The sequence below is a fragment of the Amycolatopsis sp. NPDC004625 genome (assembly GCF_040609695.1).
Taxonomy (GTDB): Bacteria; Actinomycetota; Actinomycetes; order Mycobacteriales; family Pseudonocardiaceae; genus Amycolatopsis.
Genome location: NZ_JBEXKX010000024.1, coordinates 57,034 through 111,944, shown reverse-complemented (window position 1 = coordinate 111,944; position 54,911 = coordinate 57,034). Strand labels below are relative to the sequence as shown.

At 73.3% G+C, this 54,911-nt stretch carries 59 protein-coding genes (1 of these 59 running past the window's edge); 34 read left to right on the top strand and 25 right to left on the bottom strand.

All coding sequences use genetic code 11. From position 1 onward, the window contains the following. Positions 1-2,063, top strand: the 3' portion of a protein-coding gene (locus ABZW17_RS26335; protein WP_354819472.1) for an AAA family ATPase. 973 nt of this gene lie to the left of the window's left edge; 2,063 of the gene's 3,036 nt are visible here — the last part of the coding sequence; its start codon lies beyond the left edge, outside the window; it ends in the stop codon at positions 2,061-2,063. Beyond that, positions 2,060-3,448, top strand: a complete 1,389-nt coding sequence (locus ABZW17_RS26330) for an FAD-binding oxidoreductase (protein ID WP_354819469.1) — start codon at positions 2,060-2,062, stop codon at positions 3,446-3,448. Before ABZW17_RS26335 ends, ABZW17_RS26330 begins: the two co-directional genes overlap by 4 nt. Positions 3,449-3,632: 184 nt before the next feature. Here the strand turns inward: ABZW17_RS26330 and ABZW17_RS26325 are convergent, their stop codons facing one another. The 4 genes from ABZW17_RS26325 to ABZW17_RS26310 are packed head-to-tail and all read right to left on the bottom strand — an operon-like array spanning position 3,633 to position 9,464. Beyond that, positions 3,633-4,937 (bottom strand): glutamine synthetase, encoded by a 1,305-nt coding sequence (locus ABZW17_RS26325; RefSeq protein ID WP_354819582.1) that lies wholly within the window; start codon positions 4,935-4,937, stop codon positions 3,633-3,635. Continuing rightward, entirely contained in the window at positions 4,934-6,667 is a 1,734-nt protein-coding gene (locus ABZW17_RS26320; protein ID WP_354819466.1) for an IucA/IucC family protein, read from the bottom strand. Before ABZW17_RS26320 ends, ABZW17_RS26325 begins: the two co-directional genes overlap by 4 nt. After that, a complete protein-coding gene (locus ABZW17_RS26315; RefSeq protein ID WP_354819463.1) occupies positions 6,664-7,947 on the bottom strand; it encodes a SidA/IucD/PvdA family monooxygenase in 1,284 nt (427 codons plus the stop codon). The genes ABZW17_RS26320 and ABZW17_RS26315 overlap by 4 nt, the downstream gene beginning before the upstream one ends. Beyond that, on the bottom strand, positions 7,944-9,464 hold the full coding sequence (locus tag ABZW17_RS26310; RefSeq protein WP_354819460.1) for an aminotransferase class V-fold PLP-dependent enzyme: 1,521 nt from the start codon (positions 9,462-9,464) through the stop codon (positions 7,944-7,946). Before ABZW17_RS26310 ends, ABZW17_RS26315 begins: the two co-directional genes overlap by 4 nt. A gap of 144 nt (positions 9,465-9,608) precedes the next feature. Here ABZW17_RS26310 and crcB (ABZW17_RS26305) point away from each other — a divergent pair, with 144 nt between their 5' ends. The 4 genes from crcB (ABZW17_RS26305) (at position 9,609) to ABZW17_RS26290 (ending at position 13,278) form a co-directional block, all read left to right on the top strand. Then, positions 9,609-10,016, top strand: a complete 408-nt coding sequence (gene crcB / locus ABZW17_RS26305; protein WP_354819457.1) for a fluoride efflux transporter CrcB — start codon at positions 9,609-9,611, stop codon at positions 10,014-10,016. Then, positions 10,016-10,348 (top strand): DUF190 domain-containing protein, encoded by a 333-nt coding sequence (locus tag ABZW17_RS26300; RefSeq protein ID WP_354819454.1) that lies wholly within the window; start codon positions 10,016-10,018, stop codon positions 10,346-10,348. The genes crcB (ABZW17_RS26305) and ABZW17_RS26300 overlap by 1 nt, the downstream gene beginning before the upstream one ends. Next, a complete protein-coding gene (crcB, locus tag ABZW17_RS26295; RefSeq protein ID WP_354819451.1) occupies positions 10,345-10,719 on the top strand; it encodes a fluoride efflux transporter CrcB in 375 nt (124 codons plus the stop codon). The genes ABZW17_RS26300 and crcB (ABZW17_RS26295) overlap by 4 nt, the downstream gene beginning before the upstream one ends. A gap of 75 nt (positions 10,720-10,794) precedes the next feature. After that, complete coding sequence (locus ABZW17_RS26290) at positions 10,795-13,278, top strand: DUF6185 family protein (protein ID WP_354819448.1); 2,484 nt, start codon at positions 10,795-10,797, stop codon at positions 13,276-13,278. A 56-nt stretch (positions 13,279-13,334) separates the two neighbouring features. Here ABZW17_RS26290 and ABZW17_RS26285 read toward each other — a convergent pair whose 3' ends face one another. The 5 genes from ABZW17_RS26285 to ABZW17_RS26265 are packed head-to-tail and all read right to left on the bottom strand — an operon-like array spanning position 13,335 to position 18,058. Beyond that, entirely contained in the window at positions 13,335-14,285 is a 951-nt protein-coding gene (locus ABZW17_RS26285; RefSeq protein ID WP_354819445.1) for an LLM class F420-dependent oxidoreductase, read from the bottom strand. Further along, positions 14,282-16,381 carry a prolyl oligopeptidase family serine peptidase gene (locus ABZW17_RS26280; protein WP_354819442.1) on the bottom strand — a complete coding sequence of 700 codons (2,100 nt, stop codon included), beginning with the start codon at positions 16,379-16,381 and terminating at the stop codon, positions 14,282-14,284. The genes ABZW17_RS26285 and ABZW17_RS26280 overlap by 4 nt, the downstream gene beginning before the upstream one ends. Positions 16,382-16,401: 20 nt before the next feature. Continuing rightward, complete coding sequence (locus tag ABZW17_RS26275; RefSeq protein WP_354819439.1) at positions 16,402-17,253, bottom strand: PPK2 family polyphosphate kinase; 852 nt, start codon at positions 17,251-17,253, stop codon at positions 16,402-16,404. A 17-nt stretch (positions 17,254-17,270) separates the two neighbouring features. Next, positions 17,271-17,741 (bottom strand): SRPBCC family protein, encoded by a 471-nt coding sequence (locus ABZW17_RS26270; protein WP_354819436.1) that lies wholly within the window; start codon positions 17,739-17,741, stop codon positions 17,271-17,273. Next, positions 17,738-18,058: a metalloregulator ArsR/SmtB family transcription factor gene (locus ABZW17_RS26265; RefSeq protein ID WP_354819433.1), complete on the bottom strand. Its 321-nt coding sequence runs from the start codon at positions 18,056-18,058 to the stop codon at positions 17,738-17,740. The genes ABZW17_RS26270 and ABZW17_RS26265 overlap by 4 nt, the downstream gene beginning before the upstream one ends. Positions 18,059-18,202: 144 nt before the next feature. Here ABZW17_RS26265 and rocD point away from each other — a divergent pair, with 144 nt between their 5' ends. The 3 genes from rocD to ABZW17_RS26250 all read left to right on the top strand — a co-directional run bounded on the left by rocD (position 18,203) and on the right by ABZW17_RS26250 (position 22,250). Further along, positions 18,203-19,435 carry an ornithine--oxo-acid transaminase gene (rocD, locus tag ABZW17_RS26260; protein WP_354819430.1) on the top strand — a complete coding sequence of 411 codons (1,233 nt, stop codon included), beginning with the start codon at positions 18,203-18,205 and terminating at the stop codon, positions 19,433-19,435. A gap of 82 nt (positions 19,436-19,517) precedes the next feature. Then, positions 19,518-20,867: a DUF2252 domain-containing protein gene (locus ABZW17_RS26255; protein ID WP_354819427.1), complete on the top strand. Its 1,350-nt coding sequence runs from the start codon at positions 19,518-19,520 to the stop codon at positions 20,865-20,867. Positions 20,868-20,951: 84 nt separating this feature from the next. After that, positions 20,952-22,250: a hypothetical protein gene (locus tag ABZW17_RS26250; protein ID WP_354819424.1), complete on the top strand. Its 1,299-nt coding sequence runs from the start codon at positions 20,952-20,954 to the stop codon at positions 22,248-22,250. Here the strand turns inward: ABZW17_RS26250 and ABZW17_RS26245 are convergent. Further along, entirely contained in the window at positions 22,237-23,118 is an 882-nt protein-coding gene (locus ABZW17_RS26245) for an FAD-dependent oxidoreductase (protein WP_354819421.1), read from the bottom strand. The genes ABZW17_RS26250 and ABZW17_RS26245 overlap by 14 nt on opposite strands. Positions 23,119-23,146: 28 nt before the next feature. Here ABZW17_RS26245 and ABZW17_RS26240 point away from each other — a divergent pair, with 28 nt between their 5' ends. Beyond that, on the top strand, positions 23,147-23,761 hold the full coding sequence (locus ABZW17_RS26240) for a phosphatase PAP2 family protein (protein ID WP_354819418.1): 615 nt from the start codon (positions 23,147-23,149) through the stop codon (positions 23,759-23,761). On the opposite strand, the gene zapE is transcribed toward ABZW17_RS26240, so the two are convergent. Continuing rightward, on the bottom strand, positions 23,715-24,734 hold the full coding sequence (gene zapE / locus ABZW17_RS26235; protein WP_354819415.1) for a cell division protein ZapE: 1,020 nt from the start codon (positions 24,732-24,734) through the stop codon (positions 23,715-23,717). The genes ABZW17_RS26240 and zapE overlap by 47 nt on opposite strands. 139 nt (positions 24,735-24,873) lie before the next feature. On the opposite strand from zapE, the gene ABZW17_RS26230 reads away from it, so the two are divergent. The 11 genes from ABZW17_RS26230 (at position 24,874) to ABZW17_RS26180 (ending at position 31,727) form a co-directional block, all read left to right on the top strand. Continuing rightward, complete coding sequence (locus ABZW17_RS26230) at positions 24,874-25,614, top strand: pyrimidine reductase family protein (RefSeq protein ID WP_354819412.1); 741 nt, start codon at positions 24,874-24,876, stop codon at positions 25,612-25,614. Further along, positions 25,611-26,165 carry a sigma-70 family RNA polymerase sigma factor gene (locus tag ABZW17_RS26225; protein WP_354819409.1) on the top strand — a complete coding sequence of 185 codons (555 nt, stop codon included), beginning with the start codon at positions 25,611-25,613 and terminating at the stop codon, positions 26,163-26,165. Before ABZW17_RS26230 ends, ABZW17_RS26225 begins: the two co-directional genes overlap by 4 nt. Further along, complete coding sequence (locus ABZW17_RS26220) at positions 26,165-26,584, top strand: Asp23/Gls24 family envelope stress response protein (RefSeq protein ID WP_354819406.1); 420 nt, start codon at positions 26,165-26,167, stop codon at positions 26,582-26,584. The genes ABZW17_RS26225 and ABZW17_RS26220 overlap by 1 nt, the downstream gene beginning before the upstream one ends. A gap of 84 nt (positions 26,585-26,668) precedes the next feature. Then, positions 26,669-27,106: an Asp23/Gls24 family envelope stress response protein gene (locus ABZW17_RS26215; RefSeq protein ID WP_354819403.1), complete on the top strand. Its 438-nt coding sequence runs from the start codon at positions 26,669-26,671 to the stop codon at positions 27,104-27,106. After that, a complete protein-coding gene (locus tag ABZW17_RS26210) occupies positions 27,103-27,312 on the top strand; it encodes a hypothetical protein (RefSeq protein ID WP_354819400.1) in 210 nt (69 codons plus the stop codon). The genes ABZW17_RS26215 and ABZW17_RS26210 overlap by 4 nt, the downstream gene beginning before the upstream one ends. Positions 27,313-27,342: 30 nt before the next feature. After that, positions 27,343-27,519 (top strand): hypothetical protein, encoded by a 177-nt coding sequence (locus tag ABZW17_RS26205; RefSeq protein ID WP_013224542.1) that lies wholly within the window; start codon positions 27,343-27,345, stop codon positions 27,517-27,519. Beyond that, positions 27,516-27,866, top strand: a complete 351-nt coding sequence (locus ABZW17_RS26200; RefSeq protein WP_354819397.1) for an Asp23/Gls24 family envelope stress response protein — start codon at positions 27,516-27,518, stop codon at positions 27,864-27,866. Before ABZW17_RS26205 ends, ABZW17_RS26200 begins: the two co-directional genes overlap by 4 nt. Positions 27,867-27,868: 2 nt before the next feature. Next, complete coding sequence (locus ABZW17_RS26195) at positions 27,869-28,405, top strand: DUF6286 domain-containing protein (protein WP_354819394.1); 537 nt, start codon at positions 27,869-27,871, stop codon at positions 28,403-28,405. Continuing rightward, positions 28,402-29,001: an alkaline shock response membrane anchor protein AmaP gene (locus ABZW17_RS26190; protein ID WP_354819391.1), complete on the top strand. Its 600-nt coding sequence runs from the start codon at positions 28,402-28,404 to the stop codon at positions 28,999-29,001. The genes ABZW17_RS26195 and ABZW17_RS26190 overlap by 4 nt, the downstream gene beginning before the upstream one ends. Before the next feature lie 27 nt (positions 29,002-29,028). Next, positions 29,029-30,108, top strand: coding sequence for an ATP-dependent DNA ligase (locus ABZW17_RS26185; protein WP_354819388.1), 1,080 nt, complete (start codon positions 29,029-29,031; stop codon positions 30,106-30,108). Positions 30,109-30,179: 71 nt separating this feature from the next. Then, the gene (locus ABZW17_RS26180) at positions 30,180-31,727 is read left to right on the top strand and encodes an alpha/beta fold hydrolase (protein ID WP_354819385.1); all 1,548 of its coding nucleotides are present in this window, start codon (positions 30,180-30,182) and stop codon (positions 31,725-31,727) included. Positions 31,728-31,871: 144 nt separating this feature from the next. Here ABZW17_RS26180 and ABZW17_RS26175 read toward each other — a convergent pair whose 3' ends face one another. The 4 genes from ABZW17_RS26175 to ABZW17_RS26160 all read right to left on the bottom strand — a co-directional run bounded on the left by ABZW17_RS26175 (position 31,872) and on the right by ABZW17_RS26160 (position 33,910). Further along, positions 31,872-33,014 carry a DUF6596 domain-containing protein gene (locus ABZW17_RS26175; protein ID WP_354819382.1) on the bottom strand — a complete coding sequence of 381 codons (1,143 nt, stop codon included), beginning with the start codon at positions 33,012-33,014 and terminating at the stop codon, positions 31,872-31,874. A gap of 3 nt (positions 33,015-33,017) precedes the next feature. Next, on the bottom strand, positions 33,018-33,158 hold the full coding sequence (locus ABZW17_RS26170; protein WP_354819379.1) for a hypothetical protein: 141 nt from the start codon (positions 33,156-33,158) through the stop codon (positions 33,018-33,020). Beyond that, positions 33,155-33,565, bottom strand: a complete 411-nt coding sequence (locus ABZW17_RS26165) for a YciI family protein (protein WP_354819376.1) — start codon at positions 33,563-33,565, stop codon at positions 33,155-33,157. Before ABZW17_RS26165 ends, ABZW17_RS26170 begins: the two co-directional genes overlap by 4 nt. A gap of 102 nt (positions 33,566-33,667) precedes the next feature. Continuing rightward, positions 33,668-33,910, bottom strand: a complete 243-nt coding sequence (locus tag ABZW17_RS26160) for a DUF2630 family protein (protein WP_354819373.1) — start codon at positions 33,908-33,910, stop codon at positions 33,668-33,670. 87 nt (positions 33,911-33,997) lie between these two features. On the opposite strand from ABZW17_RS26160, the gene trxA reads away from it, so the two are divergent. Next, entirely contained in the window at positions 33,998-34,369 is a 372-nt protein-coding gene (gene trxA, locus ABZW17_RS26155) for a thioredoxin (RefSeq protein WP_354819370.1), read from the top strand. Between the two features lie 48 nt (positions 34,370-34,417). On the opposite strand, the gene ABZW17_RS26150 is transcribed toward trxA, so the two are convergent. Together ABZW17_RS26150 and pruA are read right to left on the bottom strand one after the other, a co-directional pair. After that, a complete protein-coding gene (locus tag ABZW17_RS26150) occupies positions 34,418-35,347 on the bottom strand; it encodes a proline dehydrogenase family protein (protein WP_354819367.1) in 930 nt (309 codons plus the stop codon). A gap of 11 nt (positions 35,348-35,358) precedes the next feature. Beyond that, positions 35,359-36,987, bottom strand: a complete 1,629-nt coding sequence (gene pruA / locus ABZW17_RS26145) for an L-glutamate gamma-semialdehyde dehydrogenase (RefSeq protein ID WP_354819364.1) — start codon at positions 36,985-36,987, stop codon at positions 35,359-35,361. Positions 36,988-37,104: 117 nt separating this feature from the next. Between pruA and ABZW17_RS26140 the strand changes: the two genes are divergently transcribed. Together ABZW17_RS26140 and ABZW17_RS26135 are read left to right on the top strand one after the other, a co-directional pair. Further along, positions 37,105-38,658 (top strand): helix-turn-helix domain-containing protein, encoded by a 1,554-nt coding sequence (locus ABZW17_RS26140; protein ID WP_354819361.1) that lies wholly within the window; start codon positions 37,105-37,107, stop codon positions 38,656-38,658. Positions 38,659-38,677: 19 nt separating this feature from the next. Then, on the top strand, positions 38,678-39,334 hold the full coding sequence (locus ABZW17_RS26135; protein WP_354819358.1) for a maleylpyruvate isomerase N-terminal domain-containing protein: 657 nt from the start codon (positions 38,678-38,680) through the stop codon (positions 39,332-39,334). 30 nt (positions 39,335-39,364) lie between these two features. Here ABZW17_RS26135 and ABZW17_RS26130 read toward each other — a convergent pair whose 3' ends face one another. From ABZW17_RS26130 to ABZW17_RS26120, 3 genes are all read right to left on the bottom strand, one after another. Next, positions 39,365-39,583, bottom strand: a complete 219-nt coding sequence (locus tag ABZW17_RS26130; RefSeq protein WP_354819355.1) for a hypothetical protein — start codon at positions 39,581-39,583, stop codon at positions 39,365-39,367. 214 nt (positions 39,584-39,797) lie between these two features. Next, entirely contained in the window at positions 39,798-40,772 is a 975-nt protein-coding gene (locus ABZW17_RS26125; RefSeq protein WP_354819352.1) for an MsnO8 family LLM class oxidoreductase, read from the bottom strand. Positions 40,773-40,820: 48 nt separating this feature from the next. Further along, complete coding sequence (locus tag ABZW17_RS26120) at positions 40,821-41,213, bottom strand: DUF6221 family protein (RefSeq protein WP_354819349.1); 393 nt, start codon at positions 41,211-41,213, stop codon at positions 40,821-40,823. A gap of 340 nt (positions 41,214-41,553) precedes the next feature. On the opposite strand from ABZW17_RS26120, the gene ABZW17_RS26115 reads away from it, so the two are divergent. Next, entirely contained in the window at positions 41,554-42,180 is a 627-nt protein-coding gene (locus tag ABZW17_RS26115) for a hypothetical protein (protein ID WP_354819346.1), read from the top strand. A 2-nt stretch (positions 42,181-42,182) separates the two neighbouring features. On the opposite strand, the gene ABZW17_RS26110 is transcribed toward ABZW17_RS26115, so the two are convergent. Further along, entirely contained in the window at positions 42,183-43,199 is a 1,017-nt protein-coding gene (locus ABZW17_RS26110; RefSeq protein WP_354819343.1) for a DNA polymerase domain-containing protein, read from the bottom strand. A 68-nt stretch (positions 43,200-43,267) separates the two neighbouring features. On the opposite strand from ABZW17_RS26110, the gene ABZW17_RS26105 reads away from it, so the two are divergent. The 8 genes from ABZW17_RS26105 to ABZW17_RS26070 all read left to right on the top strand — a co-directional run bounded on the left by ABZW17_RS26105 (position 43,268) and on the right by ABZW17_RS26070 (position 49,608). After that, entirely contained in the window at positions 43,268-43,990 is a 723-nt protein-coding gene (locus ABZW17_RS26105) for a TVP38/TMEM64 family protein (RefSeq protein ID WP_354819340.1), read from the top strand. Between the two features lie 57 nt (positions 43,991-44,047). Beyond that, entirely contained in the window at positions 44,048-45,706 is a 1,659-nt protein-coding gene (locus tag ABZW17_RS26100; protein WP_354819579.1) for a protein kinase, read from the top strand. A gap of 53 nt (positions 45,707-45,759) precedes the next feature. Next, the gene (locus ABZW17_RS26095; protein WP_354819337.1) at positions 45,760-46,065 is read left to right on the top strand and encodes a hypothetical protein; all 306 of its coding nucleotides are present in this window, start codon (positions 45,760-45,762) and stop codon (positions 46,063-46,065) included. A 19-nt stretch (positions 46,066-46,084) separates the two neighbouring features. Further along, a complete protein-coding gene (gene msrB / locus ABZW17_RS26090; RefSeq protein ID WP_354819334.1) occupies positions 46,085-46,507 on the top strand; it encodes a peptide-methionine (R)-S-oxide reductase MsrB in 423 nt (140 codons plus the stop codon). An 89-nt stretch (positions 46,508-46,596) separates the two neighbouring features. Next, positions 46,597-47,499: a TIGR04222 domain-containing membrane protein gene (locus tag ABZW17_RS26085; RefSeq protein ID WP_354819331.1), complete on the top strand. Its 903-nt coding sequence runs from the start codon at positions 46,597-46,599 to the stop codon at positions 47,497-47,499. 66 nt (positions 47,500-47,565) lie between these two features. After that, positions 47,566-48,480 carry a TIGR04222 domain-containing membrane protein gene (locus tag ABZW17_RS26080; RefSeq protein WP_354819328.1) on the top strand — a complete coding sequence of 305 codons (915 nt, stop codon included), beginning with the start codon at positions 47,566-47,568 and terminating at the stop codon, positions 48,478-48,480. Then, positions 48,473-49,273 carry a DUF692 domain-containing protein gene (locus ABZW17_RS26075; RefSeq protein ID WP_354819325.1) on the top strand — a complete coding sequence of 267 codons (801 nt, stop codon included), beginning with the start codon at positions 48,473-48,475 and terminating at the stop codon, positions 49,271-49,273. The genes ABZW17_RS26080 and ABZW17_RS26075 overlap by 8 nt, the downstream gene beginning before the upstream one ends. Continuing rightward, positions 49,270-49,608: a hypothetical protein gene (locus tag ABZW17_RS26070; RefSeq protein WP_354819323.1), complete on the top strand. Its 339-nt coding sequence runs from the start codon at positions 49,270-49,272 to the stop codon at positions 49,606-49,608. Before ABZW17_RS26075 ends, ABZW17_RS26070 begins: the two co-directional genes overlap by 4 nt. Here ABZW17_RS26070 and ABZW17_RS26065 read toward each other — a convergent pair. From ABZW17_RS26065 to hemE, 4 genes are read right to left on the bottom strand one after another with little or no spacing between them, the layout of a single operon-like run. After that, the gene (locus tag ABZW17_RS26065) at positions 49,605-50,945 is read right to left on the bottom strand and encodes a CoA transferase (RefSeq protein WP_354819320.1); all 1,341 of its coding nucleotides are present in this window, start codon (positions 50,943-50,945) and stop codon (positions 49,605-49,607) included. The two genes, ABZW17_RS26070 and ABZW17_RS26065, sit on opposite strands and share 4 nt — an antisense overlap. Continuing rightward, the gene (hemQ, locus tag ABZW17_RS26060; protein WP_354819316.1) at positions 50,945-51,637 is read right to left on the bottom strand and encodes a hydrogen peroxide-dependent heme synthase; all 693 of its coding nucleotides are present in this window, start codon (positions 51,635-51,637) and stop codon (positions 50,945-50,947) included. Before hemQ ends, ABZW17_RS26065 begins: the two co-directional genes overlap by 1 nt. A gap of 56 nt (positions 51,638-51,693) precedes the next feature. Then, positions 51,694-53,094 (bottom strand): protoporphyrinogen oxidase, encoded by a 1,401-nt coding sequence (gene hemG / locus ABZW17_RS26055; RefSeq protein WP_354819313.1) that lies wholly within the window; start codon positions 53,092-53,094, stop codon positions 51,694-51,696. Continuing rightward, complete coding sequence (hemE, locus tag ABZW17_RS26050) at positions 53,091-54,161, bottom strand: uroporphyrinogen decarboxylase (RefSeq protein WP_354819310.1); 1,071 nt, start codon at positions 54,159-54,161, stop codon at positions 53,091-53,093. The genes hemG and hemE overlap by 4 nt, the downstream gene beginning before the upstream one ends. 88 nt (positions 54,162-54,249) lie before the next feature. On the opposite strand from hemE, the gene ABZW17_RS26045 reads away from it, so the two are divergent. After that, positions 54,250-54,813 carry a DUF3000 domain-containing protein gene (locus tag ABZW17_RS26045; RefSeq protein ID WP_354819307.1) on the top strand — a complete coding sequence of 188 codons (564 nt, stop codon included), beginning with the start codon at positions 54,250-54,252 and terminating at the stop codon, positions 54,811-54,813. The last annotated feature ends 98 nt before the right edge of the window (positions 54,814-54,911 follow it).

The following is a 54,911-nucleotide window of genomic DNA, read 5'->3' as shown; positions in this document are numbered from 1 at the left end:
AGGTGCAGCGGGCGGCGGCGTCCCTGGACCCCGTCTGGCGGGCCGAGGTCGAGCGGCTGCTGCCCGCGTCACCGCCGGTCGCGGGCGGCCACCCGACGGTCGACGCGTGGCAGCGCCTGCGGTTCTTCGAGGGGCTGGCCCGGGCGCTCACCGCCGGCACGCGGCCGGTCCTGCTGGTGCTCGACAACGCGCAGTGGTGCGACGAAGAGACGAGCGCGTTCCTCACCTTCTGCCTGGGGCTCCGGCCGGACGCGCCGCTGCTGGTGGCCGCGACCCTCCGCGAGGGCGGCGCCGGGACCTGGATCGCCCAGCTGCGCGACGAAGGCAAGCTGACCGAGCTGTCCCTGCGGCCCTTCGACGCCGAGGGCACGGCCCGCCTCGGCGAGGCGGTCGCCGGGCGCCCGCTGTCCGCGCCGGACCGCGACCTGCTGCACGCGGCCACCGGCGGGTTCCCGCTGTACGTCGTGGAAGCCCTGCGCACCGGAACGTCCCCGCCGGCTCGCGTGACCGGGGTGCTGCGGGCCCGGCTCGAACAGCCCGGCCCGGCCGCCCGGGAGGTCGCCGGACTGGCCGCCGCGGCGGGCCGCGACTGCACCCTGGAGCTGCTCACCGAGGCGAGCGACCTCGACGCGGACACCGTCGTCGACGCGGTCGACGAGCTGTGGCGGCGCCGGATCCTGCGCGAGGTCGGCGGCGGCTACGACTTCACCCACGACCTGCTGCGCGACGCCGCCTACCAGCAGGTCAGCCCGCCGCGCCGGTGGCTGCTGCACCGGCGGCTGGCCCAGGGCATGGAACTGCTGCACGCGGCCGACCCGGACGCCGTCGCCGCGCAGCTGGCCGAGCAGTACGCCCGCGGCGGCCGCCCGGACCGCGCCGTCGAGCACTACCGGCGGGCCGCCGCCGTCGCCGCGCGCACCTTCGCCCACGCCGAAGCGATCCGGCTGCTGCAGGAGGCGCTGACGCTCGTCCGCGCGCGGCCGCCGAGCGACCACCGCGACCGCGCGGAGCTCGCCGTCCTCGAAGCGCTCGCCGGGCCGCTCAACGCCCACCAGGGCTACTCCTCCCCCGAACTGCAGCGCACCCTGGAACGCTCGCTCGTGCTCGCGGAAGCCGTGGGAAGCAAGGATTCCGCGCTGACGGCGTTGCTGGAGCTGTGGTCGTCCCGGTTCGTCCAGGGCCGGACGGCGCTGGCCCACGAATCGGCCGAACGCGCACTCACCCTGGTCGCGCCCGGGACGAACCCGGCGCTGAGCGGCTCGGCGCACTTCATCGTGGCGGGCTCGTCGGTGAGCCTGGGCCGCCCGGCCGAGGGGCTGCGGCACTTCGAGCTGGGCGCCGAGCGCACGCGCGGCGCGTCGACCTGGCCGATCGGCACCCGTCCGGACGTCCACGGGCCGGCCTGGGCGGCGCACGCCCACTGGCTGCTCGGGCACGACGCCGAAGCGGTGGCGAGCAGCACCGAAGCCGTCGAGCGGGCCCGGGCGGCGCGCCACCCGTACAGCCTGACCATCGCGCTGGCCTACGCGGCGATCACCCACCAGCTGCGGGACGACCGGCCGGCGCTGGCGGCGGCCGTGGCGGAGCTGCACGAACTGTGCGGCCGGTACGGGTTCGCCTACTACCGGGAGTGGGCGCTGATCCTGGGCGGCCGGCTACGCGGCGGCGCGGCCGGGCTGGCCGACGCCCAGAACGGCGTCGCGCACCTCAAGGCCGAAGGGTCGTTCGCGCGGATGCCGTACTGGCTGACTCTGGTGGCCGAGCTGTCGGCGCCGGAGGCGGCCCGCGCGACCCTGGACGCGGCGCTCGCCGCCGGGGAAGCCCGCGACGACCGCTGGTGGCTGCCGGAGGTGCTGCGGCGGCGGGCCGCATACGACGCCGACCCGGCGCCCCGCCTGCGGGCCGCCGCGGCGCTGGCCCGCGCGCAGGGCAGTGTCGCCCTGCTGCGGCGCTGCGAGGCGGATCTGGCGGGTTCCCGGCCGCCGGCGAACGGACCGAACGCTTCGCGAACGCCCGGTGCCTACGTTCGCCTCGAACCGGAAAATCCGAGAGGGGCACCATGACCACCACCGCGTTGCCGCACGAAGCACTGGCCGCCACCCTGCGCGGCACCCTCGTCACACCGGCGGACCCGGGCTACGACGAAGCCCGGGCGGTCTACAACGCCATGATCAACAAGCACCCGGCGGCGATCGCGTACTGCCGCGACGCGGCGGACGTCGTCGCCTGCGTCCGCTACGGCCGCGAACAGGGCCTGGACCTGGCGGTGCGCGGCGGCGGCCACAACGCGGGCGGCCTCGGCGTCGCCGACAACGCCCTGGTCATCGACCTGTCGGGGCTGCGCAGCACGACGGTGGACCCGGTGAACCACACGGTCCGCGCGGACGCGGGCTGCACGTGGGGCGACGTCGACCACGCGACGGTGGCGTTCGGCATGGCGACCCCGTCGGGCATCGTGGCCTCGACGGGCGTCGCGGGCCTGACCCTGGGCGGCGGCATCGGCTACCTGGCCCGCCGGTTCGGCCTGACCGTGGACAACCTGCTGGCCGCGGACGTCGTCCTGGCGGACGGCTCGTTCGTGCAGGCCTCGGAGTCGGCGAACCCCGACCTGTTCTGGGCCCTGCGCGGCGGCGGCGGCAACTTCGGCGTGGTCACCTCGTTCACGTTCCGCTGCCACGACATCGGCGAGCACGGTTCGGTGATCGCCGGCCCGGTGTTGTACGACCTGGCCGACACCCCGGAGGTGCTGCGCTGGTACCGCGAGCTGCTGCCCTCGTTGCCGGAGGAGCTGAACGGCTGGTTCGGCCTGCTGACGGTGCCCCCGGCACCCCCGTTCCCGGAGCAGCTGTGGGGCCGCAAGGCCTGCGGAATAGTCTGGTGCTACACGGGCGCGCACGCCAAGGCGGACGAGGTGCTGGCCCCGGTCCGCGACTTCGGCGCACCGTTGCTGGTGGGCCTGCAGCAAATGCCGTACACGGCCCTGCAGGGAGCATTCGACGCCCTGTACCCGGCGGGCCTGCAGTGGTACTGGCGCGCGGACGTGTTCCACGAAATCTCGGACGAGGCAATCGAAACCCACGTCAAGCACGGCGAAGCACTGCCGACAATGCACTCGTCGATGCACCTGTACCCGATCGACGGAGCGGCCAGCAGGGTGCCCGAGAACGCAACGGCATTCCCCCACCGTTCGGGAGGCTGGTCGGGCGTGATCGTCGGAGTGGACCCCTCCCCGGAGAAAGCGGAGGAGATCGCCCAGTGGACAAAGGCCTACTGGGAGGACCTCCACCCGACATCGGCAGGAGGAGCGTACGTGAACTTCATGATGGAGGAGGGCCAGGACCGCATCAAGGCGTCATACCGAGACAACTACGAGCGCCTGGCAACGGTGAAGCGCAAGTACGACCCGGACAACGCGTTCCACATCAACCAGAACATCCACCCCAAATAGAAACCGCCGCAAAACACCGCCGCCCGACAACGGCAAGCAACCACAGCAGCAACCCAGACCCCCCGCAACCCCGATCCGAAGCCAGAACACGGCCGGCGGCAGGTTGTCAAGGCATCTTTCCCGCCTTGACAACCTGCCGCCGGCCGTAGTCACAATCCGGCTTCGGGGTTGCGGACAAACCAAATCAAGCCCGCAGAGAACCCCGCACCCGCTGCCAGTCGGTGACAACACCCAACCCGGCAGAAATCTCCTCATCAAGCAAAGCCCCCACCTGCCCGGCAACATCAGCCCCCAGCAACTCCCCAACCCGCTCCAGAGAAGACAAAGCCTCCCAAGGCGACCCCGCAAGCGAACCAACCACGGCCCCGGCCTCGGGCGGCACCAGATCCTCCTCCAACCCGAACCGCCCCGCAGCAAGCAAAGCGGCAACCACCAGATGAGGCTGAGCATCAGCCCCGGCAAACCGAAACTCCAACCGCGGACGGGAAGACGACCCAGCCACCCGAACGGAAGCGGTCCGATCGTCATACCCCCACCGGACCTCCCGAGGAGAAAACGGCGCGGTCCGCAACCGAACATAACTGTTCCAAGTAGGCGCCCAAACAGCACTCAAGGAACGAGCATCCCGAAGCACCCCCGCCAGAAACCCACCCAGCAGATCCGGCCCCGAACCGTCCACAGCAGACAGAGAAAGATGCACGTGCCCGGAGTTCCCCTGCCCCACCTCCGGCGCCGCAAGATAGTCGGCAGTGATACCGTGCCGGGCGGCAACCCGACGAACGAGAAGCTGCTGCAACAGAACATCATCACAAGCAGCAAGAGCATCCCGATGCCGCAGCACGATCTCGTACTGCCCGGGATGACATTCCGCGCGAGCGCTCTCGACCCCCAGCCCGGCATCGTCCAACGCCGTCCGCAGCTCCCCCAAAAGCGGCGCCAACCGCTCGGTACCCCCCACCGCGTAGTCGACACCGTGCGAAGTGACCGGCCCGTCTTCGTCCCGGAAAACGACCTCGTGCTCGATACCCACCGAAGGAACCAGCCCCAGCCCCTCCAACGCCGCGAGCTGCCCCCGCAGCACCTCACGCGGCGCGAGCTCGGCCGCCACCCCCGACGGCCATTCGGCGTCGCACACCACAGCCCACGTCCGGTCCCCCAGCGGGATCGCCGACGCCGCATCCGGCCGCACCCGCAGGTCCCCGAACCCTTCGAGGTACCCGCCCAGCACCCCGGACGCCGGCAGCGGCTCCCGCGACGGCGTCCACGCGAAGACGTAACTGCAGAAGCCATAACCGTCATCGAGCACCGAAGCGGCGAACGGCGCGGCCACCTCCACCGCGGCGAACCGGGCGTGCGGGTCGGGCACCAGCAGGAGCAGCCGCGCGCCGTCCTCGGCGAGCACGCCGCGAAGGACCGCCTCCCCCGCCGCGGCCGCCGCGCGCCGGACGGCCAGGGACCGCGGCCCGGCCGGCCGCGCGAACGGCGTCACCACGCCCCGCCCGGATCCGCCGAGTGCAGCGGATTCGGCACCCGGCCCCAGCGGACGTCGAACTCGTCGTCGCGTTCGACCTTGTCGAAGCCCTGGCCGGCGAAGTGCTCCCGGTTGAGCGTCACCCGCTCGACGTCCGGCGCGAACAGGCGGCAGGCGTCGAAGCGCGCAGCCACGTCCGGGTTCTCGTCGCGGTAGCGGCCGACGATCTCCCGCACCGGCGCCCAGAACCGGGCCCGCGGCAGGCCGAGCTCGTCGAGCAGGAGCTCGGCCCAGAACCGGAACTGCCCGGAGAACACCGAGCTGAACAACGACTGGGCCAGCAGGTGCGCGGGCCAGCGCAGCATGTCCGCCGCGGCCTCGGGCGGGAGCGATGCGTAGCTCTCCAGCTGCTCGTCGAGCAGGTCCACCCCCTGCGCGAAGTCCTTGATCAGCACCCGCTGCGGGAACCCGGCGGCGTCGACGACGAGGATCAGGTTCTGGCCGTGCGGGCAGAACCCGACGCCGTGGCGCAGCAGCCACTGCAGCAACGGGGTGAGCAGCAGGTCGAACAGGCGCGTCAGCCAACTTATCGCGTCGCCGCCACCGATCAGGTGCGCCAGCACCGAACCGCCGTCCGGCCCGCGGTAGGGCAGGGCGGCGAACGAAATCGCGCGTTCTCCCGCCCCGAGCCGGATGGGCTCGCGCCACAGCGCGCCCAGCGTCTCGTGGAACCGGTACGGCAGCTCCTCGATCTGCCCGAACAGCGGGTGCTTGACCGACACGCTCGCGACCTCGCCGAGCAGCCCGAACCGGTACTTCCCGGCCAGCAGCGGGTCGGCCGCGCCGACCCGGCGCAGCCACGTCGTCACCGACGGCCCGGCGAGCGTCGCGGCGGAGTTGAGCCCGCGGTAGACGAGCGTGTTCCGCACCGACACCGCGGTCTTGACGTCGTGGCGGCCCGGCGTGCTCACGTTGGCCAGGGTCCGGACCGTCTGGTGCGGCCGGTAGGCGTCGGCGCTCTCGCCGAGGTCGATCACGACGCCGCTGGCGAGCTCGGCGGCGTAGAGCGTGCCGACGATTTCGTCGGCCTGCCACGGGTGCACGGGCACCCAGACGTAGTCCTCGGGCGCCCGCGCCGCGAACTCCCGCCGCAGGTCGCCGAGTTCGGCGTCCAGCAGCGCGTCCCGGCTCAGCTCGCCGACGCAGCGGAACTCGGCGTGGCCGGGGTGGACGGCGAACCACCGCAGCCGCAGGTCTTCGCCGGCCTCGGGCGCGTACCGGGCGCGGTCACGGGCGGAGAAGCCGACGCGCCCCTTGTTGAGCACCAGCCGCGGGTGGCCGGTCAGGTGCCCGTCGGCGTGGTTGTAGTCCATTGTGGACAAATCGGCCGCGGTCGGCGCGCGGCGCAGGCGGGCGGCCTCGTTGGCGACCGTCGCGGTCAGCTCGGCCAGGACGTCCGCCAGCCGCAGGCCGCCGAGGCCCAGGACCGCGCGGGCGTCGACGACCAGGGCGCGCGGATCGGTGACCGGCTCGCCGCCCCGCCGGGCGCCACCCGGTTCGACCGTCCACGCCTCGAAGGCGCCGCGCCGGGCGCGGAAGGTGTAGGTCACGTCGTCCGGCAGGTCCAGCCGGTAGCCGTCGCCGTCCGCGACGGGCTCCAGCATGTGCTCGTAGGACAGCTCGCCGAGCATCTTGTGCGTGATCAGGGCGCCGGCCGCGCGCCAGGCGGCCGCCTCATCCAGGGTCACAGGTCCTCCAGGCCGAACGTGGTGAAGGCGGTGCGGTCGGGCAGCTCGTGCACGGTCCGGCCGCACACGGCGTTGAGGATCACGGCCGCCCGCCAGGCGCCGAGGCCGAGGTCGGGTGCCCCGGGGCCGTGGGTGTGCCGTTCGGCGTTCTGCACGAACAGCGGTCCCGGCACGTCGAGGGCGACGCGGTAGCCGGCGTCGACGACCAGGCGGCCCCGCTGGTCGCGGTGGACGGCGTCGCCGAGCCCGGCGAGCAACGGCCCGGTCGGCGTCTCCGCGTACCCGGTGGCCGCGACGACGGCGGCGGTGCGCACGGTGGCACTGCGGCCCTGCTGCGCGTGCCGCACGCCGAGCTCGACCCTGCCATCCACAGTGGACGCGGAGACGACCTCGACGCCGGGGGTCAGCACCGCGCCGGGCGGGCCGGTGACGCTGCGGCGGTAGAGCTCGTCGTGGATCGCACCGATCGTCTCGGTGTCGATTCCCTTGTACAGCTGCCATTGCGCGGGCAGCAGCCGGTCGCGGACGGCTTCGGGGAGGCCGTGGAAGTACGCGGTGTAGTCCGGGGTGAACTGCTCCAGCCCGAGTTTCGAGTACTCCATCGGCGCGAACGCCGGCGTTCGGGCCAGCCACCGCAGACCGTCCACAGTGGAGCGGCCGCGCAGCAGGTCGAGCACGACCTCGGCCCCGGACTGCCCGGAGCCGACCACCGTGACGCTGTCCGCGGCGAGCAGGGTGTCCCGGTGGGACAGGTAGTCGGCCGAGTGCAGCACCGGGACGGCCGGATCGTCCGCCAGGCCGCGCAACGGTTCCGGCACCGACGGCACCGAGCCGACGCCGAGCACGACGGCGTCGGCGAGCACCGGCTCGGTCCCGGTGACGGTCAGTTCGAACGCCGCCTCGGCGGCGTTCCAGCGGACACCGGTGACCTCGTGACCGAACCGGCACGACGGCAGCCGGGCGGCGGCCCAGCGGCCGTAGTCGTCGTATTCGGCGCGTGCCAGGTGGAATCGTTCGGCGAAGTAGAACGGCAGCAGCCGGCCTCGGTCGCGCAGGTAGCTGAGGAAGGAGAACGGGCTCGTCGGGTCGACGAGGGTGACGAGGTCGGCCAGGAACGGCACCTGCAGCGTCGCACCCTCGACCAGCAGGCCCGGGTGCCAGCGGAATTCCGGGCGCGCGTCGAAGAAGACCGCGTCCAGGCCGTCGACCGGGGCGGCGAGGGCCGCGAGCGAGAGGTTGAAGGGTCCGATCCCGATGCCGGCGAGGTGGTGGCGCCTCACGAAGCGACCGGGCTTTCCCGGCCGGCCACCAGCTCGGCGCCCGCCGTGGCGGCGATCCGGTCCAGCAGCGGGCGGTAGTCCTCGGCGGTGGTGTGCGGGTGCAGCAGGGTGAGCTTGAGCCACAGCCGGCTTTCCCCGCCCGGACCGGTCGGCAGCGCGGCCCGGCCGATGACGGCGGTCCCGGCTTCGAGCAGCGCACGGCGGACACGGGCCACGAGCTCGTCGCCCGTCTCGTCCGCGACGACCGGCCGGAGGACCACAGTGGACAGTTCGGGCGCGCCCCAGAGCCGCAGGCCCGGGTGGTCGTCGACCATCCGGGCGACTTCGGTGGCGGTGGTGCAGCAGCGTTCGACGAGCGCGCCGAGGCCGTCGGTGCCGAGGGCGTGCACGGTGACGGCCATCCGGAAGGCGTCGGGCCGCCGGGACGTCCGGATCGAGCGGCCGAGCAGGTCGGGCAGGCCGGCCTCGGTGTCGTCGTCGGCGTTGAGGTACTCGGCTCGGACGGTGAGAGCCCCGAGGTCGGCGGCTTCCCGGGCGGCGAAGAGCCCGGCGGCGACGGGTTGCCAGCCGAACTTGTGCAGGTCGAGGGCGACGGAGTCGGCCAGCTCGAGCCCGTCGAGTTTGGTTTTGAGCGAGGGGCTGCAGAGGGCCATGCCGCCGTAGGCCGCGTCGACGTGCAGGCGGGCGTGGTTCCGGCGGCAGATCCGCGCGATTTCGGGCAGCGGGTCGAGGGTGCCGGTGTTGGTGGTCCCGGCGGTGGCGACGACGACGGAGTCCGGGGTGAGGACGTCGGCGAGGGCACCGGGGAGCATGCGGTCCCCTTCGCACGGGACGACGACGGGGGCGGGCAGGCCGAGCAGCCAGGCCGCGCGGGCGACGCTGTGGTGGGCGTTGGCGCCGCAGACGGGCTGGGCGCGGGGGTTGCGTTCGCGGGCCAGGAGCAGGCCGAGGAGGTTGGATTCGGTGCCCCCGGTGGTGACGACGGCGTCGGGGGTTTCGGCGTGGGGGTAGCACATCCGGGCGATGCCGGCGGTGAACTCTCGCTCGAGCTCGCTGGCGACAGGGGCCTGGTCCCAGGAGTCCATGGAGGGATTGAGGGCACTCGCGACGACATCGGCGGCCACGGAGACGGCGAGCGGCGGGCAGTGCAGGTGGGCGGCGCAGGAGGGATCGCCGGGGTCGGCGGAACCGGCGGCGAGGAGCCGGCTGAGGTGTTCGAGGGCGGCTTCGGCGCCGACGCCGGTGCGGGGCAGGGCGGCGGAGAGGGGACCGGCTTCGGGCTTCGCCCTTTCGTCGGCGGTCGCGGCGCCGGCCAAAATCGGCCCGGAAGCCGCCGTCACCTGGCCCAGCTCGCCACGCTCCGCGACCAACGCCGCCGCCACCGCGGCCGGGCCGCCGGCCGGGACCGGGCCGCCGCGTTCCGCGATGCCCGCCGCCATGGCCCGGAGCGCCACCGGGATCAGCTCGCCGAGGCGGTCCGCGCCACCCTCGCCGCCGGCCAGCCCGTCTGCCCGCATGTGCTCCGCCTTCCTTAGGGTTGCCTTGCCTACACTGAGCAACAGTACGGCGACCGACGGCTGCCTGTCATCCGGTCCCGTCCAGCATGCTCGACCGGGTGGCGGGGACGCGTCGGCCATCGGGAGTAGGTTCACCGCGAGGAGGTGATCACCGTGCCCGCGACCCGCTGGGACGTCCTGCTGGCCATCGCCGCCGGCGGAGCGCTCGGCAGTCTCGCCCGGTACGGCCTGTCCGTGGCGATCCCGCACGCGCGCGGTGAGTTCGCCCTCGCGACCCTGCTCACCAACGTCCTCGGCTGCCTGCTCATCGGCGTCCTGATGGCGATCCTGACCACGACGGCCCGCCCCCACCACCTGCTGCGGCCGTTCCTCGGTGTCGGGATCCTCGGCGGGTTCACGACGTTCTCCACGTTCGTGACGGACACCCTCGACGCGGCCACGGCCGGGCGCATACTGGGTTCGCTGGCCTACGCCCTGGCCTCGCTGGTGCTGTGCCTGACCGCGGTCGCCGCCGGTCTCACGGCGACGCGAGCTGTGCGAAAGGGACGCTGATGGACGGACCCGCAACCCGCCTGACGATCTACCTCGGCGAAGACGACCACTGGCACCACAAACCGCTGTACCACGAGATCGTCCGCCGAGCCCGCGACGCCGGCCTCGCGGGCGCTTCGGTGCTTCGCGGCGTCGAGGGCTACGGCGCGTCGTCGCTGATCCACACGACGCGGATCCTGTCGCTGTCGGAAGACCTGCCGGTGGTGATCGTGATCATCGACGAAGAGGCCAAGCTGCGCGCGTTCCTGCCCCAGCTGGACGAGCTGATCGGCGAGGGCCTGGTGACGCTCGACCAGGTCGAGGTGGTCCGCTACGTGGGGCGGGCGGAGTGACGCCGGTCCTGGTGGCCCTGGGCGGAGCGGCGGGATCGGTGCTGCGCTACCTGACCGACCGCCGCGTCCAGCAGTGGCGCGACTCGCCGTTCCCGTTCGGAACGCTGACGGTGAACATCGTGGGCTCGTTCATCCTCGGCTTCCTGAGCGGCTGGCTCCTGCACGGCGCGGAGCCGTCGTCGGTCCGGTCCCTGGTGGCGGTGGGGTTCTGCGGCGGCCTAACGACGTTCTCGACGTTCGGCTACGAGACGGTCCGGCTGTTCCTGGAGAAGACGCGGCTGTACGCGGTGCTGAACGTGGTGGCGACGGTGGCCGCGGGCCTGGCCTCGGGCGCGGCCGGGTTGACACTGGCTATCGCGATCTGGTCTTGATCGCGCCGGAACCGTTGTCCGTCACGATCCGCTATCACCTTTAACACGCCGCTCCGGTGCGGCGACTTGGGTGGCATGGGAAAACGGCGGCTCTCGAAACGTGCTCGAACCACGGCGATCCGGTGGGCCATTGCCGTGGCAGTGGCCGCGGTGGGCGTTGCGGTCGTCGCCACGGTGGAGGGCCTGCAGCAGCACGAGGCCGCGCAGGCTGTCGAATCCACGCCGGACTGCACTCCGGACGAATTCCCTCGCGCCGCCGTCACCGTGCGGGCCGCGGTCGAGACGGACAACGTCGACTACCCGCGGATCAGCAGCGACGTGGTGATCCACGCCCCACGGATGTGGAACCGCGCGGACGACCTCCTCGGCGATCCGGACCACAGCGACTACCGCTCTGCGCTCCGCTGTCTCCTTGGCGCGTACGAGACCGACTTCCCGCTGTACCGCAGCGAGCCACCGGCGGTCACGGTCTCGGACGGGGAGGTGGTCGTCCACGACCACGTCTGGACGGAACTGGTGCAGTCGGGCCACGGTGCCGTCGGGATGCTCGACCTCAACATCGAACGCGGGAAGCCGTGGCGGCTGGCCGTCGTCTCCCGCGGCGGCCTCAGCAAGGCCACGTCGTGGAACGTCACCATCGCGGCGCCCGCGCACTGGCTGGCCTCGTCCGTTCCCCAGCCCTGGCCGCCTCACGACGCGAAGCCGGGCGAGCTGACCTGGTTCTACGGGACGACCTCGCCGACCGACGACCAGGTGGAACTGGCCGTCGCCGAGCTGACTCCGGACGTCCGCGCGACGGTGTACGTCTGGCACGGTTCGACTCTGGGCGACCTCATGGTGCAAGGTACCGACGCGGTGAGCGAAGCAGCGTTCCCGGCCGTGATCCTCTTGTTCATCCGGCGCACCCGCAAGCACCTGCCCGACACCGCCGGCAAACTCGTCCGGCGCGCGCGGCTGATCACGATTGCGGTGCTCGTCCTCCAGTCCGTCGGCCTCGGTATCGAAATCACTCGAGCCATCCTCACCGCGCAGAGCGACCAGGTGCCGGACTGGTCGACCGTCGCTTGGGCGGTCGACATCGCCGTCACGGTGACGGTCCTGGGGTTCGCTCTCTGCTCCGGTGTCCGGCAGAAGCCGCTGTTCACCGCATTACCGGTGCTCCTGGCAGCTTCGACACTCGGCCTGGCGCTGGACGACGGCAGTGCTTTCACCAACAGCCAGTGGGTGGACTATGCCCTCATCCTCCGGCTGTGCGAAAGCGCGATGGTCTTCGTGGTTGTCCTTTTTGCCGTGGCCGCCCTCATTCACGCCCTCCGCTCGTTGACGCGGTCGAACGGCAACCGACCCGAACGGGCTTGGTGGCTCTGGCCGGCGGCATCGATCACGGCCGGAGTACTGGTTCTCGAGCGAGTGGCCACCGCCTTGCACAACTACTCGATCCAGTTGTGGTTGAACGACCCAGGTTCGACTGACACCCTCTGGGGCGTCTTCCGCTTCGTACTGTGGGGACTTCCGGGCGACTGGCTTTGGGTCTTCGCCACGCTGCCGGCTGTCGTCGTCTACGTGTTGACTCGTACGTTGCTCCAGCACGAGGTCGCTCCCAGCCGCCGCACCCTCATGGAGCTCTCACTGGCACTGTTCGTAGCCGGGCCCGCGTCGTGGGCGCTCCCGATCTACGGGTTCGCCCTGCCCCTCTGGCTGCTGGGAACGACGACGTACTGGCTGTGCTGGCGGGCTGGGAAGTCCGCGCTGGATCGTCACCTCCTTTCGGGCGGCACGATTCGTGCCTACGTGGCCCGGCGAGGGGCCACCGCCGTCCGGCTGAGTGCGACGCGATGGCTCAGGCACACAACCGATCCGGCCGGAGCCCTCCACCACCCGGATCTACCGAAACGCGTGTCCCCGGTCGACGTCATCCTGGCCATCGGGCCGGGCAACACACCCTACGAGAACATGCGGACCATGGTCAGGTTTTCGCTGTGGCCAGGAGTCGCGGTCGGATTGGCGGTGTACTGTTTCCGCGAGATCGCTCGCGCCGACTTCACCCTCACATCGCCCGGCACCCTTGTCCTCGCGTACGCCAACGACATCGCGCTGATGACGGCAAGCTGGGTATTGGGCGCGGCCGCAGTCGGCCTCCTCTGGCAATACCTACCAGGCAAACGCGGCCCCATGAAGGTACTGCCACTGGTCGTTGCGAACGCCGTAGGCCCCCTCTGCAGGTTGCTCGTGGCAAAGCTCACCGGCGGTGCCGCTGACCCGGATGGGCTCATCGATGCCGCCGTGTTCACGATCGTCTTCGTTTTCCTCGGGCTCGCCATGGACATCCGCACCTTGCGGGATCTCGGCGCAGCGAAGTACCTGACTTTGAAAGAAGGCGTAGCGGCATACGGTGTGAGCAATCTGCCGTCCCGGATTACCGCGGCCTTGGCGCCGGTTTCGGCGGTCATCGCGCTCGCCTTCACGGTCATCGCCGGGCCGCAGACCGACTCCAAGCCCGCGAACCAGCCCTCCGGACCGGAAACGGCACAGAACAAACCGAACACGCAGATCAAATGACCGCGCCACTCGCGCCGGTGCAGCACTCACCGGCGCGAGCGACAGCCATCGAAGGATCAGCGCGGTGCCAGGCCGCGCACCTGCTCGAACGGGTCCTCCCCGGTCGGCAGCAGCGCGATGACCGGCGTCGTCAGCCCGTTGTCCACATAGGACCGGACCTGCTCCCGGCACGAGTCCACGCTCCCGTGGATCACCAGCTCGTCCACCACCGAATCCGGGATCACCTGGTTCGCCTTCTGCCGGTCGCCGGCCGCCCAGGCCTCGTGCATCGGGGCCAGTGCCTCGCCGCGGCCGAGCCACTCGTGGAACGCCGCGTACACCGGTACCGTCAGGTAGCTCGAAATCAGCATCCGGCCCAGTCCGCGCGCCGCCTCCGCGTCCTCCGTCGGGCACACGAAGATCCGGGCCGCCAGCTCGACGTCCGGGCCGACCACCGAACGCACCCGGGGCACGTCCGAAGCCGCCAGCCAGTTGGTGATCGCGCCGTCCGCCTCGCGGGCGGCCAGGCGCAGCATGCCCGGGCGCAACGCCGCCAGCATGATCGACGGCGGCGGGTCGGCCGGGCGCTCCAGGCGGAACTTCGAGACCGCGAACGTCTCGTACTTCTCGCTGACCTTCTCCCCCGCCAGCGCCGAACGCAGGAAGCGCAGCGTGTCCCGCGAACGCGCGAAGGGCGCTTCGAACGGCGCCGCGTTCCAGTTCGACACGATCACCGGGGACGACGCGCCGATGCCGAGGACGAACCGGCCGGGCGCCAGTTCCGCCACCGTCGCTGCCTGCATCGCCAGCAGGCCCGGCCCGCGCGTGTACACCGGCACGATCGCCGTGCCCAGGCGCAACTGCGGGGCCCACTGCGAAGCCAGCACCAGCGGCGTGAACGCGTCCGTGCCGGCCGTCTCCGCCGTCCACGCGTCGGTGTAGCCCAGGTCCGGCAGTTGCTCGACCAGTTCGCGGTGTGCCGTCAGCGGCACCCCGGTCAGCGGGATCGTGAGGCCCCAGCGGCTCATGCTGTCTCCTTCTCGACGGCCGAGAGTTCACGCAGCAGCCAGTCGACCTGCGTGCGCATCAGGTTCTCCGCGACCTCTTCGGCCTGCGGCGTCATGTGGGTCGCGCCCGCCAGCGGCAGGAAGACGTGCGGCCGCCCCTTGGCCAGCAGCGCCGACGACAGCCGCAGAGCGTGCGCCACGAACACGTTGTCGTCCGCCAGCCCGTGCACGATCAGCAGCGCCCGGCTCAGCTCGCCCGCGCTCTCGATCAGCGAGTTGTGCGCGTAGCTCTCGACCTCGTCCTGCGGCTTCCCGAGGTACCGCTCGGTGTAGTGCGTGTCGTACAACGACCAGTCGGTGACCGGCGCGCCCGCGACCGCCGCGTGGAAGACGTCCGGGCGCCGCAGCACGGCCAGCGCCGACAGGTACCCGCCGTACGACCAGCCGCGGATCGCCACCCGCTCGACGTCCAGTTCGGGGAACCGAGCGGCCGCCGCCTGCAGGGCGTCGACCTGGTCCTGCAGCGTGACGTCGGCGAGGCGCCCGTGGATCTCGCGCTCCCACACCGCGCCGCGGCCCGGCGTGCCGCGGCCGTCCGCCACCAGCACCGCGAAGCCCTGGTCGGCCAGCCACTGCGAGGTCAGGAAGGCGTTGCGGCTCTGCAGAACGCGCTGCGCGTGCGGCCCGCCGTACGGGTCGAGCAGCACCGGCAGCCTGCCCTCGCTCGGCTCGTACCCGCGCGGCAGCAGCAACGCCGCCCGCAACCCACGCTCCCCCAGCGTCAGCCAGGTCAGGTTCGGCACGACGTCCGGGTCCACAGTGGACGACTCGATCGTCGCGACCGGCGAGCCGTCCCGCAGCACCGCAACGCGCGGCCCGCTGTACTCCAGGCTCCACGACGAAAGCACGGTGACCGCGGCGGACCCGGCGCCGACGTGCACGCCGTCCACAGTGGACAACCGGCGCACCGACGCGCCCTCGGTCCGGAACACGTGGATCTGGGTCGGGTCGTCCTCCGACGCGCTGAACAGGATTTCGTCGCCGACGTCGAGCACGGCCCGCAGCTGCAGCCCGGCCGGGGTGACGGCCTCGCCGCCGACGAACAGCCGGTGGTCGCCGTCGACCATGCCCTCGACCACCAGGCGGCCGTCGGGCGTCCACGCCGGGAGGCCGCCGACGATGTCGATCCAGTGCTGGTCGGAAGCGGTGTGCACGACCGACGTCGAGCCGTCGGTGACGTCCAATGCGAGGACGTCCATCCGCTTCTGGTCGCGCGGCTGCACGGCCAGCAGCGGCGCGCCGCCGGCCGACCAGTGCACCGAGGCCAGGTACTCCCAGCCGCCGTCGGCCACGTCCACGCGCGAGCCGTCGAGGCCGAGCACGGCCAGCGACACCAGCGCGTTCGTGGTGCCCGCGGCCGGGTAGGCGACGACGTTCGCCGGGTTCTGCGGGTTGGCCGGGTCGGCGATGGTCCAGCGCGGGACCGGGCCGCGGTCGGAACGTTCGGCCAGGATGCTGCGGCCGTCGGGCGCCCACCAGTAGCCGCGGGTGCGGTCCATCTCCTCGGCCGCGATGAACTCGGCGAGGCCCCAGGCGATGTCCTCGCCGTCCTCCTCGGCCAGCACGCGGTCGTCGCCGGTGGCCAGCTCCAGCACGTGCAGCCGCCGGTTCTGGACGTAGGCGACGTGCGTACCGGCCGGGCTCGGCCGCGGGTCGATGACCGCGCCGTCGACGCGCAGCGTCACCTCGCCCGAGGCGAGGTCCAGGGTGTAGAGCTTTCCCGACAGCGAAAACACCGCGACGGTGAAGGCCGCGTCGACGCCGTAGTGCACGACACCGCCGCCGGTCTCCCGGGCCCGCTCGCGCCGCGCGCGCTCTTCGGCGGGCAGCTCCTCTTCGCCGGGCAGCAGCTCGGCGGCGTCGACGACCTTCGTCTCGGTGCCGGTCGCCAGGTCGGCCGACCACAGGCTGTGCCGGGGGTCGGTGCCCGACTCCGCGCGCAGGAACAGCACGCGGGAGCCGTCCGGGGCGACCCGGAACTCCTTCGGCGCGCCGAGGGTGAAGCGCTGGGTCCGGGCCTGTTTGCGGAGGAACGGGAGGTCGTCGACATCGGTCACGCCCGCACTCTTCCAGACGATCACGCCGGGGCGCCAACGCCCTTCAGCTTGGCCAGCTCGGCGTCGACGTCGTAGTCCGGCGCCGGGAACGCCGGCTTCAGGTCGGCGAGGGTCTCGATCAGCAGCTCGGCGACGGCCCAGTTGCGGTACCACTTGTGGTCGGCGGGCACCGCGTACCAGGGCGCGTGCGCGGTCGAGGTCTTCTCGAAGATCCCGGCGTATGCCTTCGCATAGGCCGGCCAGTGCGACCGCGCCTCCAGGTCGCCCGGGTTGTACTTCCAGTGCTTCTCGGGTGTGACGAGCCGAGCCTTGAGCCGCTTGAGCTGCTCCTCGGGCGAGATGTGCAGGAACACCTTGAGCACGGTGGTGCCGGCCTCGGCCAGCTCCGCCTCGAAGGCGTTGAGCTCGGCGTAGCGGCGGCGGCGTTCGGCCGTGGTCAGCAGGCCGGTGACCTGCGGGACCAGGATGTCCTCGTAGTGCGAGCGGTCGAAGACGCCGATCTGGCCGGGCGCGGGCAGCTGCTTGCGGATCCGCCACAGGTAGTCGTGGCGCCGTTCGGCCGCGGTCGGCTTCTTGAACCCCGCGTACCGGACGCCCATCGGGTTGACCAGGCCGAGCACGTGCGACACCGTGCCGCCCTTGCCGGAGGTGTCCATGCCCTGCAGCACGAGCAGCACCCGGCGCGGGCCGCCGCCGACGCCCTCGGCGTAGAGCGCCTCCTGCAGCGCCGACAGCCGCTCGCCCGCGCTTTCGAGCCCGGCGAGCGCCTTGGCCTTCTTGCCCGGCCCGACCGGGGTCGAACCCGGGTCCGGCAGGTCACCGCCGACGCGCAGCGCGTCCCGGACCCGGCTTCCGTCGTCTTTCTTCGCCATCCCGGCACGATAACGACTCAGGCGGCAGCTTTCTCGGCGAAGAGTTCCAGCAGCGCGCCGTGGCCGCCTTCGCCGGAGACACCTTCGCGGACCTTCGGGCCGGTCTCGCCGTGCCGCTCGAAGCCGCGGTGCTCCAGCTCGACGCGGGTGCTGCGCGGCCCCTCCTCGATGAATCTGACCTCGATTTCGCTGGCGTACGCCGGGTCGGGGTTGATCTTCCAGCCGCCGTCGATGCGCCAGGACAGCACCACCCGGGCGGGTGGCTCCCAGACCAGCACCTCGCCCCACTGGCATTCGGCGCCGTCGACCGTGCGCTCGTACCAGCGGCCGCCCGCCTTCGGCTCCAGGACGGCTTCGACGAGGTCGGCGTCGCCCAGGTGGTGCTCGCGCGGCCACCAGCTGTCGAAGGCCTCGGTGTAGGTCTTGAACGCGTGCTCCCGCGAGCAGGCGACGGTGACGCTCTTGCGGATCGGCTCCAGGGTGGTCATGACTGCTCCTCTTCGGTGCGTTCCGCCAGGTCGGCGAAGGACTTGAGCGCGTCCGACCACATGCCGTCGAGGTAGGCGCGCAGGGCGGCGATCCCGGCCGGTTCCAGCCGGTAGAGCCGTTTGGTGCCGGCGGCCCGATCGGTGACCAGCCCGGCCGCCTTGAGCACCTTGAGGTGCTGGGACACGGCCGGGCGGCTGATCGGCAGGTCCGCGGCCAGCTCGCCGACCGCCCGCGGCCCGGCCCGCAGCGCCTCGAAGATCGCGCGGCGCGAGGGGTCGGCGAGGGCGGCCAGCCGGTCGCTTCCGTAAGTCGCCACGAACGGTAAGTTACGACTTACCGACACACCCGTCAACGGCCACGCAGTGTTTCGGGGGTGTGAACAGGATATTGCGCAACGAACAACGGGTGAAAGCAACGATTCCCGGCTGAACTCTGCGTGTTCTGCCTCTAACCTGAACGCATGACGACGTTCGCCGGCCGGGAGACCGCCGCCCCCACCGCCGCGAGCTTCATCGAGCTCGACGAGCAATGGAGCACGCACAACTACCACCCGCTGCCGGTCGTGATCGCCGAAGCCTCCGGTGCCTCGGTGACCGACGTCGAGGGCCGGTCCTACCTCGACTTCCTGTCCGGCTACTCGGCGCTGAACTTCGGCCACCGCCACCCGGACCTGATCGCCGCCGCCGTCGGGCAGCTCGGGCGCGTCACGCTGACGTCGCGGGCGTTCCACCACGACCAGCTGGGGCTGTTCTGCCAGGAGCTGGCCGAGCTGACCGGCACCGAGCTGGTGCTGCCGATGAACTCCGGCGCCGAGGCCGTCGAGTCCGCGGTCAAGGTGGCCCGCAAGTGGGCGCACCGGGTCAAGGGCGTGCCGGACGGCACGGCGGAGATCATCGTCGCCGGCTCGAACTTCCACGGCCGGACCACCACGATCGTGTCGTTCTCCACCGACGAGACGGCCCGCGCCGACTTCGGCCCGTTCACGCCGGGCTTCGTCACGGTGAAGTACGGCGACGCGGCCGCGCTGCGCGACGCGATCACCCCGCGCACGGCCGCGGTGCTGCTGGAGCCGGTCCAGGGCGAGGCGGGCGTCATCGTGCCGCCGGAGGGCTACTTCGCCGACGTCCGCGCCGCCTGCGACGAGCACGGCGTGCTGCTGATCGCCGACGAGATCCAGTCCGGGCTGGCCCGCACGGGCACCGTGCTGGCGCTGGACCACGAAGGCGTCCGAGCGGACGTGTACACGCTGGGCAAGGCCCTCGGCGGCGGCATCCTGCCGGTGTCCGCGGTGGTCGGCCGCCGCGACGTGCTGGGCGTCCTGAAGCCGGGTGAGCACGGCTCGACCTTCGGCGGCAACCCGCTGGCCTGCGCGGTCGGCCGGGCGGTCGTCAAGCTGCTGTCGACCGGCGAGTTCCAGCAGCGGTCGACGGAGCTGGGCGCCCACCTGCACGCGCGGCTGAACGCGCTGATCGGGAGCGGGCTGTCCGAGGTCCGCGGCCGCGGCCTGTGGGCGGGCATCGACATCGCCCCGGGCGGCCCGTCCGGCCGCGAGGCGTCGGTGGCGCTGTCGGCGCGGGGTGTGCTGTGCAAGGAGACGCACGAGCGCACGCTGCGCGTCGCGCCGCCGCTGGTGATCACGCGCGAGGAGCTGGACCGCGGCATCGACGCGATCGCCGAGGTGATCCGCCCCTGAGACCACCCGGACGCCGCCGGCTGAGCCTCCCGCCCCGGCGGCGTCCGGGAGCACAATGTCCCCTTCGGACGTTGTGCCCGGTATGGGATCAGGGGAACGCCCGCTCGTGGGCACCGAAAGCGTGACACCGGCCGAGCTGTACGAACAGGGGAAGCGCCTCCGGGAGAAGACCCCGGCCGCCGCGCACGACCACGAAGCCGCGGCGAACGACCGGCCGTCACCGCAGCAGTACTTCGACGCCACCACCACCGGGCGGCTGCCGGAGCTGGTCGAACTGCGGCGGGAACGCATGCTCGCCTCGCCGTTCACCTTCTTCCGCGGGGCCGCCGGACTGATGGGCGCCGACCTCGCCGGGACGCCGGACTCCGGTCTCACCGCGCAGCTCTGCGGGGACGCGCACGCCGCCAACTTCGGGCTCTACGGCACGCCCGAAGGCAAGATCGTGATGGACATCAACGACTTCGACGAGACCGTGCCAGGCCCCTGGGAATGGGACCTCAAGCGGCTCGCCGCCAGCCTCGTGCTCGCCGGCCGCGAAGGCGGGATCGGCGAGTCCGGCTGCCGCGAGGCCGCCGAAGACGCCGTCAAGTCCTACCGCCGGACCATCCGGGCGCTGGCCGAGCTGCCCTTTCTCCGGAGCTGGAACGCGCTGCCGGACTCCTCGGTGCTGTCGAAGGCCCGGGCCGACGAGCTGATCGACGACTTCGCCGACGCCGCCGAGAAAGCCCGCAAGAACGACAGCGCGAAGGTCGCCGCGAAGTGGACCGAACGCGTCGACGACCACGAGACCGGCCTGGCGCGGCACCGGTTCGTCGAAGACCCGCCCGTCCTGACCCACGTCGACGCGGAGACCGCCGAGGCCGTGCACGCCGGACTGGTGTCCTATGTGGACACCCTGCGCGAGTCGCGGCGGACGCTGATCGCGCGGTACCGGCTCGCCGACGTCGCCTTCCGGGTGGTCGGCACCGGCAGCGTCGGCCTGCGCAGCTACGTCGCCCTGCTGCACGGCAACGACGACGAAGACCTCGTCCTGCAGGTGAAACAGGCGCAGCGGCCCGCACTCGCGCCGTACCTGGACCTGCCCGCCGCGGAGCACGAAGGCCGCCGGATCGTCGACGGCGCCCGGCTGGTGCAGGCCGAGACCGACATCCTGCTCGGCTGGACCACGATCGGCGGCGTGCCGTTCATCGTCCGGCAGTTCCGCAACCTCAAGGGCGACATCGACCCGTCGGCGCTGGAGAAGGACCACCTCGACGACTACGGCCGGCTGGCCGGCGCGCTGCTCGCCCGCGCCCACACGCGCTCGCTGCACCCGAAACTGCTTTCGGGCTACTTCGCCGACGACTCCGAGCTCGACGAGGCGATGGGGGCCTACGCCGTGCGTTACGCCGACCGGACGGAAGCCGACCACGCCGCCTTCTCGGGGACCTGACCGGACAGGTTGCCGGTCAACGCTGGAGAACGAATTCCCCGCCGTGCTAGATGTTCGTGAACGGGTGACGGCGAGGGAGGCGGCGTGGCGGACATCGGACGGCGGTCGGTGCTCACGGGAGCGGTCGCGACGGCGCTGGCGGCCACCGCGGCGCCCGCGTTCGCGACACCTCGGCGGCGGGCGTTCCGGCTGGGCGTCAACTACACGCCCTCGACGCGCTGGTTCCACATGTGGGAGGACTGGCGCGAGGCCGACCTGCGCCGCGACCTCGCCGACATCGCCGCGCTCGGGCTCGACCACATCCGGATCATGCTGCTGTGGTCGGCCTTCCAGCCCGAACCGCACCTGGTGAGCGGCGAGAAGCTCGACCGCCTGCACCGCTTCCTGGACCTCGCGGGCGCGGCCGGGCTGGACGTCGAGGTCACCGTGTTCAACGGCCACATCTCGGCCCGCTACTGGACGCCGAACTGGCTGCAGACCACGCCGAAGCCGGTCAACTGGTTCACCGACCCCGCGGCCCTCGACGCACAGCGCACGCTGCTGGCGGCCCTGGCCGAGCGGATCGGCACGCACCCGCGGTTCCTCGGCTTCGACCTGTCGAACGAGCCGTACTACTACTGGGATTCCTACGCCGGCCTGGCCGTCACCCCGGCGCAGGCGGACGCGTGGGCCCGCACGCTGTGCGCCACGGCCGAGCAGGTGGCGCCCGGCAAGGCGCACACGGTCGGCTGCGACCGGGCGCCGTGGGACAACGGCACGTACTTCACCCGCCCCGGGCTCGCGGACGCCGGGACCGTGGTGGCGATCCACCCGTGGACGTCGTTCTTCGGCACGCTGAAGACGGACCCGCTCGCCGCGTTCGCCACGCACAACGCCGAGCGCCTGATCCAGGTGGCCCAGGCGTACGCCACGGACCCGGCGCGCCGGGTCTGGATCCAGGAGGACGGCGCGGCACCGTCAATCCACTTCAGCGACGCAACCCGCCCGCAGTACGGCGAGTGGCTGTCCCGCTCGATCCGCAACGCGGCTTCCTGCGCGCACACGCTGGGCTTCACGTGGTGGTGCTCCCACGACGTGAACCCGGCGCTGGTCCCGAACCTGAACCCGCTGGAATACGACCTGGGGCTGTACACCAACGACCGCAAGCTGAAACCGGCCGGTCAGGCGTTGAAGGCACTGGCGGCGGAGTTCGACCGGACCCCGCCGTCCCCGGCGCCGCGCACGAAGGCGATCGTGATCCCCGACCTGACGCCGACGGCGGGCAGCGACCGGTTCTTCGAGCTGGCGGCCGAGGGCGACCGGGTGGCGTTCGTGCTGCAGAGCCGCGCCGCGGACGCGGCCTACCTGCGGGCCCGCGGCATCACCGAGCTCATCCGGCCGTGACCAGCGCGGCGACGTCCGCCGCGCAGCCCCACGCCAGGGTGATGCCCGCGCCCCCGTGCCCGTAGCAGTGCACCACGTCGCCCTCCCGCTCCAGCCGCACCTCGCGCCGGAACGGGCGCAGGCCCACGAGCGACCGCAGCACCGCCGCGTCCGCCAGCCGGGGCTCCAGCTCGCGGCAGCGGCGCAGGATGTCCGCCGTCACGCCCGGGTTCGGGTCCGTGTCGCCGCGGCCCGGCTCCTCCGTTCCGCCGCACACCACGTGCCCGCCGTGCGGGATCACGTACGTCACGCCCGGGCCCGCCTCGTCGACCACGAACTCCGCCAGGCCCGGGTCGGTCACGTGCACCACCTGGCCGCCGACCGGGACCATCGAGGTGTCGCCGGCGAGGGGACCCGCGCCGAGGCCCGCCGCGTTGACCACGACGTCCGCGTCGAGCTCCGACAGCGACGTCAGGGCCCGGTACTCCACCCGCACGCCCAGCGCGCGCACCCCGGCGAGCAGCCAGCCCAGGTACACCGGGGTGTCGACCACCGCCGTCGTGAACTCCACGCGGTCCCCGTCGCGGGCCGCGCCGACCGCCGGGAGCCACTGCGGGTCGGGCGCCCCGGCCGTCAGCAGGACGCGGCCGCGGCGGAAGCGGACGCCGGGGGCGTCCTGCCCGCGGAACACCGCGAGGCTCGCCGCGGTCCAGCGGACCACGCGCTCGTCCCGGTGGGGTCCCGGTGGGTACACGACCCCGCCGGCGACCGCCGACGTCGTTTCCCGCGGCGGGGCCGCCGCCACGACCGTGACGTGGTGGCCCGCCTCCGCCAGCCGGTACGCGCTGCTCAGCCCGGCCATTCCGGCGCCGGCGACGGTGACCCGCATCCGCTCCTCCCGAGGTCGGTTCCCCCGCATGGTGACGCACCGGCGGCGCCCGGCGCGCCGCGGGGGCCCGGCTACCCTCGCGCGGGTGAGGACGATCGCCGTGATCTGCGCGTTGTTCGCGCTGCTGCTGGGCCTGCCGTTCGCCGGCGGGACCGCACCCGGCGCGGTCGACGCCGCCGCCGCCCGGGCCGTCGCGCCGCTGAGCCCCGGTGTGCTGCGGGCGCTGGTGTTCCCGACCGAGCCGTACGTCGTGCTCGCGCTGGGCCTGCTCGCGGTCGTCCTGTGCCTGCGCGCCGGGCGGCGGCTGGAGGCCGGGCTCGCGCTGGCCGTGCCGGTGCTGGCGATCCTGCTGACGGCCTTCCTGCTCAAGCCGCTCTACGACCGGTGGAAGAACGGCACCCTCGTCTACCCCAGCGGCCACACGGTGAGCCTGGTCGCGGTGCTGACCGTGCTCGTGCTGGTCACGCGCCGGGTGGTCGTGGTGGTGCTGGCCGCGGTGGCGCTGCTCGCCGCGACGGCGGGGCTCGTCGGCCTGGGCTACCACTACCTCACCGACGTCGTCGGCGGGACGCTGTGGGCCGTCGCGGTCGTGCTGGTCAGCTGGCCGGCACGGCGTCCCGAGCCAGCGCCGTCAGCCGGCTGACCGCGCGCAGGTACTTCTTGCGGTAGCCGCCGTCGACCATCTCCTCGGTGAACAGCGACGGCAGCGGCTCCCCCGACACCACCAGCGGGATGGCCCGGTCGTAGAGCCGGTCGGCGAAGGCGACCAGCCGCAGGCCCACGTTCTGGTCCGGCGCCGGGTGGATGCCCCGCAGGTGCACGCGGGTGACGCCGTCGAGCAGCCGCCCGTAGCGCGACGGGTGCAGCTCGGCGAGGTGGGCGCACAGCGCGTCGAAATCGTCCACAGTGGACCCGTCGTGCGCGGCGGCCGACGATTCCAGCTCGTCGGCCGAAACCGGCGGCGGCGCGTCCGGCAGGCCGCGGTGGCGGTAGTCCGGGCCGTCGACGCGGACCACGCCGAAGCGCGCCGAGAGCGTCTGGATCTCGCGCAGGAAGTCCTCGGCGGCGAACCGGCCCTCCCCCAGCTTCTCCGGCAGCGTGTTCGACGTCGCCGCGACGAACACCCCGGCGTCCATCAGCTCCTGCAGCAGCCGAGTGACCAGCGTGGTGTCGCCCGGGTCGTCGAGCTCGAACTCGTCGATGGCCAGGAACCGGTGTTCCGACAGCCGCCGCACGGCCTCGGCGAAACCCAGCGCGCCGACCAGGTGGGTCAGCTCGACGAACGTGCCGTACGCCTTGGGCGAGGGCGCCGCGTGCCACGTCGAGGCGAGCAGGTGGGTCTTGCCGACGCCGAACCCGCCGTCGAGGTAGAGCCCCCTCGGCCCGGCGGGCTCCGGGGACCCGCCGAAGAGCTTGAAGCGCTTCTTTTCGCGGCGGACGCCGATCCTCTCCGCGAACGCCGAGCACGCCTCGACCGCGGCGGCCTGGCTGGGCTCGCCGGGATTGGGGACGTAGGTCTCGAACCGGACGGCGTCGAAGCGCGGCGGCGGCACCAGGGCGCCGATCAGCTCGTCGGCGGACAGCTCGGGACGGCGGCCGGTCAGGTGCGCGGGCATGACCAAAGAGACCATGACCTGCCGACGCGACCACACGCGGGGGTCCGGGGGCTTGCCCCCGGCGGGGTCCGGGGGCTCGGCCCCCAGGAGACACAGTCCCCGGTAGAGACGTGATCCACGCTCGTGCTGGGATGATCGGGTGCAGCTTGTGTGGCCCGATCGGACGGGCGGACTGACCGGTTCGGACCTCGAAGACCTCTACGCCTACCCCGAGGACCTGGACCGGCCCTGGGTGCAGGTGAACTTCGTCGCGTCCGCGGACGGCGCCGTCGAGATCGACACGACCTCGGCCGGGCTCTCGCACGCCGCCGACCGGAAGGTCTTCCTGCTCGGCCGCGATCTCGCCGACGTGATCCTGGTCGGCGCGGGCACCGCCCGCGCCGAGAACTACCGCGGGGTCGTCGCGGGCCCGAAACGCCTCGAACGCCGACGCCGCCTGGGGTTCGCAGGCGTCCCGCCGATCGCCGTCGTGACGCGCACCGCCGACCTGGACCCGGCGTCCCGGCTGTTCACCGAAACCGCCGTTCCCCCGATCGTGGTCACCACGGACACCGCCGACACGCGCGCCCTCGAAGCCGCCGGAGCGGAAGTCCTGCGTGCCGGCACCGAGGACGTCGACCTGCCCCGCGCCCTCGAGCTGCTCGCCGCCCGCGGCCTGCGCCGGATCGACTGCGAAGGCGGGCCCGGGCTCTTCGCCCGGCTCGTCGCCGGCGACCTCGTCGACCAGCTGTGCCTGACCGTCGCGCCGCTGCTGGTGGCCGGGACCGCGGGCCGGATCGCCGCCGGGGCCGCGCCCGCCGTGCCGCGCCGGCTCGCCCTCGCGTCGGTGCTGGTCGAGGACGGCTTCACGCTCCTGCGCTACCGCCGGGACGCCGGGTGAGCGACGACGCCGAGCTCCTCGCCAAGGCCGCGGGCGGCGACGAAACGGCGTTCGGCGTGCTGGTGCGGCAGCACACGCCCCGGATGTACCGGGTGGCGCTGCGGATCACCGGCAGCGCGGCCGAGGCCGAGGACGTCGTGCAGGAGGCGTGGCTCGCCGCCTGGCGGTCCCTGGGCGGGTTCCGGCAGGAGTCGGCGGTGTCGACCTGGCTCTACCGCGTCGTCACCAACGGCGCGCTGGCCGCGCTGCGCCGCCGCCGTCCGACGGTCTCCCTCGACGCCCCGGATCCGCAGTCCACTGTGGACAGCGCGTTGCTCGCCGCGGCGGTGCCTGGCCCGGAAGGCCGGGTCGTGCGCGCCGAAGAGGTCGACGCGGTGCTGCGGGCGGTCGGCCGGCTGGAGGTGTCCCAGCGCGTGCCGCTCGTGCTGCGCGAACTGGAGGGGCTGAGCTACGAAGAGGTCGCCGAAGTGCTCGACGTGAACGTCGGCGCCTTGCGTTCCCGGCTGCACCGGGCCAGGGTGGCGCTGCTCGCCGAGTTGAGGGAGCGGTGATGGCCGAGACAGCGGATCCCGAGCGGGATCCCCGGTGGGACGCCGTGCGCGCCGCCGCCCGGCGCCGGGTGCCGACCCCGCCCGGCCTGGTCGAACGCGTGCTGCGGGCGGTCGCGCGCGGCGGCCGGACGGCGGTCGACGTGCCCGGCGAGGCGGGCCGGCTGCGCGTCACCGGAGACGTCGTCACCCGGCTGGCCCGGACGATCGCCGCGGCCCGGGCCCCGGACGGCGTGCGCGTCTCGGCCGTCGCGGCCGAGGACGACGCCGTCGAGGTGCTCGTGTCGGTCCGGTTCGGGGTCGTCGCCGACCGGGCCGCCGAGGCGCTGCGGCGGGCCGTCACCGCCGAACTGGGCCGGCAGCTCGGGACCACCATGGCGGTGAACGTGCACGTCGTGGACGTCCACCGGGAGCGGGATTAGCCCGATCGGGCGACATTGCGTGAGGGTCCGGCCCGCCCGGGCATCGTAGGGGCGAGAGCCCGCCCGCGAGAGGAGCCCGCACGCATGCACCCGGAACGGATCGAGAGCCCCGGCACGGTCACCCCGCTCAACGAGGAGGGCGCCGCCGGCCGCACCACCATCTCGTCGCTGGTGGTGCAGAAGGTCGCCGGCCTGGCCGCCCGCGAGATCGCCGGCGTGCACGCCCTCGGCGGCGGCGGGGTGTCGCGCGCGCTCGGCGCCCTGCGCGAGCGGATCCCGGGCTCCGGCACAGTCACCACGACCGGCGTGTCGGTGGAGGTCGGCGAGAAGCAGACGGCGATCGACCTCGACGTCGTGGTGGAGTACGGCGCGCGCATCACCGACGTCGCCCGCGCGGTGCGGCGCAACGTGATCACCGCGGTCGAGCAGATCACCGGCCTCGAGGTGATCGAGGTGAACATCGCGGTCAACGACATCTTCCTGCCGGGCGAGGAAGAAACCGAACCGGCGCGGGTGGAGTGACCGGGCCCGGCCGGGCGGCCTTCCGGGCGTTCGTCCGCGCCCACCACCCCGACGCCGGCGGCGACCCGGCCGAGTTCGCCGCCGGGCTCGCGCGGTTGCGCGAACCGCCTTCCCGCTTCGACGCACCGGTGCGGTTCGTGACCCGCCGCCGGGGCATCGCGGCCCTGCTCGCCCGCTTCCGCCGCCGCCCGCCCCGCGTGCGGTGACACTTTCCGTCCCATGTCCTAGGAGGACACGTGAACGCAACGCAGACCGGGCTCCTGGCCGGGCTGATCCTCGGCCTGGCCGCGACCCAGGGGTTCACCGCGTTCCTGGTGACCCTGGCCGTCGGCATCATCGGCCTGGTCGCCGGCCGGGTCCTCGACGGCGAACTCGACCTCGGCGAGCTCTTCGGGAAGGGCCGCGACAAGTGAGCCCCGCCCTCGACGTGCCGCGGGAGCTCGCCGAACCCGGCGAGCGCGGCACCCTCACCATCGGGCACGCGGTGGTCCGCAAGGTCGCCCAGCACGCCGCGGACGGCGTCCCCGGCACCGCCCGCGACGGCAAGAAGGGCGCGAAGGCGAAGGTCGGCGGGCACGACAACGACGTCGACCTCGCGCTCGACCTCGCCCTGCGCTACCCGGCGGCGGTCCGCGCGGTCGTCGGCGACGTCCGGGAGAAGGTCACCGAAGAGGTCGAGCTGATCACCGGCTACCACGTCCGGACGCTGGCCGTGACGGTGTCCGCGCTGCTGCCGGACGCCGCGCCGAGGGTGCGGTAGCCGTGCGCCCGTTCGTCCGCATCCTCTCGACCCTGCTGGGCCTCGCGTTCGCCGCGGCCGGGGCACTGCTCGCCCTGGAGGTCGGCTGGCAGTGGTGGCGCCCGGGCTCGGCGCCGCTGCTGGTGCCGTGGCCGCGCTGGCAGGCCGAACTGACGTCGCTGGGCTGGGATGCCTACGCCGTGCGCGTCGGCGCCGGCGTGGTCGCCGCCGTGGGCCTGGTGCTCGTCGGCTGCGCGCTGGCCGCAGGCAACCGCGCGGTGCGGCTGACCGACCCGGCCGAAGACGTGAGCGTTTCGACGTCGCCGCGCTCGCTGGCCCGGCTCGTCGGGCTCACCGTGCGCGCGCAGGACAACGTCGCGGGCGCATCGGTCACCGCGAGTGCCCGCCGCGTCCGCGTCCGCGCCAAGAGCACCCTCGAGAGCGAAGGCGAGCTGCGGCCACGGCTGCTGGCCACGGTGTCGGCGCTGCTCGACGACGTCCCGCTGGTGCGGCGGCCGAAGGTCTCGGTCGTCGTCGACTCGCCGAAGGACCGCCGATGAGCCGCTCGATCGCCGCGAAGGCCCTCGCCCGGTCGTACACCGGCGAACGCACGCTGACGTTCCTGGTCGGGCTGCTGGCCCTGGCGGGCGGCGTCCTGGCCCTGGTGGTCGGCTTCGGCTGGCTCGGCGAGTTCCGCGGCCGCCGTCCGCTGCTGGACCCGATCGCCACCGGCTGGCTCGGCGGGCACGCGACGCCGGCCCGGATCGCCGCGATCGTGCTCGGGGTGCTGCTGTTCGCCGCCGGGCTGCGGTGGGCGGTGCGCTCGCTGCGCCCGGAACCGCGCCCGGACCTGGACCTCGACCGCACGGAAGGCGCGGAGCTGGTGGTCACGGCGGCCGCGGTCGCCGGCGCGGTCCAGGCCGACGCGGAGCGCCTCGGCGGCGTCAGCCGCGCCCGGGTCCGCGCGGTCGGCTCGCGCACTTCTCCGGCGTTGCGCATCACGCTGTGGCTGCACGAAGGCACCGACCTCAAGGGTGTCTGGGCGGACCTCGACGCGCAGGTGCTGACCAGGGCCCGGGACTCGCTCGGCCTGCCGTCGCTGCCGGCCGCGGTCCGGCTGGAACTCGACACGAGCCCGGCGAAACGCGTGCGCTGAGCCGGGGTTTTCCGCAGAATGCGGGGCATGCCCCTACCGCTGCAGCCGCCGCTGAAGCCGATGCTCGCCAAGCCCGCCAAGGCCATCCCGGACTCCGGCGGCCTGCTGTTCGAACCGAAGTGGGACGGCTTCCGCTGCATCGTCTTCCGCGACGGCGACGAGCTGTACCTGCAGTCGCGCGCGGAGAAGCCGCTCAACCGGTACTTCCCGGAGGCCGTCGCGCGGCTGCTCGACACCCTGCCGCCGCGGGTCGTGCTCGACGGGGAGCTCGTCGTCGCGCGCGGGGGACGGCTCGACTTCGACGCGCTCACCGAACGGATCCACCCCGCCGAAAGCCGGATCACGCTGCTGGCCGCCGAACAGCCGGCCGAGTTCGTCGCCTTCGACGTGCTCGCGCTCGACGGCGAAACGCTGCTCGACGAACCGACGTCCGTCCGCCGCGAACGCCTCACCGAGCTGGCCGGCGACCGGTTCCCGCTCACCCCGGCCACCACCGAACCGGACACCGCGCGGCACTGGTTCGAGCTGTTCGAGGGCGCCGGCCTGGACGGCGTCATCGGCAAGCCCCTGGACGAGCCGTACACGCCGGGCAAGCGCGCGATGCTCAAGTACAAGCACCTGCGCACCGCCGACTGCGTGCTCGCCGGGCTGCGCTGGCACGTCGACGGCGGCCCGGGCGACCTGGTCGGGTCGTTCCTGCTCGGCCTGCACGACGACAAGGGCGTGCTGCACCACGTCGGCACGGTCGGGTCGTTCCCGAAGGACCGCCGCCGCGAGCTGGCCGAAGAGCTGGCGCCGCTGATCACCGACGGCGAGGACCACCCCTGGGGCGGCCGCGCGACCGGCGAGGCGCAGCGCGTCCCCGGCGGCATCACCCGCTGGCGCGCCACCGAACACGAATGGGTGCCGCTGCGGCCCGAGCGCGTCGTCGAAGTCGCCTACGAGAACACCGAAGGCGGGATGCCGTCGCGGTTCCGGCACAACGCGCGGTTCGTGCGGTGGCGGCCCGACCGCGAACCCGCGTCGTGCGACTACGGCCAGCTCGACGAGCCGGCCCGCTACGACCTCGACGCCGTCTTCCGCGGCCAGGTGGTGCGGACCCGCTAACCCGCGTCCCACACCGGCCGTGCGAAGCTCGGCCTGCCCCTTGATCGACGTCCGACGTGAGGATCCCGCCCGTGCGCCGCCGCCGTACCCGTCTCCTGGTCGCGCTGCTCGCCCTGGCCTCCGCCGCCGGGTGCGCCGCCGGGCCGTCGGTCCGCCCGGCGCTGGTCGAGAACGACGGGAAGACGACCGGCAGCACGCCCGCCCGGACGCCCGGGGTACCGCTGCCGCCGCTGGGCGAACCGCAGTCGCCGACGCTGAAGTGGGCCGACTGCGACGACGACACGCGCCAGCGCATCGGCACCCCCGCCGTGCCGGACAGCCTGCACTTCACCTGCGCCCGCGTCACCGCCCCGCTCGACGCGCCCGGCGAACCGCGGCGCTCGGTGGTGCGGCTGCTGGCGCTGAAGGTGGGCAGCGGGCCGGTGCCGCTGGTCGTGGTCAACGACGTCGACGGCGACCCGGGCAGCGTGTACGCCGCCCGGCTGGCCGCGGCGCTGCCGCCGGCGTTCCTGGCGAAGTTCTCGCTGATCGGCCTGGACCGGCGCGGCACCGGGCTCTCCGGTGCCGCGCAGTGCGTCCCGCCCGACATCCGGCACGACCTCATCGACGCCGACCCGGCCCAGGGCGGCCTCGGCGACGTGCTGGATGCGGCCCGCAAGGCCGGCCAGCAGTGCGCCATCGAGCTCGACGACTCCCAGACGGCGCTGGACAGCTGGCGCGCCGCGGGCGACCTCGACGAGCTGCGCAAGCAGCTGGGGATGGAGCGGCTCGACGCGCTCGGCCACGGCGACGGCTCGAAGGTGCTGACCGAGTACGCGGTGCGGTTCCCCGCCCAGGTCGGCCGCGTGGTCCTCGACGGCGTGCCCGACCCGGGCGCCGACACGGCCGCGGTGCTCGACGCCGTCGCCGCCGGTGCCCAGTCCACATTGGACGCCTTCGCCGCGGACTGCGCGGCGCGGCACTGCGCCCTGGGCGACCCGAAGGCGGCGCTGGCCGCGGTCGCCGACCGGCTGCGGCGCACCCCGGCGTCGACGGCCGACGGCATCCCGTTCGGCCCGGGCGTCGCGATGTTCGCCGTCTACTCGGGACTCACGCAGCGCACGCGGTGGCCGGAGCTGGCCGACGCCCTCGCCGCGGCCGGCACCGGGAACATCGAGCCCCTGGCCGCGTTCGTCTCGCCGGTGCTGCACGACACGCGCGCGCAGCCGTCGCGGATCGACTCCACGATCGCGACCCGCTGCAACGACAGCCAGACCCGCCTGTCGGCCGACCAGCTCGACCAGGTCGCCGCCGGGATGCGCGCGAAGTACCCCCAGTTCGGCACGGTCGTCGCCCAGCAGCTGGCCTGGTGCGGCCCGTGGCCGGTGCGGACCGAGCCGCTGCCGGCCCCGGGCGTGGCCGGCGTCCCGCCGATCCTGGTCGCGGCCACCGCGGCCGACCCGGCGACCCCCCAGGTCGGCAGCACCCGCGCGGCCGACCAGATGCCGTCCGCGGTGACGATCACCTGGCAGGGCGCGGGCCACGGCGCCCTCCCCGCCTCCCCCTGCGTCACCGAAGCCACCCGCGCCTTCCTCATCGACGGCAAAATCCCCGCCGACGGCACCCTCTGCCCCGCCTGACCACGTGATTGGGCAGGCATCTCGCGTGATCAGAAGGGACACACGCGTGTCTGGCGGGGCATCACGGCGATGCCCCGCCAATCACACGTGATGCCCCGCCAGACACGCGTGATGCCCCGCCAGACACACGTGATGCCCCTCGGATCACGGGTGGCGGGTGTTGAGGCGGGCGGCTTGGCGGGTTAGGTGGTCGGCTTCGGCGAGGCTTGACGCCTTCCGGGCCGCCTCGGCGTACAGCCGGGCTGCGGCCGGGAGGTCGCCGTCGCGCTCGTGGAGGTAGGCCGACACCGCCGCGTAGCGGGGCAGGGCCGGGTCCAGCTCGGCGAGGGCCGCGAGGCCGGCGCGCGGTCCGTCCGCTTCGCCGACGGCCACCGCGCGGTTCAGCCGCACGACCGGGCTGCCGGTGAGGCGGACCAGCTCGTCGTACCACTCAACGATCTGCACCCAGTCGGTCTCCGCCGCGTCCTGGGCGTCGGCGTGCAGGGCCGCGATGGCGGCCTGGGCCTGGAACTCGCCCAGCCGGTCGCGGGCCAGGGCCGCCTGCAGGAGCTCCACGCCCGTGGCGATCAGGGCGGTGTCCCAGCGGGTGCGGTCCTGGTCGGCCAGCGGGACCAGGCTGCCGTCCGCCGCCGTCCGGGCGGCGCGCCGGGCGTGGTGCAGCAGCATCAGCGCGAGCAGGCCCGTCACCTCGGGGTGGTCGATGGCCGCCGCCAGCTGCCGGGTCAGCCGGATGGCCTCGGCGGCGAGGTCGACGTCGCCCGAGTAGCCCTCGTTGAAAACCAGGTAGAGCACGCGCAGCACGGTGGCGACGTCGCCGGGCTGGTCCAGCCGCGCCCCGGACACCGTCCGCTTGGCCCGGCTGATGCGCTGCGCCATGGTCGCCTCGGGCACCAGGTACGCCTGCGCGATCTGCCGGGTGGTCAGCCCGCCGACGGCCCGCAGCGTGAGCGCGACCGCCGAAGACGGCGTCAGCGACGGGTGCGCGCACAGGAAGTACAGCTGCAACGTGTCGTCCTCGGCCGCCGCGGGCCCGGGCGCCACCTCGGCGTCGACGACGTCCTCGCGACGGCGGCGGGCGGCGTCCGCCCGGGTCGCGTCGAGGAACTTGCGCCACGCCACGGTGACCAGCCAGCCCTTGGGGTCCCGCGGCGCATCGGCCGGCCAGCTGCGGAACGCCTCGACCAGCGCCTCCTGGACGGCGTCCTCGGCCGCCGCGAAGTCGGCCCCGCGGCGGACGAGGACGGCCAGCACGCCCGGGGTGAGGCTCCGGAGCAGGGCTTCGTCCACGGTTCAGCCGATCCGCTCGGCCGGCTCGACGATGATCCCCTCGGGCCCGCGGACGTGGCCGAGCTCGAAGCTGTCCTCGTACCGCACGAGGTCGCCGACGACGACGTGCTCCCACCGGGGCAGGACCATGGTGTCCCCCGTCATTCCGTGATGGTGGGCGGCACGGTCAGGAACGGGCGCAGTTCGAGCCACTCGTGGATCGGCTCCCCGCCCGGGCCGGGCGCGGCCGACAGCTCGGCGGCCAGTTCGAGGGCGCGCTCGTAGCTGTCGACGTCGATCACCGTCCAGCCGGCGATGAGGTCCTTGGTCTCGGGGAACGGGCCGTCGGTGACCGGCGGCCGTCCCTCGCCGTCGTAGCGGACGAACGTCCCCTCCGGGGCGAGGGCCTGGTGTTCGACGAACTCGCCGGTGGCCACCAGCTTGGTCCCGAAGTCCTCCATGTACTTGACGTGCGCCGAAATCTCCTCCGGCGTCCACCGGTCCATCGGCGCGTCGCAGTTCGCCGGAGCCGGTGCGCCGCGGTAGTGCTTCAGCAACAGGTACTTGGCCATCGTCGTGCTCCCTCGGGTCTCGGCGGTCCATTCTGGCCGCTCGCACCCCGGGGACGGAGCCGGTTCGGGCTTTTCGACGTCGCCGGCGGAGATTTTTCCGGGCTACTGCCGGTAGGACTCCACCTCGGAGACCGGGCGGGCCTCGGCCTCGTCCGGGTTCTCGTGGAACTCCGTCTTCGCGCGCCGCTGGCGCAGCAGGTCCCAGCACTGGTCGAGCTGCTGCTCGACCGCGGTGAGCCGCTCGCGGTCGCCGCCGTTGAGCCCCACGCCGACCGACCGCGACCGGAGCTCGTGCTCCTCCGCGATCAGCTCGTCGATCCGGCCCAGGATCTCGCCGTCGGCCATCTGTTCCTCCTCGTCGCAGGGTGCGCTCGGGTCAGACGCTACCCCGGCCCCGGGAATTCCCGCCGCGCCCGGTTCGTTGACCAGGGCATGAGCACCGTTGAGCTGACCGCCGAGAATTTCGACCAGACGGTAACCGACAACGAGTTCGTCCTGATCGACTTCTGGGCGAGCTGGTGCGGGCCGTGCCGCCAGTTCGCGCCGGTCTACGAGAAGGCCTCCGAGAAGCACGAAGACATCGTCTTCGCGAGCGTCGACACCGAGGCGCAGCAGCAGCTCGCGGCCGCCTTCGACGTCCGCTCGATCCCGACGCTGGCCATCATCCGGGACAAGACCCTGATCTACGCCCAGCCCGGCGCGCTCCCCGAAGCCGCCCTCGAGGACCTCATCAAGCAGGCCCGCGACGTCGACATGGACGAGGTCAAGCGCAAGGCCGCCGAAGCCGAGGCCGAACAGGCCTGACCACCACCACATGCCGGAGGCCGCCCCGCGGGGCGGCCTCCGGCATGTTCAGGACTTCGTGGCGAGCCCGCGCAGGAAGAACGCCAGGTTCGCCGGGCGCTCGGCCAGCCGCCGCATGAAGTAGCCGTACCATTCGTCGCCGTAGGGCACGTAGACGCGCATCCGCGCGCCCGACGCGGCGATCCGCGTCTGCTCCTCCGGCCGGATGCCGTAGAGCATCTGGAACTCGTGGTCGTCGTCCTTGCGCCCGTTCTCCTCGGCCAGCGCGGCGGCGATCCCGATCATCCGCGGGTCGTGCGAAGCGACCATCGGGTAGCCGGACCCCGCCATCAGGACGCGCAGGCAGCGGACGTAGGACCTGTCCACTTCGGCCTTGTCCTGGAAGGCGACCGATTCCGGCTCGGCGTACGCGCCCTTGCACAGCCGCACGCGCGAGCCGGGCCCGGACAGCTCCCGGCAGTCCTGCTCGGTGCGCCGCAGGTACGCCTGCAGCACCGCGCCCACCCACGGGTACTCGCCGCGCAGCTCCTTCAGGATGCCGAGCGTCGAGTCCGTGGTCGTGTGGTCCTCCATGTCGAGCGTCACGGTGGCGCCGACCGCCTCGGCCGCCGCGCAGATCTTGCGGGCGTTCTCCAAGGCGACGTCCTCGCCGTTCGCCGGCAGGAACTGGCCCACCGCCGACAGCTTCACCGACACGTCGGCACCGGACGCCAGGCCCTCCGCGGCCAGCGCCGAGAGCACGGCTTCGTAGGCCGCCACGGTCGCCGCCGCCTGGGCGGCGTCGGTGGTGTCCTCGCCCAGGTGGTCGAGGGTGATCCGGCGGCCGTCCGCGGCCAGTTCCCCGGCGACGCGGACGGCGTCGGCGGTCTCGGACCCGGCGACGAACCGGCGCACCACGGATCGCGTGGCGGGCACGGCTTCGACGAGCGCCCGGATCTTCCGGGAGCGGGCGGCGGCGAGCAGCGGGGCGCGCAGCATGTCGGTCCTCCTCAGCCCTGGTGCGGGTAACGCACGCTGGTCGGCGGCACGAAGGTCTCCTTGACCGAGCGGGGGCTCGTCCAGCGGAGCAGGTTGAAGATCGAGCCGGCCTTGTCGTTGGTGCCCGAGGCCCGCGCGCCACCGAACGGCTGCTGGCCGACGACGGCGCCGGTCGGCTTGTCGTTGACGTAGAAGTTGCCCGCGGCGAACTTCAGCGCCTCGGCGGCCTTCGCGACCGCGGTGCGGTCGTTGGCGATCACCGCGCCGGTCAGCGCGTACGCGGCGGAGGAGTCGATCAGCTTCAGGACGTCGTCGAAGCCGCCGTCCTCGTAGACGAACACCGACAGGATCGGGCCGAAGTACTCGGTCGAGAAGATCTCGTGGTTCGGGTTGTCCGAGACCAGGATCGTCGGCTGCACGAAGTAGCCGACGCTGTCGTCGGCGGTGCCGCCGGTGAGGATCTCCACCGAGGCGTCGCCCCGCACGCGGTCGAAGAGGTCGGCGTGCTTCGTGAACGCCCGCCGGTCGATGACCGCGCCGCCGAAGTGCGACAGGTCGGTGACGTCGCCGTAGGTCAGAGCCTCGGTCTCGGCGACCAAGCCGTCCTTCAGCTCGTTCCAGACACTGCGCGGGATGTACGCGCGCGAAGCGGCGGAGCACTTCTGGCCCTGGTACTCGAAGGCGCCGCGGACCAGCGCGGTGCGCAGGACGTCGACGTCGGCGGAGGCGTGCGCCACCACGAAGTCCTTGCCGCCGGTCTCGCCGACCAGACGCGGGTAACCGCGGTAGCCGGTGATGTTCGCGCCGACCGTGCCCCACAGGTGCTGGAACGTCGCGGTCGAGCCGGTGAAGTGGATGCCGGCCAGGTCGCGGTGGGTCAGGGCGACCTCGGAGACGGCCTTGCCGTCGCCCGGCAGCAGGTTGATCACGCCCGGCGGCAGGCCCGCCTCTTCGAGCAGCCGCATGGTCAGGTGGGCGGCGAAGGACTGCGTCGGCGACGGCTTCCACAGCACGGTGTTGCCCATCAGCGCGGGCGCGGTCGGCAGGTTGCCGGCGATCGCGGTGAAGTTGAACGGCGTGATCGCGTAGACGAACCCTTCCAGGGGCCGGTGCTCCATCCGGTTCCACACGCCCGGCGAGCTGATCGGCTGCTCGGCGAGGATGCGGCGGCCGAACTCGACGTTGAAGCGCCAGAAGTCGGCGAGCTCGCAGGCGGAGTCGATCTCGGCCTGGGTCGCGGTCTTGGACTGGCCGAGCATGGTGGCCGCGTTCAGCGTGGCGCGCCACTTGCCGGTGAGCAGGTCGGCAGCGCGCAGCAGGATCGCGGCGCGGTCGTCGTAGGACAGCGCACGCCACTCCGGGGCGGCCTTCGCGGCGGCCGCGACGGCGTCGGTCGCGTCCTGCTGCGTTGCGCTGTGGATGGTGCCCAGCACGTGCTTGTGGTTGTGCGGCTGGACGACGTCGATCTTCTCGCCGCCGCCGGGACGCTGCTCGCCGCCGATGGTGACGGTCAGGTCGACCGGTTCCGCCTGGCCCAGCCGCTGGAGCGCACCCTCGAGTTCGGCGCGCTCGGCGCTGCCGGGTGCGTAGGTCAGCACCGGCTCGTTCGTCGGGGCGGGGGTCTGGGTCACGGCGTCCACGGCGGCTCCTCTGCTTACGGTCCGGATGCCCCGAACGGTAACTCCGGACACCCGCCGGCGGCTTGTTCGAACGGCTAAAATCGCTCGTATGATCTTGGCCGATCGGATAACCCGCTCGTGACGTCGCTGCGCCACGTCCTGGCGACCCTCGGCGAGCCGCTCGTCGAGGTCGTCGTGGCCCCGCACGGCCTCGGTGTCACGGTGAGCGACGTCGTCATCCTCGACCCGGAGGACCCCCTGGAGGCGTCTCCCGGCGACCTGGTGCTGGTGATCGGCGCGCGCGGCCGGGCGGCGGCGCCGGCGATCCGGGCGGCCGGGCGCGGCGGCGCGGCCGCGGTGGCGGTCAAGGGCGCGACCGGCGTCGACGTGGCCGCCGACGCGGGCATCGCGCTGCTCACCGTCGGTGCCGAGGCGCGCTGGGAGCAGGTGGAGGCGCTGGCCCGCGGGGTCGTCGAGGCGGCGCGCGCGGGCGGCGAGGCGGCCGGCGGCGAGGTCCTCGGCGACCTGTTCGCCCTGGCCCAGACCGTCGCGACGCTCACCGGCGGCCTGGTCAGCATCGAGGACACGGCGAACCGCGTGCTCGCCTACTCGCGGGCGGGCGACGAGGTCGACGAGCTGCGGCGGCTGTCGATCCTCGGCCGCGAAGGCCCGGAACGCTACCTCGCGATGCTCCGCGAATGGGGCGTCTACCAGCGGCTTCGCGCGGGCGAAGGGATCGTGCGGATCGACGAGCGGCCCGAGCTCGGCATCCGCCGCCGGATCGCGGCGGGCATCCACGCCGGCAAGCAGCCGCTGGGCACGATCTGGGTCCAGGAAGGCGCCCAGCCGCTCACCGAACGCGCCGAGACGGCCCTGCTCGGCGCGAGCCGCACCCTGGCGCCCCAGCTGATCCGCGCCCGCACGCTGCCGAGCCCGGAGCTGCGGCTGCGCGAAGACCTCCTGGCCAGCCTGCTGGAAGGGCGGCTGGACGCGGAGTCCGTCGCCGACGACATCGGCGCCGACCCTTCGCGGCCGGCGCAGGTGCTCGCGTTCGCGCTGGAGCGATCGGACAACCGCCAGCTGCGGCGCGCCGAGCTCGTGCACCTGATCGCCGTGCACACCGCGGCCTACCGGCGCAGCGCCCTGGTGAGCGTGATCGGCGGCCGCGTCTACGCCCTGCTGCCGGACCTGCCCGAGCACTCCGACGCGGCGGTGCTGGCGCTGGCGCGCGAAATCGCCGCCACCGCCCGCCGTCACCTGGACGTCCCGGTCCGGGCGGGCCTCGGCGGCGTCGTCCCCCGGCTGTCCGACGCGGCCGCGTCCCGCGGCGACGCCGACCGGGTCCTGGCGGCGATGACCCGCGGGCACTGGGCCGCCGACGTCGCTTCGCTGGCCGACGTCCGCGCCGAGGTGCTGCTGTCGGAAGTCCTGGCCTACCTGGGTTCGCAGCCGCGCATCCGCGACCCCCGGCTGACGGCGCTGGTGGAGCACGACGCCGAGCACGGCGGGATCCTGGTGCCGGCCGTGCTGGCCTGGCTGAACGCGTTCGGCGACGTCCGGACGGCGGCCCGGGCGCTGAACATCCACCCGAACACGGTCCGGTACCGCGTCCGGCGCGCGGCGGAAGTGTCCGGAGTGGACTTCGACGACCCCGCGCAGCGCCTCCTTACTCAGCTGCAGCTGCGGCTGTGACCCTGCTAGCTTCGCGCGCGTGGATCTCTTCTCGCGCACGTGGGCGGCGTTGCGTTTCGCGGTCGCTTCCCTTCCCGACGCCGAGTTCGCGAAGCCGTCCGGCTGCCGCGGCTGGCTGGTCCGGGACCTGGTGTGCCACCTGGTGATCGACGCGCAGGACGTGCTGATCACGCTGGCCACCCCGGCGTCCTCGGCGGTGACGCACGACGCGGTCACGTACTGGGCGGTGTCTTCCTCGCTTCCTTCGGGCGAAGACCCGCTGTCGGCGTTGATCGTCCGCCTGGCGGCGGCGTACGAGGACCCGGCGCTGCTGAAGTTCCACCTCGACGACGTGGGGTCGGCGGCGGGCCGCGCGGCGGACCTGGCGGACCCGGGCACGCGGGTGTCGACGCAGGAGATGGTGCTGACGGCGGGCGACTACCTCTCGGCGTACGTGCCGGAGTGGACGCTGCACCACCTGGACCTGGTGGCCCACCTGCCGTCGGTCGCCGGGCCGCCCGCCGAAGGCCTGGCCCGGACGCGGGTGGTGCTGGAGAAGATCGCGGGCACGGCGTTCCCGGCGTCCTTCTCGGACACCGACGTGCTGCGGGTGGCGACCGGCCGGCGCGCCCCGACCGAGGCGGAGGCGGCGGAGCTGGGCGGCCTGGCCGCGCGGCTGCCGTTCGTGCTCGGGTGAGGCAGGGCGCCCTGCCTCACCCGGCTCACGTCACGCCTTCACCAGGCTGAACCGGCGCCGTTCCACGTCGATGGCTTCGATGCGGACCGGCAGCCGCGTCCCGGGTTCCGGGGCCGCGTCGGTCACCAGCAGGCCGTGGATGCCGTCCGCGACTTCGACGAACGCGCCGAAGGGCAGCACCCGGGCCACGACGCCGTCGAGAACGCCGCCCTCGGTGTGGGTGGAGACGAACTCCTGCCATGGGGTCATGCGATTCACCTCCTCTCCGCGCACGTCCCTCGTGGGCTGTGTGCGGGGGAAGCGGCGGCCCGCGGGGCCGCCCGGAGGTCACGGCACAGCCGGGTACCCCGTCTGCTCACGGCTCGAGGCCGACCCGGCAGTCACCGGAAAAGGGTACCGCCCGGGCGCGGAATCACGCGAACGGTAATTCTCCGACGCGCTGTCCGGACTTCGGGAAATCAGCTCACACGAGGGTTCGCAGATCCGCCAGTTCGGCGAGCGCGGCGAAAGAATCGAACCGCGCGGATTGGTCGTGGGAGGCGGTCGTGGCGAGGATTTCGTCGGCACCCGCGGCGGCGACGAGCCGTCCCAGCCGGTCCGCCACCTCGGCCGGCGTGCCGGCGATCTGACCGTCGAGGGTCTCCTCGAGCCGCCGCCGCTCGCGGTCGGTCATCGGCCCGGCGAGGATGTCGCCGGACGGTTCCAGGGGCGGGAAGACGCCGTGGGAGCGCGAATAGACCGTCGCCCAGGCTTCGGAGACGAGCAGGCGCCGCGCGTCCGCCGCGGAACCGGCCACGGCGATCGCCGTCGACACCACGACGTACGGCTCCCGGGCCCACGCGGACGGCCGGAAGCCGTCGCGATAGCGCGTCACGGCTTCGATGAGCGCCGGTTCCCCGCGTACCGGCGCGATGACCAGCGGCAGCCCGAGTTCCGCGGCGAGGTCGGCGCCGGAGCCGGTGGCCAGCAGGAACGGCGGCACCCGCAGCCCCTCGGCCGGGTAGGCGTGCACCCCGGGGTGCTCGCCGGAGAAGAACCCGAGCAGGGCACGGACCTGCGCGCCGAAGCCGTCGGCCGCTTCCTTGCCGTGGCCCAGCGCTTCGCGGACGCCGGCGGTGAACCCGACCGACCGGCCGAGCCCCATGTCGATCCGGCCCGGGTAGAGCGCTTCCAGGACCCCGAACTGCTCGGCGACGACCAGCGGCCGGTGGTTCGGCAGCATGACACCCCCGGTCCCGACCCGGATCCGGCTGGTCGCGGCGGCCACGGCGGCGGCCAGCACGGTCGGCGCGGACCCGGCGACCCCGGGCACGCCGTGGTGTTCGGACACCCAGAACCGGTGGTAGCCCAGCCGTTCGACGCCGGCGGCGAAGGCGACGGTGTCCCGCAGCGCCCGGGCGGTCCCGCCGCCACGCCGCACCGGGGAGCGGTCCAGCACGGAGATCCTCACCCCGGGTGCAACGCCCGGCGCGGGCCGGGATTCCCGTCAGGGGCGCCAGCGCTCGCTGTAGTCCGGGTGGTCGGTGTAGGGCAGGGCCAGCAGGCGCAGCGTGAGGCACCAGTTGGAGCCGGCCTCGTCGGCGGGCACGTGGCAGGTCTCACACCAGTATTCGCTGCCGTAGAGCGGAAAGCCGGGGACCTTCTCCGACACCGTGGTGCGGTGCGCGAGCAGGATCCGCCGGGTCGCCTCGATCTCGTTGATCATCTGGTTGACCGCGTCGAGGTCCAGGTCGGTCAGCCCACGGATCTTCTGCTCCACGGCGACCTTCGTCTCGCCGCGGTTCATCGACTCGCCGGCTTTCGCCTTGTTGACGGCCTGCATGATCAACGCCTGCCGCGCGCCCACACGCGCGGCGAGGAATGCGATCAGGTCGTCCACGCAGGGCCTCCCTCCTCGAACCCGCCCCCCGATGGCCCCGGGGAGTCGTCGATTCGGAACGGCACGTTACGCCGTCGGAGGTCAAGATCGTGACAACGAGATCGGCCGTGCAAAATTTGTGACCCGAAAGGCGACAGCGGGCGCTTGCACGATCACTCCGCGTCTTGGGTTCGTTCTTTTGGTGGAGCGGGAAATGCGCGGGTGCGGGGGTTTCGGTGATGACCGCCACGGTTGTGGGGGTGGTTACAGTTCGTGCCGGGTTTGCGGGGGATTCGTGCCGCTGCGTAACACCGGACGCTGCGATGGCGTCAGTCTCCGCAGCACAGTCACGGAGGTTCTCATGTCCGTTCCGGCCGCACCCGGACCGCAGCTGCCGTACTTCCCGCCGGACGCGCCGACTCCCCGGCCCCGCCGGCGATGGCCGTGGCTGGTCGGCGGGCTCGCCGTGGTGGGCGCCCTGGCGGCCGGTGTCGTGCTGGCGCTCGCCTTCGGCAAGGCCACGGCCAGTCCGTGCCTGGACAAGGCGCAGCACGCCCCTTGCGCCGGCCCCGGCGGCACATGGATCTCCGCCGACGGCGGCGCTCGGCCCCGTGACGCCGCCGCGCCCGCGACCACGAGCCCGTCGATCCCCGCCTTCGCCGTCCCGACCACGACCGAACCGGCGCTGCCCGAGCCGACCGCAACGGACTACTCCGTCGACCTGGCCGTCCAGTCCAAGCAGTGCTTCGGCTCGGCCGGGTGCAACGTGGTCGTCGAACCGAAGCTCACCGCGCTCGGCGCGAGCACCCTGCTCTGGGAGTGCGACATCACCTACAGCATCTCCGGGGACACGTCCGGCGACCTCATCGAAACCGCCTACGCCCAGGGCGGCAGCTCCTACCGCGTCGACCGCACCAGCATGAGCACCAAGAACGGCAAGGTCGTCCCGAAGGCCACCGTGACCGCGGTCAGCTGCCGCAAGCCCTGAGCTCAGTCGTTCCGCGCCTTGCTCGGCTGAACCCGCTTCGGCTCCCCCGGCATCTTCGGATAATCCGGCGGATACGGCAGCTCACCCAGCCCGTGATCCCGCTCGTCCCGCTCGTACCACTCCAGCGCCGTCTCCAGCCCGAACGGCGAGGCGTCCATCGGCGCGTGCAGGTCGCCGTGCTCCTTCAGGAACGCCGGGATCGTCAGGACGTCGAAGTCGTCCGCGTCCACCTCGCCCAGCAGGTCCCACGTCAGGGGTGTCGACACCGTTGCGCGCGGGGTGCCGCGGACCGACCAGCTCGAGGCCACCGTGCGGTCGCGGGCCGCCTGGTTGTAGTCCAGGAACACCCTTCCCCCTCGCTCCTCCTTCCACCACGCGACCGTCGCCTTGTCCGGGATGCGGCGGGTCACCTCGCGGCCCAGGGCGATCACCGCGTGGCGGACCGCCACGAAGTCCCACTCCGGGCGGATGCGGACCAGCACGTGCACGCCGCGGCCGCCGGAGGTCTTCGGGTAGCCCGTCAGGCCCGCGTCCGCCAGGACCTCGCGGACCACCGTCGCCACCTCGACCGCGTCGGCGAAGCCCGCCCGGTCCGGGGGGTCCACGTCGATGCGCAGCTCGTCCGGGTGGTCGACGTCGGCCCGGCGGACCGGCCACGGGTGGAAGTCGAACGTGCCCAGGTTGGCCGCCCACGCGAACACCGCGGGCTCGGCCGGGCACACCTCCGCCGCCTTGCGGCCGGACGGGAACGTGATCTCCGCGCTCGACACCCACTCCGGTGCGCCCTTGGGCACGCGCTTGGCGTAGAACCACTCGCCCTCGACGCCGTCCACGTAGCGCTTCAGCGTCGTCGGGCGCTCGCCGATCGCGCGCAGCAGCGGGGCGCCGACGGTGATGTAGTGCTCGACGACCTGCCTCTTCGTGATGCCGCGCTGCGGGAAGTACACCTTGTCCGGGCTCGTGACGCGGACCGTGCGGCCGCCCACCTCGTACTCGACCGGGTCACCGTGCTGGGGCATGCGGCCACGCTAGCGGTGATCGCGCCGCCCGGCTCCCGCGAGAATGCCCGGCCGGTAGGCTGGAGCGGGTGTCCGGCCGCACCAAGCTGATCGTCGCGCTCGCCGTGCTCGCCCTCTTCGCGGCGGCCGCGGTGCTGCTGCCGATCCCCGGTCCGGCCGAGCTGCGGGCCTGGGCCGCCGCCACCGGCCCCGCCACGCCGCTCGTGCTGTTCGTCGCGTACTCGCTGCTCACCGTCGCCCCCGTCCCGCGCACCGTGTTCAACCTCGCCGCCGGCCTGCTCGTCGGCACCACCGCCGGGATCGCGATCGGCCTGGTCGCCACCACGATCGCGGCCGCCCTGTCCTTCGGGCTGGCGCGCCTGCTCGGCCGTGACCTCATCACCCGCCACCTGCACCGATCGGCCGTGCGGACGGTCAACGACCGGCTCGCCGGCGGCGGCACCCTGGCCATCACGTCGCTGCGGCTGATCCCGGTGGTGCCGTTCGCCCCGTTCAGCTACCTCTGCGGGGTGTCCTCGGTGCGGCTCGTCCCGTACCTGGCCGGTACGCTGCTCGGCAGTGTGCCCGGTACGGTCGCGGTGGTCGTCCTCGGCGACGCGCTGACCGGCGACACGCCGCCCGCGCTGCTCGCCTGTTACGGCGTGTTCGCGCTGGCCGGGGCGATCGGGCTGGTCAAGGTGTTCAAGAAGCGGGCACCGGGCGAAAAGGCCCGCCGGACAGGCTGGCTGACGCGAACTCCCGCGCGGCCGACCGCTACACTCGATCGGGTGCGCGAAGCGGAAACGCGCTGAGCAGAGCCACCACCACCGGGAATTTCGTCAGGAGCAGTCGCCATCGACACCGGTCAGCTGATCGCCGGGCACTACCGCCTCGTCGAGCACATTGGTAGTGGCGCCATGGGAGTGGTGTGGCGCGCGACGGACGTGCGCCTCGAGCGCACCGTCGCGATCAAGCAGATCCTCCCCCAGCCGGGCGTCTCCGAGACCGAACGCGACAACATGCGCCAGCGCGCCATGCGCGAGGCGAAGAACGCGGCCCGGTTCCAGCACCCGAACGCGATCGTGGTGTTCGACATCGCCGAGCACAACGGCGACCCCTGCCTGGTGATGGAGTACCTGAACGGGCCCAGCCTCTCCACGATCCTGTCCGAGGAGGGCACGCTCCCGCTCGGGCGCGTGGCCCGGATCGGCGAGCAGGTCGCGTCCGCGCTGGTGGCCGCGCACCGCGCCGGGATCGTGCACCGCGACGTCAAGCCGGGCAACATCCTGATCGACGAGACCGGCACCGCGAAGATCACCGACTTCGGCATCTCCCGCGCGGCCGGCGACATGACGCTGACGGCGACCGGCCTGATCGGCGGCACCCCCGCGTACCTGGCGCCCGAGCTCGCGCGCGGCGCGGACCCGGTGCCCAGCTCCGACGTCTTCGCCCTCGGCGCGACCCTCTACCAGGCGATCGAGGGCGCCACGCCGTACGGCAACACCACGAACCAGCTCGCGCTGCTCTACGCGGCGGCGAACGGCCAGATCAACCCGCCGGTGCAGGCCGGGGCGGCCACCGCGCTGCTGATGAGCCTGCTGCGCAGCGAGCCGGGCGAGCGGCCGAGCATGGCCGAGGCCCGCGAGCGGCTGGCGGCGCTGGCCCGGACCGAGCCCGGCGGCATGACGGCGTCGCCGCCGCTGCTGTCCGGGGGCGCGGGCCGCAAGCCCGCCGCGCCCGCCGACGGCGAGCGCCCGCCGTGGCAGCGGACCGAGAACCAGGCACCGTCTTCGCCGCCGGTCGGCACGCCCACCCCGGCGGCGGCGAGCAAGGCGCCGTCGAACCCGCCGCGCCCGACCGCGGCGTTCATGCCGATGCGGTCGCCGGCCGCGCCGCCGAACACCCCGCCCAGACCGGTGCCCGCGGCCGCGCCGACGGCCAGGGCGCCCCAGTACTCGTCGAACACCCCGAAGGCCGACAACAAGCGCAAGTACGCGCTGTTCGCCGGGGCCGGCGCCGCGGTCGTCGTGGTCGCCGTGATCGTGTTCCTGGTGCTGAACTCCGGCAACGGCGGTTCCGGCGGCACGCAGACCGCCCAGTCGCCGGGTGGCCAGCCCACGGCGGGTCAGAGCTCGCCCAAGACCACCGGGTCGAGCAGCAGCTCGAACGTCTCCGCCAAGCTGGGGCAGACCCCGACCGACTCGCCGGTCACCAACTTCAGCTCGGCCGGCCAGCTGGTCATCGACTACTTCAGCGACCCGGCGGCCCACTGGGACATGCTCACCCCGGCCGCCCAGCAGGTGTACGGCAGCGAGGACAAGTACCAGGCGTACTGGGACGAGAACAAGAAGAGCATCAACGGGCCGACCAAGGCGAAGGCCGACTCGGGCGGCAACGAGGCCGACGGCTCGCTGGTCATGAACGTCAACGTCGGGGGCGGCCGGCCGGGTTTCCGGCTGGTCAACGTCGGCGGCCGCACCCTGATCGACGCCAACACGAAGCTCGGCGGCTCGGGTTCTAACAACTGAGAGTTGACGCGCGTTCAGTGGGCTGAGCGGTCCCGATGGCCTACCGTGGTGGCATGGCCGACAACGGAGCTTCGCTGCCGGGCCAGAATCCTCGCTTCCACGAGGACCTGGTCGGCCTGGACCCGTATGACCCGGAGGCGCGGGCGTTCGCCGAGCACCTCGACCGCATCGAGCGGTGCGGCCCCAACTTCACCATCGAAGCCGCCCTCGACGGCGTGGCCGACTTCGCCGACTCCAGCAACCGGCTCGGCGGGCTGCGCTACTGGGTGTCCGCCCTGATCGTGGTTCTCATCGTGCTCGGCGTGATCGTGGCCGCATGGGACATCGTGGTGCACGCCCTCGCCTGGCTCGCGGCGTAACGTGGATCGGGTGAAAGGTATGAAACCCGTTGTCGGCGCGACCCCGCGCGTCGTGAAGTCCGAGCAGGAGTGGCGGGCGCAGCTCAGCCCCGACGAGTACGCCGTGCTCCGCCAGGCGGGGACCGAACGGCCGTTCACCGGCGAGTACACCGACACGAAGACCACCGGCGTCTACGCATGCCGGGCGTGCGGTGCCGAACTGTTCCGCAGCGACACGAAGTTCGAGAGCCACTGCGGCTGGCCGTCGTTCTACGACCCGGCCGACTCCGACGCCGTGCTGCTGCGCGAAGACCGCACCATGGGCATGAAGCGGATCGAGGTGCTCTGCGGCTCCTGCCACAGCCACCTCGGGCACGTCTTCGAGGGCGAGGGTTACCCGACCCCGACCGACCAGCGGTACTGCATCAACTCGATTTCGCTCAAGTTGGCACCCAAGTCCTGAAGACGCACAGCCTAAATCTCCCTTAAGCGAGCAACCCGCCGCCCTCCCTCGAACGTAGTCTCCGCACACGGACGAGGGAGGGCGGACTCATGACCGACACCTGGGGCATTCCCGGACCGGTGTTTTCGGGCCTCTACCTGGGCTTGCTGCTGGCGGTGGCGCTGTACGGCGTGGTGCGCCTCAGCCGGCTGTCCCGCGGGACAGCCGGCGGCGCGCCCGAGCGCCCCGAAGAGTTCGCGCTGCTGGCGGGCGGGCGCGTCCGGCTCGGCGAATTCGTCGTCGCGACGCTGCTGGAGCGGAAGTTCGTCCGCCTCGACGGCACCGGCAAGCTGCACCGCACCGGCGGCGCGGCGGCGGACGACCTCGGCCGCGCCGCCCTCGCGCGGATCGGCAAGTCCGGCAACTCGATCGCCCGCGTGAGCGCCGAGGTCGGGCAGCACGCGTCGGTCCCCGGACTGGAGGCCGGGCTCACCGCCCGCGGCCTGCTCACCGACGTCCGCGCGGTCCGCGCGGCCTGGCTGGCCACGGCCGTGGCCTTCTGGGCACTGGCCGCGCTCGGCGTGGTCCGGCTGATCGCCGGTTCGGCCACCGGGCACCCGGTCGGCTACCTGATCCTGCTGCTGGTGCTGAACACCGTCGCGGGCATCGTCCCCTCGGTCCGCGCCGCGAACCCGCCGAACGTCAAGATCACCGCCGCCGGGCGGGCCGCCCTGGACAAGGCGCGCCGCGACGGCACCTTCACCGCGGGCCCGGCCGGCACCGTCGCGTCCCACGGCCTGAGCGCGCACCCCGACAAGGACGTCCGGCTGGCCGTCGGCCGGGCCGTGCGGCAGACGGCCGCGCAGGCCTACCGCCGGCCCCGGGCCGGCTGGGCGGCGGCCGGCGGCGCGAGCGCCGGCTACTACGGCGGGTCGAGCTGCGGGGGCGGCGGCAGCTCCTGCGGTGGCGGCGGGGGCGGCGGCTGCGGGGGTGGCGGGGGGTGCGGCGGTTGAAACGCCGACGCGAGCGCGTGCGTCTCACAGCTACGGTAACCGCGACACACTGAGGGGAGACGGGCGATGACCGACCCGTGGGGCATTTCCGGACCGGATTTCGTGGTCCTCTACATCGCGTTGCTCGGCGCGGTCCTGCTGGCCAGGGTCGTCGTGTCCGGGATCGTCACCAGCCGGGCGAGGCGGGCGGACCACGTCCCGCCCGGCCCGCCGCCGACGGTCTACCAGCTCGCCTTCCTCGCCGGCGGTCCCGACCGGGCCGCCGACGCGGCCATCGCGGCGCTGGTGGACCGCGGGCAGGTGCGCGTCAACAGCTACCAGCAGATCAGCCAGGCCGGCACCCGGCCGGCCGAGCCGCTGGAGCGGGCGGTGTTCGACGCGGCGCAGCTGAAGACGACCTCGACCATCCGGTCCTCCGTCCGCCGGTCAGCGGCCATGCGGGCGCTGGAGGAGGGCCTCGACCAGCGCGGCCTGCTGGCGTCGGCCGCGGCGAAGCGCCAGGCGCGCACGTTCGGGCTGCTGCTGCAGCTGGCCGTGCTGGCCCTCGGCGTGGTGCGGCTGGTGAACGGCCTTTCGCTGGGTCGCCCGGTCGGGATCCTGGTGTTCCTGGTGCTGGTCGCGGCGGTGCTGACGGTCGTGGCGGCGATCCGCCGGTCGAAGACGGGGGCGCGGCAGCCGTCGGCGGCGGGCCACCGCCTGCTCGGCCAGGCCCGTGCGGCGGCGAGCGGCCCGGTCCCGGCCGGCATGCTGGCCGGCGGCGTCCTCCTCGGCGGCGCGGCGGCCGCGGTGGCGCTGGGCGGCTGGGCGATGTACCCGGACGAGGAGCTGAGCGCGGCCCTGACCCCGCCGGTGACGTCGTTCGGCGGCGGCGGCTCGTCCGGGTCGTCCTGCAGCAGCGGGTCGTCCTGTTCGAGCTCGTCGTGCAGCAGCGGCTCGTCGTGCGGTGGCGGCGGGTGCGGCGGAGGGGGCTGCGGTGGGTGAGCTGGGCATCGGGATCGGCTGGCGGCACGAGCTCGACCTGTCCATCGCGCGGCTGCCGGGCGTGGACTGGGTCGAGGTCGTGGCCGAGAACCTGCACGCCGACCACCTGCCGGAGACGCTGGTGGCGCTGCGCGAGCGCGGCCTGCCGGTGCTGCCGCACGCGGTCTCGCTGTCCCTCGGCGGGGCCGAGCCCCTGGACACGGGCCGCGTCCAGCACCTGGCGGAGGTGGCGCGGGCCCTGGACGCGCCGCTGGTCAGCGACCACGTCTGTTTCGTGCGCGCGGGCGGGCTGGATTCGGGGCACCTGATGCCGCTCCCCCGCACGCGGGAGGCGCTGGACGTGCTGGTGGCGAACGTCCGGCTGGCCCAGTCCATCGTGGACGTGCCGCTGGCGCTGGAGAACATCGCCGCGGTGCTCGACTGGCCCGACGCCGAGCTGACCGAGGAGCAGTTCCTCACCGAGCTGACCGAGCGGACGGGCTGCCGGCTGATCATCGACGTGGCGAACCTGTACGCCAACGCCCGCAACATCGGCACGGACCCGGCGGCCTTCCTCGACGGGATCCCGTGGGAACGCCTGGCGTACGTGCACATGGCGGGCGGCGTCGAGCGCGACGGCGTGTACCACGACACGCACGCGCACCCGGTGCTGCCGGAGGTGCTGGCGCTGCTGACCGAGCTGCGCCGCCGCACGGACCCGCCGGGGGTGCTGCTGGAACGCGACGACGACTACCCGAGCGACGCGGAACTGGCCGCGGAGCTGGCGGCGTTGCGCGCGGCGGTGACGACGTGAGCCGCGCGGACCTGGCCCGGCGCCAGGCCGAGCTGCTGCACGCGTTGCTGGCGGACGGCCCGCCCCCGGACGGCTTCGACCCGGCCCGGCTGCGGGTGGAGGCGACGGTGCTGCGCCGCAAGCACGGGCGGGTGCTGGCGTACCAGCGGCCGGAGCTGGCGGAGGAGCTGGGCGAGCGGTACGGGCCACTGTTCGCCGAGTTCAGCGCGGGCCGGCCGAAGAAGGCGGCGGAGCGGTCGGGGGCGTACGCGGACGAGTTCGTGACGTGGCTGATCGAGGGCGGGCACCTGCCGAAACCGAAGCGTCGGCTGGTGGACCGCCTCCGGCGCCGCTAGGGCGTCCAGGTCGGTTTGTCGACTCCCGGTTCCCGCGTCCCGAACTCCCAGTACGGCTCCGCCCCCGGCAGCCCGCCGGCCATCCGGACCCGCGTCAGCCGCCCGTACCCGCTGTCCGCCTCTTCCATCAGGTCGCCGTAGTCGACGTCCGCCGCCGCCGGGTCCTTGCGGCCCAGCGAATCCAGCCACCGGCCCGTGCCCGCCAGCGACAGCCGCGCCCGCCAGGCACCGCCGTCGGCCACCTGCCGCCGCAGCGCCGTCATCACGGCCGCCGCCGTCAGCCAGCCGGTGGCGTGGTCCAGCGCCTGGACCGGCAACGGCGATGGTTCCCCGGCACCGAACGCCATCCCGTTCGACATCTGGACCAGGCTGTCGAACCCGCGCCGCCGGGCCCACGGGCCTGCCCAGCCGTACGCGCTCAGGTCCGCGATCACCAGCCCCGGCCGCAGCTCGGCCAGCTCCGCCGGCCCGAGCCCGATGCGCTCCATCGCCCCCGGGCGGAACGACTGCAGCAGCACGTCCGCCCGGCTGATCAGCTTCTTCAGCCGCGCGCGGCCACCCTCGGTGTCCAGGGCCACGAACGCCGAGCGCTTGCCCTGGTTCGTGTCGCGCACCAGCGCCTCGACCCGCGGCAGGTGCGCCGCCCCGATGTGCAGCACGTCGGCGCCGTGGGCCGCCAGTACCCGGCCCGCCACCGGGCCGGCCAGCACGTGGGTCAGCTCCAGCACCCGGATCCCGCCCAGCGGCCGGTCGGAGTAGAACAACGTCCGCTTCGGCGCGTCCGCGACCGGCTCCAGCGAGACCAACGGCAGCGAAGCCACCGCTTCGCCCTGCGGGTGCGCGGCCCAGTCTTCGGGCGACCGCAGCTCGGCGGCCGCTCCCCCGGCGCTCACGACCGCGTGCTCCACCTCGCGCGCCGGACGGCCGGCGACCGCCTTCGCGACCGCGCCGCGGGTTCCCGGCACGCCGAGGCCCCAGCACACCGCCGCTTCGTGGCGCGGGTAGTTGCAGTGCAGCCGCACCCAGCCGTCGGCGGCCCGGTAGTTGCCCGACAGCGGGGCCCAGACCGCCTCCGCGCCGACGCCGTCCACGCGCAGCAGCTGCTCGCTGTGGAACGCCGCCGCCGCGTGGCGCGTGTCCGCCGTGACGGCACCGGGCTCGATTCCGCGCACGCGCAGCATCTCCCCGGCCGCCAGGGTGGCCGCCGCGATCGACGCCGTCGCGGCCGCCGCCACGCGGTACGGGCCGGGCAGCACGGCCTCGGTCCCGGTCAGCTCGAACTCCCCCGGCGCGGACCCGGTCAGGGCGTCCCAGACGCCCTCGACGATCTCGCGCACTACGGGAGCGCCGCGACGAGCTCGGCGGGCGGCACGCGGGTGCCGGTGTAGAACGGGATCTCCTCGCGCACGTGCAGCCGCGCCTCGGTGCCGCGCAGGTGGCGCATGAGGTCGACGATCCGGTGCAGCTCGTCGGCTTCGAAGGCGAGGATCCACTCGTAGTCGCCCAGTGCGAAGGACGCCACGGTGTTCGCGCGCACGTCCGGGTAGTCGCGGGCTTCCTTGCCGTGGTCGGCCAGCATCTTGCGGCGGTCGGCGTCCGGCAGCAGGTACCACTCGTAGGACCGCACGAACGGGTAGACGCAGATATACTTGCGCGCCTCTTCGCCGGCCAGGAACGCCGGGATGTGGCTCTTGTTGAACTCGGCGGGCCGGTGCAGCGCGGTCTGGCTCCAGACCGGCGTCGACGCGCGGCCCAGCGGCGTCCGGCGGAACCCGGCGTAGGCGGCCTGGACCTGCTCGATCTCCTCGGCGTGCCACCAGATCATGAAGTCGGCGTCGGCGCGCAGCGCGGACAGGTCGTAGACACCCCGGACGACCACGCCCTTGGCCTCGAGACCGTCCAGGTACTCCGTGGTCTCGCGGCCGGCGGCCCCGCGGTCCTCGCCCAGCCGGCCCGGCTCGATCCGGAAGACCGACCAGGTGGTGTAGCGGATGGTGTCGTTGAGCTCGTTGTAGTTGACCCGCGCCATGAGTCCATCCTGTCACCGTGGCGGCGCGCCCGCCGCCACGGGTCAGGTGAGCGCACTCACGCGGTCAGATGGGCCGCGATCCGCTGCGCCGCGGCCTCCGCCGTCGCCACACACGCGGGCAGGCCGACACCGTGCAGGGTCGCCCCGGCGATCGCCAGGCCCGGCACCGCCGCGACGGCCTTCTCGATCCGCTCCACCCGGTCCAGGTGCCCGGTGCCGTACTGCGGCAGCCCGCCGCCCCACCGCGTCACCAGCGTCTCCACCGGGGCCGCGGTCACGCCGGTCAGGCGGGCCAGGTCGGCGCGGACCACGCGGACCAGCTCGACGTCGTCGGCGCGCAGCGCGCCCGGCTCGCCGAACCGGCCGACCGAACCGCGGACCAGGACCGGGCCCCTCCCGTAGTGCGCCCACTTCCGGGACGAGAAGGTGAACGCCTTCGACGCGTACGGCACGCCCGAAGCGTCCCGCTCGCCGTGGCCGATCAGGATCCCCGACGCCTCGGGCAGCGCCGTGCCGGGCGGCAGGGCCAGCGCCACGACGGCCATCGACGCCAGTTCGACCTCGCCGAACGCCGCCGAAGCCGCCGGCACCAGCTCCGCGAGCAGGCGGCGGGCCGAGGGCGCCGGCACCGCGAGCACCAGTGCGTCCGTCTCGAAGGTGTTGTCCGCCGGGGCGTGCGCGGTCGGTGCCGCGCCGATGCGCAGTCGCCAGCCGGGGCCGTGCCGCTCGATCTCGCACACCGGCAGGCCCGTCCGCAGCTCGGCGCCGGACGCCGCGGTCAGCCGGTCGATCACCGTGCCCAGGCCGCCCGGGACGGTGCCGAACACCGGCGCCGTGGACGGGTTGGCCGGCAGCTGGCCGGCGGCCGCCGCGGTCAGCGAGCCCGCGCCCGCGGCCAGCGCCGAAGCCAGGCCGGGCATGGTCGCGCGCAGGCCGAGGCCGTCGGCCCCGCCCGCGTAGACGCCGCCGAGCAGCGGGTCGACCAGGCGGTCCACGAGTTCGTCACCGAAGCGCTCGCGCAGCAGCGGCCCCAGCGGCACGTCCCCGCCCGGCAGCCGCAGCTCCGGCAGCGACGGCTCGGCCTCGACGGCCTTGCGCCCCGCCTCGGACAGCACCCCGGCCACCGATTCCGCCGACGCCGGCACGCCCATGACCGTGCCGGGCGGCAACCCGGTGACCGCGCCGCCCGCGTGGATCTTCGCGCGGGCCCTGGTCGGGTGGACGACGTCGAGCCCGAGCTCGCGGACCAGCGCGAGCATCTCGGGACGGCGGACGAGGAACGCCTCGGCGCCGACGTCGTAGGGCACGCCGGCGAGCTCGGCCGTGCGCAGCTTCCCGCCCGGCGTCGTCGTCTTCTCGAACACCGTGATCCCGGCATCGGGGCCGAGCAGCCGCCGCAGCCGGTACGCCGCGGTCAGCCCGGAAACGCCCGCCCCGACGACCGCGACGCGCTTCACAGCTCGTGCACCAGCCCGACCACGCGGGTCAGCACGTCGGGGTCGACGCCCGGCAGCACGCCGTGGCCGAGGTTGAAGATGTGGCCTTCGGCGGCCTTGCCCTCTTCGGCGATCCGCCGGACCTCGGCTTCCAGCACCGGCCAGGACGCGTGCAGCAGCGCCGGGTCGAGGTTGCCCTGCACGACGGCGCGGCCGCCCAGCCGCCGCACCGCTTCGTCCAGGGGGATCCGCCAGTCGACGCCGACGACGTCCGCGCCCGCGTCGCGCATCGCGGCAAGGAGCTCGCCGGTGCCGACGCCGAAGTGGATCCGCGGGACGCCGTACTCCGCGACCCCGTCGAGGACCTTCGCCGAGTGCGGCAGGACGAACTCGCGGTAGTCCCGCTCGGACAGCGCGCCGGCCCAGGAGTCGAACAGCTGGATCGCGTCGACGCCGGCGTCGAGCTGCGCGCGCAGGAAGGTCAGGGCGATGTCGGCCAGGCGCCCGGCCAGCTCGTGCCACACCTCGGGCGAGGAGTGCATCAGTGCCTTGGTGTGCTCGTGGTTGCGGCTCGGCCCGCCCTCGATGAGGTAGCTGGCCAGCGTGAACGGCGCACCCGCGAAGCCGATCAGCGGCGTTTCGCCGAGCCGCTCGACCAGCAGCCGGACGCCGTCGGCGACCTTCGCGACGTGCTCGGGTTCGAGCACCGGCAGGGCCTGCACCGCGGCGAGGTCGCGCACCGGCGTGGCGGCCACCGGGCCGGTGCCGGGGACGATGTCGATGTCGACGCCGGCCGCCTTGAGCGGCACCACGATGTCGCTGAAGAGGATCGCCGCGTCGACGCCGTGCCGGCGGACCGGCTGCAGCGTGATCTCGGCGAGCATCTCCGGGTCGAAGCAGGCGTCGAGCATGGGCACGCCTTCGCGCAGCGCGCGGTACTCGGGCAGCGAACGCCCCGCCTGGCGCATGAACCAGACGGGCGTGCGGGCCGGGCGTTCGCCGCGCGCGGCGGCCAGGAACGGGGCTTCGGGCAGCTCGCGACGGCCGGACGGGACGGCCTGGTGCGGCAGGGGCGTGGTCTGAGACATCGCCGTCAATCGTGCCACGAGCCCGAGCGGGCCGTTCCCTCGGCGCGCCTGCGCCCGCAACGGGCCGTGCCCGCCCTAAAGTCGGTGCGTGACCGCGATGACGCCAGTGCCCGAGCTCTTCCGCGAAGCAGTCGCGGCGCTGCAGTCCGTCCGGCCCCGCCCGGAGGTGCTGCTGGAGCCGATGCGCCCGCCGCAGCGGCTGGCACCGTGGTCGTACGCGGTCAGCTGCGAGGTCGCCGGGCCGGCCGACGTGCTGGCGTCGGGACGCCTGGTCCTGCTGCACGACCCGGACGGCCAGGACGGCTGGGACGGCGTGCTGCGCCTCGTCATGTATGTGCGCGCGGAGCTGGACCGGGAGCTGGCGACGGACCCGTTCCTGCCGGCGGTCGGCTGGTCGTGGCTGACCGACGCGCTGGAGGTGTCCGGGGCGGGCTGGACGGCCCTCGGCGGCACCGTGACCGAGACGTCGTCGGCCCGCTTCGGCGACATCTCCGGCCCCGCCCGCACCGACGACCTGGAACTGCGGGCGTCGTGGACGCCGGCGGACGGCTCGCTGGTGCCGCACGGCCAGGCCTTCTGCCAGGTGATGGCCAGCGTCGTGGGCCTGCCGCCGGTCGGCGTGACCCTCTTCGGACAGCGCCAGGGCTCCTGACCCGGCCCCGGGGGGGGGGGGGGGGGGGGGGGTTTAACCCCCCCCACACAAACACACCCCCGGCGCGGGGGGGGGGGGGGAAGAAAAAAAACAACAAA

What these genes read in the sequence shown, in the direction of transcription:
- ABZW17_RS26165 (WP_354819376.1), bottom strand. Translation starts at nt 33,565, where the DNA reads ATGGCCAAGTACCTGTTGCTGAAGCACTACCGCGGCGCACCGGCTCCG.
- ABZW17_RS26245 (WP_354819421.1), bottom strand. Translation starts at nt 23,118, where the DNA reads ATGCGGGTCACCGTCGCCGGCGCCGGAATGGCCGGGCTGAGCAGCGCG.
- ABZW17_RS26255 (WP_354819427.1), top strand. Translation starts at nt 19,518, where the DNA reads ATGGGATCAGGGGAACGCCCGCTCGTGGGCACCGAAAGCGTGACACCG.
- rocD (WP_354819430.1), top strand. Translation starts at nt 18,203, where the DNA reads ATGACGACGTTCGCCGGCCGGGAGACCGCCGCCCCCACCGCCGCGAGC.
- ABZW17_RS26150 (WP_354819367.1), bottom strand. Translation starts at nt 35,347, where the DNA reads ATGCTGCGCGCCCCGCTGCTCGCCGCCGCCCGCTCCCGGAAGATCCGG.
- msrB (WP_354819334.1), top strand. Translation starts at nt 46,085, where the DNA reads ATGAAACCCGTTGTCGGCGCGACCCCGCGCGTCGTGAAGTCCGAGCAG.
- zapE (WP_354819415.1), bottom strand. Translation starts at nt 24,734, where the DNA reads ATGCCCGCGCACCTGACCGGCCGCCGTCCCGAGCTGTCCGCCGACGAG.
- ABZW17_RS26085 (WP_354819331.1), top strand. Translation starts at nt 46,597, where the DNA reads ATGACCGACACCTGGGGCATTCCCGGACCGGTGTTTTCGGGCCTCTAC.
- hemQ (WP_354819316.1), bottom strand. Translation starts at nt 51,637, where the DNA reads ATGGCGCGGGTCAACTACAACGAGCTCAACGACACCATCCGCTACACC.
- ABZW17_RS26095 (WP_354819337.1), top strand. Translation starts at nt 45,760, where the DNA reads ATGGCCGACAACGGAGCTTCGCTGCCGGGCCAGAATCCTCGCTTCCAC.
- ABZW17_RS26310 (WP_354819460.1), bottom strand. Translation starts at nt 9,464, where the DNA reads ATGCGGGCAGACGGGCTGGCCGGCGGCGAGGGTGGCGCGGACCGCCTC.
- ABZW17_RS26275 (WP_354819439.1), bottom strand. Translation starts at nt 17,253, where the DNA reads ATGGCGAAGAAAGACGACGGAAGCCGGGTCCGGGACGCGCTGCGCGTC.
- hemE (WP_354819310.1), bottom strand. Translation starts at nt 54,161, where the DNA reads ATGTCTCAGACCACGCCCCTGCCGCACCAGGCCGTCCCGTCCGGCCGT.
- ABZW17_RS26215 (WP_354819403.1), top strand. Translation starts at nt 26,669, where the DNA reads ATGCACCCGGAACGGATCGAGAGCCCCGGCACGGTCACCCCGCTCAAC.
- ABZW17_RS26115 (WP_354819346.1), top strand. Translation starts at nt 41,554, where the DNA reads ATGTCCGTTCCGGCCGCACCCGGACCGCAGCTGCCGTACTTCCCGCCG.
- ABZW17_RS26080 (WP_354819328.1), top strand. Translation starts at nt 47,566, where the DNA reads ATGACCGACCCGTGGGGCATTTCCGGACCGGATTTCGTGGTCCTCTAC.
- ABZW17_RS26240 (WP_354819418.1), top strand. Translation starts at nt 23,147, where the DNA reads ATGGTGACGCACCGGCGGCGCCCGGCGCGCCGCGGGGGCCCGGCTACC.
- trxA (WP_354819370.1), top strand. Translation starts at nt 33,998, where the DNA reads ATGAGCACCGTTGAGCTGACCGCCGAGAATTTCGACCAGACGGTAACC.
- ABZW17_RS26130 (WP_354819355.1), bottom strand. Translation starts at nt 39,583, where the DNA reads ATGACCCCATGGCAGGAGTTCGTCTCCACCCACACCGAGGGCGGCGTT.
- ABZW17_RS26110 (WP_354819343.1), bottom strand. Translation starts at nt 43,199, where the DNA reads ATGCCCCAGCACGGTGACCCGGTCGAGTACGAGGTGGGCGGCCGCACG.
- ABZW17_RS26190 (WP_354819391.1), top strand. Translation starts at nt 28,402, where the DNA reads ATGAGCCGCTCGATCGCCGCGAAGGCCCTCGCCCGGTCGTACACCGGC.
- ABZW17_RS26330 (WP_354819469.1), top strand. Translation starts at nt 2,060, where the DNA reads ATGACCACCACCGCGTTGCCGCACGAAGCACTGGCCGCCACCCTGCGC.
- ABZW17_RS26160 (WP_354819373.1), bottom strand. Translation starts at nt 33,910, where the DNA reads ATGGCCGACGGCGAGATCCTGGGCCGGATCGACGAGCTGATCGCGGAG.
- ABZW17_RS26170 (WP_354819379.1), bottom strand. Translation starts at nt 33,158, where the DNA reads ATGACGGGGGACACCATGGTCCTGCCCCGGTGGGAGCACGTCGTCGTC.
- ABZW17_RS26300 (WP_354819454.1), top strand. Translation starts at nt 10,016, where the DNA reads ATGGACGGACCCGCAACCCGCCTGACGATCTACCTCGGCGAAGACGAC.
- ABZW17_RS26220 (WP_354819406.1), top strand. Translation starts at nt 26,165, where the DNA reads ATGGCCGAGACAGCGGATCCCGAGCGGGATCCCCGGTGGGACGCCGTG.
- ABZW17_RS26270 (WP_354819436.1), bottom strand. Translation starts at nt 17,741, where the DNA reads ATGACCACCCTGGAGCCGATCCGCAAGAGCGTCACCGTCGCCTGCTCG.
- ABZW17_RS26290 (WP_354819448.1), top strand. Translation starts at nt 10,795, where the DNA reads ATGGGAAAACGGCGGCTCTCGAAACGTGCTCGAACCACGGCGATCCGG.
- ABZW17_RS26285 (WP_354819445.1), bottom strand. Translation starts at nt 14,285, where the DNA reads ATGAGCCGCTGGGGCCTCACGATCCCGCTGACCGGGGTGCCGCTGACG.
- ABZW17_RS26185 (WP_354819388.1), top strand. Translation starts at nt 29,029, where the DNA reads ATGCCCCTACCGCTGCAGCCGCCGCTGAAGCCGATGCTCGCCAAGCCC.